The organism is Pleomorphomonas oryzae DSM 16300, from assembly GCF_000422965.1.
In the GTDB taxonomy this organism is placed as follows: Bacteria; Pseudomonadota; Alphaproteobacteria; order Rhizobiales; family Pleomorphomonadaceae; genus Pleomorphomonas; species Pleomorphomonas oryzae.
The window spans coordinates 56,122-113,792 of record NZ_AUHB01000004.1 but is presented as its reverse complement, the minus strand read 5'-3'; the positions used below and the strand labels follow the sequence as shown (position 1 = coordinate 113,792).

At 63.6% G+C, this 57,671-nt stretch carries 47 protein-coding genes (2 of these 47 only partly in view); 23 read left to right on the top strand and 24 right to left on the bottom strand.

Annotated features, from left to right (window positions below; all coding sequences use genetic code 11):
* Both hutH and hutI read right to left on the bottom strand, forming a co-directional pair.
* On the bottom strand, nucleotides 1-1,238 hold the 5' portion of the coding sequence (gene hutH, locus G522_RS0108190) for a histidine ammonia-lyase (protein ID WP_026790620.1). It extends 313 nt beyond the left edge of the window; 1,238 of the gene's 1,551 nt are visible here — the first part of the coding sequence; the start codon lies at nucleotides 1,236-1,238; its stop codon lies off the left edge, out of view.
* Nucleotides 1,235-2,437 carry an imidazolonepropionase gene (hutI, locus tag G522_RS0108185; protein WP_026790619.1) on the bottom strand — a complete coding sequence of 401 codons (1,203 nt, stop codon included), beginning with the start codon at nucleotides 2,435-2,437 and terminating at the stop codon, nucleotides 1,235-1,237. The genes hutH and hutI overlap by 4 nt, the downstream gene beginning before the upstream one ends.
* A gap of 247 nt (nucleotides 2,438-2,684) precedes the next feature.
* Here hutI and G522_RS0108180 point away from each other — a divergent pair, with 247 nt between their 5' ends.
* The 8 genes from G522_RS0108180 to G522_RS0108145 all read left to right on the top strand — a co-directional run bounded on the left by G522_RS0108180 (nucleotide 2,685) and on the right by G522_RS0108145 (nucleotide 11,343).
* Nucleotides 2,685-3,458: an SDR family NAD(P)-dependent oxidoreductase gene (locus G522_RS0108180; protein WP_026790618.1), complete on the top strand. Its 774-nt coding sequence runs from the start codon at nucleotides 2,685-2,687 to the stop codon at nucleotides 3,456-3,458.
* A gap of 117 nt (nucleotides 3,459-3,575) precedes the next feature.
* Entirely contained in the window at nucleotides 3,576-4,688 is a 1,113-nt protein-coding gene (locus G522_RS0108175; RefSeq protein WP_026790617.1) for an ABC transporter ATP-binding protein, read from the top strand.
* Between the two features lie 40 nt (nucleotides 4,689-4,728).
* A complete protein-coding gene (locus G522_RS0108170; protein ID WP_026790616.1) occupies nucleotides 4,729-5,841 on the top strand; it encodes an ABC transporter substrate-binding protein in 1,113 nt (370 codons plus the stop codon).
* Between the two features lie 75 nt (nucleotides 5,842-5,916).
* On the top strand, nucleotides 5,917-6,858 hold the full coding sequence (locus G522_RS0108165; protein ID WP_026790615.1) for an ABC transporter permease: 942 nt from the start codon (nucleotides 5,917-5,919) through the stop codon (nucleotides 6,856-6,858).
* On the top strand, nucleotides 6,855-7,655 hold the full coding sequence (locus tag G522_RS0108160) for an ABC transporter permease (protein WP_026790614.1): 801 nt from the start codon (nucleotides 6,855-6,857) through the stop codon (nucleotides 7,653-7,655). The genes G522_RS0108165 and G522_RS0108160 overlap by 4 nt, the downstream gene beginning before the upstream one ends.
* Nucleotides 7,656-7,690: 35 nt before the next feature.
* Complete coding sequence (gene hisD, locus G522_RS0108155) at nucleotides 7,691-9,013, top strand: histidinol dehydrogenase (protein ID WP_026790613.1); 1,323 nt, start codon at nucleotides 7,691-7,693, stop codon at nucleotides 9,011-9,013.
* 3 nt (nucleotides 9,014-9,016) lie between these two features.
* Entirely contained in the window at nucleotides 9,017-10,045 is a 1,029-nt protein-coding gene (locus tag G522_RS0108150; protein WP_026790612.1) for a zinc-dependent alcohol dehydrogenase, read from the top strand.
* Nucleotides 10,042-11,343 carry a hypothetical protein gene (locus tag G522_RS0108145; protein ID WP_026790611.1) on the top strand — a complete coding sequence of 434 codons (1,302 nt, stop codon included), beginning with the start codon at nucleotides 10,042-10,044 and terminating at the stop codon, nucleotides 11,341-11,343. The genes G522_RS0108150 and G522_RS0108145 overlap by 4 nt, the downstream gene beginning before the upstream one ends.
* A 90-nt stretch (nucleotides 11,344-11,433) precedes the next feature.
* On the opposite strand, the gene G522_RS0108140 is transcribed toward G522_RS0108145, so the two are convergent.
* The 7 genes from G522_RS0108140 to G522_RS0108110 form a co-directional block, all read right to left on the bottom strand.
* Nucleotides 11,434-11,631 carry a 4Fe-4S binding protein gene (locus G522_RS0108140; RefSeq protein WP_026790610.1) on the bottom strand — a complete coding sequence of 66 codons (198 nt, stop codon included), beginning with the start codon at nucleotides 11,629-11,631 and terminating at the stop codon, nucleotides 11,434-11,436.
* A 157-nt stretch (nucleotides 11,632-11,788) separates the two neighbouring features.
* Nucleotides 11,789-12,889, bottom strand: coding sequence for a hydrogenase large subunit (locus tag G522_RS0108135; protein ID WP_026790609.1), 1,101 nt, complete (start codon nucleotides 12,887-12,889; stop codon nucleotides 11,789-11,791).
* Nucleotides 12,886-13,512 (bottom strand): NADH-quinone oxidoreductase subunit C, encoded by a 627-nt coding sequence (locus G522_RS28905; RefSeq protein ID WP_051228445.1) that lies wholly within the window; start codon nucleotides 13,510-13,512, stop codon nucleotides 12,886-12,888. The genes G522_RS0108135 and G522_RS28905 overlap by 4 nt, the downstream gene beginning before the upstream one ends.
* Complete coding sequence (locus G522_RS0108125) at nucleotides 13,509-14,012, bottom strand: 4Fe-4S binding protein (protein WP_026790608.1); 504 nt, start codon at nucleotides 14,010-14,012, stop codon at nucleotides 13,509-13,511. The genes G522_RS28905 and G522_RS0108125 overlap by 4 nt, the downstream gene beginning before the upstream one ends.
* 14 nt (nucleotides 14,013-14,026) lie before the next feature.
* Nucleotides 14,027-14,464 (bottom strand): NADH-quinone oxidoreductase subunit B family protein, encoded by a 438-nt coding sequence (locus G522_RS0108120; protein ID WP_026790607.1) that lies wholly within the window; start codon nucleotides 14,462-14,464, stop codon nucleotides 14,027-14,029.
* 10 nt (nucleotides 14,465-14,474) lie between these two features.
* Nucleotides 14,475-15,434 carry a respiratory chain complex I subunit 1 family protein gene (locus G522_RS0108115; RefSeq protein ID WP_026790606.1) on the bottom strand — a complete coding sequence of 320 codons (960 nt, stop codon included), beginning with the start codon at nucleotides 15,432-15,434 and terminating at the stop codon, nucleotides 14,475-14,477.
* Between the two features lie 20 nt (nucleotides 15,435-15,454).
* Nucleotides 15,455-19,249 carry a proton-conducting transporter transmembrane domain-containing protein gene (locus G522_RS0108110; RefSeq protein ID WP_026790605.1) on the bottom strand — a complete coding sequence of 1,265 codons (3,795 nt, stop codon included), beginning with the start codon at nucleotides 19,247-19,249 and terminating at the stop codon, nucleotides 15,455-15,457.
* A 446-nt stretch (nucleotides 19,250-19,695) separates the two neighbouring features.
* Between G522_RS0108110 and hypA the strand changes: the two genes are divergently transcribed.
* Nucleotides 19,696-20,043 (top strand): hydrogenase maturation nickel metallochaperone HypA, encoded by a 348-nt coding sequence (gene hypA, locus G522_RS0108105; RefSeq protein ID WP_026790604.1) that lies wholly within the window; start codon nucleotides 19,696-19,698, stop codon nucleotides 20,041-20,043.
* A gap of 7 nt (nucleotides 20,044-20,050) precedes the next feature.
* On the opposite strand, the gene hypB is transcribed toward hypA, so the two are convergent.
* The 6 genes from hypB to ubiT all read right to left on the bottom strand — a co-directional run bounded on the left by hypB (nucleotide 20,051) and on the right by ubiT (nucleotide 25,177).
* Nucleotides 20,051-20,764, bottom strand: a complete 714-nt coding sequence (gene hypB, locus G522_RS26100; protein ID WP_051228444.1) for a hydrogenase nickel incorporation protein HypB — start codon at nucleotides 20,762-20,764, stop codon at nucleotides 20,051-20,053.
* A gap of 24 nt (nucleotides 20,765-20,788) precedes the next feature.
* Nucleotides 20,789-21,445, bottom strand: a complete 657-nt coding sequence (locus tag G522_RS0108095; RefSeq protein WP_026790603.1) for a Crp/Fnr family transcriptional regulator — start codon at nucleotides 21,443-21,445, stop codon at nucleotides 20,789-20,791.
* Nucleotides 21,446-21,649: 204 nt separating this feature from the next.
* Nucleotides 21,650-22,729, bottom strand: a complete 1,080-nt coding sequence (locus G522_RS0108090; protein ID WP_026790602.1) for an NnrS family protein — start codon at nucleotides 22,727-22,729, stop codon at nucleotides 21,650-21,652.
* On the bottom strand, nucleotides 22,726-23,625 hold the full coding sequence (gene ubiV, locus G522_RS0108085; protein ID WP_026790601.1) for a ubiquinone anaerobic biosynthesis protein UbiV: 900 nt from the start codon (nucleotides 23,623-23,625) through the stop codon (nucleotides 22,726-22,728). The genes G522_RS0108090 and ubiV overlap by 4 nt, the downstream gene beginning before the upstream one ends.
* A gap of 26 nt (nucleotides 23,626-23,651) precedes the next feature.
* On the bottom strand, nucleotides 23,652-24,641 hold the full coding sequence (gene ubiU, locus G522_RS0108080; protein ID WP_036838591.1) for a ubiquinone anaerobic biosynthesis protein UbiU: 990 nt from the start codon (nucleotides 24,639-24,641) through the stop codon (nucleotides 23,652-23,654).
* Nucleotides 24,638-25,177, bottom strand: coding sequence for a ubiquinone anaerobic biosynthesis accessory factor UbiT (gene ubiT, locus G522_RS26095; RefSeq protein ID WP_051228443.1), 540 nt, complete (start codon nucleotides 25,175-25,177; stop codon nucleotides 24,638-24,640). The genes ubiU and ubiT overlap by 4 nt, the downstream gene beginning before the upstream one ends.
* A gap of 196 nt (nucleotides 25,178-25,373) precedes the next feature.
* Between ubiT and G522_RS0108070 the strand changes: the two genes are divergently transcribed.
* The 5 genes from G522_RS0108070 (at nucleotide 25,374) to fabF (ending at nucleotide 31,322) form a co-directional block, all read left to right on the top strand.
* The gene (locus tag G522_RS0108070; RefSeq protein ID WP_026790599.1) at nucleotides 25,374-26,864 is read left to right on the top strand and encodes a UbiD family decarboxylase; all 1,491 of its coding nucleotides are present in this window, start codon (nucleotides 25,374-25,376) and stop codon (nucleotides 26,862-26,864) included.
* Nucleotides 26,861-27,424, top strand: coding sequence for a UbiX family flavin prenyltransferase (locus tag G522_RS0108065; protein WP_026790598.1), 564 nt, complete (start codon nucleotides 26,861-26,863; stop codon nucleotides 27,422-27,424). The genes G522_RS0108070 and G522_RS0108065 overlap by 4 nt, the downstream gene beginning before the upstream one ends.
* 359 nt (nucleotides 27,425-27,783) lie before the next feature.
* Nucleotides 27,784-29,460 carry a 2-isopropylmalate synthase gene (gene leuA, locus G522_RS0108060; RefSeq protein WP_084633026.1) on the top strand — a complete coding sequence of 559 codons (1,677 nt, stop codon included), beginning with the start codon at nucleotides 27,784-27,786 and terminating at the stop codon, nucleotides 29,458-29,460.
* Between the two features lie 108 nt (nucleotides 29,461-29,568).
* On the top strand, nucleotides 29,569-29,988 hold the full coding sequence (locus G522_RS26090) for a MarR family winged helix-turn-helix transcriptional regulator (protein WP_051228442.1): 420 nt from the start codon (nucleotides 29,569-29,571) through the stop codon (nucleotides 29,986-29,988).
* Between the two features lie 68 nt (nucleotides 29,989-30,056).
* Entirely contained in the window at nucleotides 30,057-31,322 is a 1,266-nt protein-coding gene (gene fabF, locus G522_RS0108050) for a beta-ketoacyl-ACP synthase II (protein ID WP_026790596.1), read from the top strand.
* Between the two features lie 71 nt (nucleotides 31,323-31,393).
* Here fabF and G522_RS0108045 read toward each other — a convergent pair whose 3' ends face one another.
* Together G522_RS0108045 and G522_RS0108040 are read right to left on the bottom strand one after the other, a co-directional pair.
* A complete protein-coding gene (locus G522_RS0108045; protein ID WP_036838588.1) occupies nucleotides 31,394-33,244 on the bottom strand; it encodes a [FeFe] hydrogenase, group A in 1,851 nt (616 codons plus the stop codon).
* Nucleotides 33,245-33,248: 4 nt separating this feature from the next.
* Nucleotides 33,249-35,249: an FAD-dependent oxidoreductase gene (locus G522_RS0108040; RefSeq protein WP_026790594.1), complete on the bottom strand. Its 2,001-nt coding sequence runs from the start codon at nucleotides 35,247-35,249 to the stop codon at nucleotides 33,249-33,251.
* Between the two features lie 379 nt (nucleotides 35,250-35,628).
* On the opposite strand from G522_RS0108040, the gene G522_RS0108035 reads away from it, so the two are divergent.
* From G522_RS0108035 to G522_RS26080, 3 genes are read left to right on the top strand one after another with little or no spacing between them, the layout of a single operon-like run.
* Nucleotides 35,629-36,636, top strand: coding sequence for an ABC transporter substrate-binding protein (locus tag G522_RS0108035; protein WP_156886874.1), 1,008 nt, complete (start codon nucleotides 35,629-35,631; stop codon nucleotides 36,634-36,636).
* Between the two features lie 4 nt (nucleotides 36,637-36,640).
* Nucleotides 36,641-37,435, top strand: a complete 795-nt coding sequence (locus G522_RS26085; protein ID WP_036838586.1) for an ABC transporter permease — start codon at nucleotides 36,641-36,643, stop codon at nucleotides 37,433-37,435.
* Entirely contained in the window at nucleotides 37,432-38,181 is a 750-nt protein-coding gene (locus G522_RS26080; protein WP_051228441.1) for an ABC transporter ATP-binding protein, read from the top strand. Before G522_RS26085 ends, G522_RS26080 begins: the two co-directional genes overlap by 4 nt.
* A gap of 2 nt (nucleotides 38,182-38,183) precedes the next feature.
* Here G522_RS26080 and G522_RS0108020 read toward each other — a convergent pair whose 3' ends face one another.
* From G522_RS0108020 to G522_RS30365, 5 genes are all read right to left on the bottom strand, one after another.
* A complete protein-coding gene (locus G522_RS0108020; protein WP_026790592.1) occupies nucleotides 38,184-41,249 on the bottom strand; it encodes an efflux RND transporter permease subunit in 3,066 nt (1,021 codons plus the stop codon).
* Nucleotides 41,246-42,361: an efflux RND transporter periplasmic adaptor subunit gene (locus G522_RS26075; RefSeq protein WP_051228440.1), complete on the bottom strand. Its 1,116-nt coding sequence runs from the start codon at nucleotides 42,359-42,361 to the stop codon at nucleotides 41,246-41,248. Before G522_RS26075 ends, G522_RS0108020 begins: the two co-directional genes overlap by 4 nt.
* Nucleotides 42,358-43,434, bottom strand: a complete 1,077-nt coding sequence (locus G522_RS0108010; RefSeq protein WP_026790591.1) for an efflux RND transporter periplasmic adaptor subunit — start codon at nucleotides 43,432-43,434, stop codon at nucleotides 42,358-42,360. Before G522_RS0108010 ends, G522_RS26075 begins: the two co-directional genes overlap by 4 nt.
* A gap of 177 nt (nucleotides 43,435-43,611) precedes the next feature.
* Complete coding sequence (locus G522_RS0108005) at nucleotides 43,612-45,768, bottom strand: GumC family protein (protein WP_026790590.1); 2,157 nt, start codon at nucleotides 45,766-45,768, stop codon at nucleotides 43,612-43,614.
* Nucleotides 45,769-46,041: 273 nt separating this feature from the next.
* Nucleotides 46,042-46,185, bottom strand: a complete 144-nt coding sequence (locus tag G522_RS30365; protein WP_210162903.1) for a hypothetical protein — start codon at nucleotides 46,183-46,185, stop codon at nucleotides 46,042-46,044.
* A gap of 828 nt (nucleotides 46,186-47,013) precedes the next feature.
* On the opposite strand from G522_RS30365, the gene G522_RS28900 reads away from it, so the two are divergent.
* On the top strand, nucleotides 47,014-47,619 hold the full coding sequence (locus tag G522_RS28900) for a transglutaminase-like cysteine peptidase (RefSeq protein WP_051228439.1): 606 nt from the start codon (nucleotides 47,014-47,016) through the stop codon (nucleotides 47,617-47,619).
* Between the two features lie 77 nt (nucleotides 47,620-47,696).
* Here the strand turns inward: G522_RS28900 and G522_RS30750 are convergent, their stop codons facing one another.
* The gene (locus G522_RS30750) at nucleotides 47,697-48,623 is read right to left on the bottom strand and encodes a sugar transferase (RefSeq protein WP_281168449.1); all 927 of its coding nucleotides are present in this window, start codon (nucleotides 48,621-48,623) and stop codon (nucleotides 47,697-47,699) included.
* A 300-nt stretch (nucleotides 48,624-48,923) separates the two neighbouring features.
* Nucleotides 48,924-49,436, bottom strand: a complete 513-nt coding sequence (gene cobU, locus G522_RS0107985) for a bifunctional adenosylcobinamide kinase/adenosylcobinamide-phosphate guanylyltransferase (protein ID WP_026790588.1) — start codon at nucleotides 49,434-49,436, stop codon at nucleotides 48,924-48,926.
* A 218-nt stretch (nucleotides 49,437-49,654) separates the two neighbouring features.
* Here cobU and G522_RS0107980 point away from each other — a divergent pair, with 218 nt between their 5' ends.
* From G522_RS0107980 to G522_RS26060, 5 genes are all read left to right on the top strand, one after another.
* On the top strand, nucleotides 49,655-51,181 hold the full coding sequence (locus G522_RS0107980; protein WP_026790587.1) for an amino acid permease: 1,527 nt from the start codon (nucleotides 49,655-49,657) through the stop codon (nucleotides 51,179-51,181).
* 153 nt (nucleotides 51,182-51,334) lie between these two features.
* A complete protein-coding gene (locus G522_RS0107975; protein WP_026790586.1) occupies nucleotides 51,335-52,738 on the top strand; it encodes an aldehyde dehydrogenase family protein in 1,404 nt (467 codons plus the stop codon).
* A 156-nt stretch (nucleotides 52,739-52,894) separates the two neighbouring features.
* On the top strand, nucleotides 52,895-53,746 hold the full coding sequence (gene pyrF, locus G522_RS0107970; protein WP_026790585.1) for an orotidine-5'-phosphate decarboxylase: 852 nt from the start codon (nucleotides 52,895-52,897) through the stop codon (nucleotides 53,744-53,746).
* A gap of 17 nt (nucleotides 53,747-53,763) precedes the next feature.
* A complete protein-coding gene (locus tag G522_RS0107965) occupies nucleotides 53,764-55,575 on the top strand; it encodes an ABC-F family ATP-binding cassette domain-containing protein (RefSeq protein WP_026790584.1) in 1,812 nt (603 codons plus the stop codon).
* Nucleotides 55,576-55,774: 199 nt separating this feature from the next.
* On the top strand, nucleotides 55,775-57,671 hold the 5' portion of the coding sequence (locus tag G522_RS26060) for a mechanosensitive ion channel domain-containing protein (RefSeq protein ID WP_169453494.1). The gene runs 197 nt beyond the window's last position; 1,897 of the gene's 2,094 nt are visible here — the first part of the coding sequence; it begins with the start codon at nucleotides 55,775-55,777; its stop codon lies off the right edge, out of view.

Below are 57,671 nucleotides of genomic sequence, written 5' to 3'. Positions count from 1 at the left end.
GTCGGGATGGAATCGACCGAGGCCGGGTGGGCCATCTGCTTGTTTTCCGAGACCAGGGCCGCCGCAGTCACCTGCGGGATCATGAAGCCGGAGTTGAGGCCGGGCTTCGGTGTCAGGAAGGCCGGCAGGCCGGAGAGCGCTGGGTCGACCAGCATGGCAACGCGTCGCTCGGCGATCGAGCCGATCTCGCAGATGGCCAGCGCAATGATGTCGGCAGCGAAGGCGACCGGTTCGGCGTGGAAGTTGCCGCCGGAGATCACCTCGCCGGTGTCGGTGAACACCAGCGGATTGTCGGAAACGCCGTTGGCCTCGTCATTCAGCGTCGCTGCCGCCTGACGTAGCAGGTCGAGGCAGGCGCCCATCACCTGCGGCTGGCAGCGCAGGCAGTAGGGATCCTGGACGCGGCCGTGGTCGTCGAGATGCGACGCCCGAATGATTGAGCCCGACAGCAGCCCGCGCAGGCTGGCGGCGACGTCGATCTGGCCCTTGTGTCGACGCAGGGTATGAATGCGCGGATCGAACGGGCCGTCCGAGCCCTTGGCCGCGTCGACCGACAGTGCGCCGGTGACCAGAGCCGCCTGGAACACGCGCTCGGTCTCGAACAGGCCGGCCAACGCCAGCGCCGTCGATACCTGCGTTCCGTTGAGAAGGGCCAGCCCTTCCTTGGGGCCGAGAACGAGCGGCGCAAGGCCATTGGCTTCTAGCGCCGCGGCTGCATCGACCGGGCGCCCTTCGACGAACATTTGGCCGACGCCCATCAATGCTGCGGTCATGTGGGCAAGCGGCGCCAGGTCGCCGGAGGCGCCGACCGAGCCTTGGCCCGGTATGACCGGGATCAGGCCGCGTTCGAGACAGGCGCCAAGCTGCTCGAGCGTTTCCCAGCGCACGCCCGAGGCGCCTTGGGCGAGACTTGCCAGTTTCAGCGCCATGATCAGCCGGACGACGGCGATTGCCAGCGGCTCGCCGACGCCTGCGGCATGCGACAGGACAATATTGCGCTGGAGCGTTTCGAGATCGGCGGTGTCGATGCGGACCGAGGCGAGCTTGCCGAAGCCTGTGTTGACGCCGTAGACCGGATCGCCCTTGCCGATGATCGCTTCGATGGTGGCGGCGGCCTTGTCGACCGGGCCACGCGCGGACGGGTCAATGGTCGCGCCATCGCCGAAATAAATGGCGCGCCAGACCGACAACGGCACCTCGCCGGGGACGAGGCGGTGAAGGATCGGAGTGTCTTTCATTCACCTCTCCAATAGCGGGCGGCGAGCGGATTGAAGCCCATGCGGTAGACCAGTTCGGCGGGTCGTTCGACGTCCCAGACCGCGAGGTCGCACCATTTGCCTGTCACGATCGATCCCGTCTCCTCGGCGAGACCGAGGGCGGCGGCGGCGTGGATGGTCATGCCGGCCAGGCATTCGGCCACCGTCATGCGGAACAGGGTCGCTGCCATGTTCATGACGAGCAGCGGTGAGGTCAGCGGCGACGTGCCGGGATTGCAGTCGGTGGCGATGGCGATGCGGGTGCCATGCTTGCGAAACAGATCGACCGGCGGCAGCTTGGTTTCGCGGATGAAGTAGAAGGCACCAGGCAGCAACACGGCGACGGTGCCGGCGGCAGCCATGGCTGCAGCGCCGGCCTCGTCGGTGTGTTCGAGATGATCGGCTGAGAGCGCACCATGGCGCGCGGCAAGCGCCGCGCCGCCGAGGTTGGACAGTTGGTCGGCATGGAGCCGCACCTTGAGACCGAGACGCCGGGCGGCGGTGAACAGGTCGTCCACCTCGTCGGGCGCGAAGGCGATCGCCTCGCAGAAGGCATCGACGCAGTCGGCAAGCCCTTCGGCGGCGATGGCTGGCAGCATCTTGTCGCGGACAAGCGCCAGATAGCCGGCGCGGCTGCTCTTGAATTCCGAGGGCAAGGCGTGGGCACCGAGGAAACTGGTGCTCACCGTGACCTTTCGCTCGCTGGAAAGACGGCGAGCGGCTCGTAGCTGGTTGCGCTCGCTGTCGAGGTCCAGGCCATAGCCGGACTTCACCTCGACGGTGGTGACGCCCTCGGCGATCAGGTGATCGAGCCGGGGGAGGGCGCTGGCCATGAGACCATCTTCACCGGCTGCGCGGGTGGCGGCAACCGTGGATACGATGCCGCCGCCGGCGCGGGCGATTTCCTCATAGCTGGCGCCGGCAAGGCGCAGCTCGAACTCGTGGGCACGGTCACCGCCGTGCACCAGATGGGTGTGACAGTCGATGAGACCCGGCGTCACCAGTCGCCCTTCAAGATCGATGATCTCGACGCTGGAGGCGTTCGCCGGCATGTCCGCTTCCGGCCCGACATAGGCGATGCGGCCGTCCATGGCGAGGATTGCCGCGCGCTCCACCGGCATGATGCAGGTGGGGTCGGCCATCGTGACGAGGCGAGCGTTGCGGAACAGGCGGGAAGCCATCGCGATACCTGACTTGGATGTTGGGTTCATATGTATAGACAACCTCGACTGCGATGCAAGCTATTCGCAGGCAAGACAGCTTGCGGACGATGAGCGACTTGCGCAAGACAGCTCAACAAAATCCGAATGACCCATCGAAAATCGGCATTACGTCACTGGACATCGCTGTCTGGAAATGATGCATTGCCGGCCGCCGACTGCTCTGGGGAAGAGGGTTGGCGCGTTCCATTCTGCCTGGAGTTTTCCCATGTCGCCGCTCGCTCTCTTCACTCTCGAAGGTCGCAAGGCGCTGGTGACTGGGGCGAGCCGAGGCATTGGTCAGGCCCTGGCGGCCGCGCTGGCTGGCGCGGGGGCGGACGTTGCCGTCACTGCCCGCGATGCCGCATCGCTCGAAGAAACGGTTGCTGCCGTCGAGGCGCTGGGACGACGCGCGGTGCCGCTGGCCCAGGACGTGCGCGACGTCGCGACCAGTCGCTCGACCGTTCAGCAGGCAGTGGTTGCTTTGGGTGGGCTCGACATCCTGGTCAACAACGCCGGCTATGAGGAAGTAACCCCTTCGCTCGACATCGAAGAGGCGGTGTGGGACCGGGTGGTGGACACGAACCTCAAGGGCGCCTTCTTCGTGGCGCAGGCGGTGGCGCGGCAGATGCAGGCCGCCGGGCGAGGCGGCTCGATCATCAACCTTGCCTCTCTGACGAGCTATGTCGGCGTTCCCACTGCCGTGCCCTATGGCGCGTCGAAATCCGGCATTCTCGGCATGACCACGGCGCTCGCCACCGAATGGGCAAGCCTTGGGATCCGGGTCAACGCCGTAGCGCCGGGCTACTTTCGTACGGCGATGACTGACGTCTTTTACCGCGATGACGCCTGGCAGGCTTCGATGCTGGCCAAAATACCGCTCGGTCGTTTCGGGGCACTCGGTGACCTGGCTGGCGCGGTCATTTTCCTGGCTTCGGATGCCTCTGCCTACATAACAGGCCAGTGCATCCCAGTGGATGGCGGCTATCTTGCCTCAATTTGAGGCGTGCATAAAAACAACGCGAAAAGCGGATGACGACCTGTCTAGAGATGTATATGGTACTGCGGCGTTTCCTGGGGAGGGAAGCGCGCGGAGCTTTGAGGATCAGAGAGTAAGGGGATGACGGAAACGATGGCAGCCGATGCACCGTTTGCGGTGTCGGTCCGTGGCGTCAACATGGTGTTCGATGGCGTGCACGCGGTGCGCGACGCCACGTTCGACCTGGAAAAGGGGCGCTTCCTTACTATCCTCGGGCCGTCGGGCTCGGGCAAGACGACGCTGCTCCGGATGATTGCCGGTTTCGGTCGGCCGACTTCGGGCGAGGTGTTCATCAATGGCCTTGCCGTCGGCAGCGTACCGCCGCACAAGCGGTCGATCGGCATGGTGTTTCAGAAGCTCGCCTTGTTTCCGCACATGACGGCGGCCGAGAACGTTGCCTTTCCTCTGAAGATGCGCCGCTTCGATGCGCGCAGCATTCCCGATCGGGTGCAGCGCTATCTCGACCTCGTCAAGCTCGGCAAGCTGGGCGACCGTCGAATCCATGAACTGTCCGGCGGCCAGCAGCAGCGTGTTGCCATTGCCCGCGCCCTGGTGTTCGAACCGGACCTGTTGCTGCTCGATGAGCCGCTTGCCGCCCTCGATCGTAAGCTGCGCGAGGAGATGCAGCTCGAGTTCCGCCGCATCCAGCGCGAACTCGACGTCACCACCATCAACGTGACGCACGACCAGCGCGAGGCCCTGGTGGTGTCCGACGAGATTATCGTCATGGACCACGGCCGCATCCAGCAGAAGGCGCGGCCAGAGGCGACCTATCGCCAGCCGAAGAACGCCTTCGTCGCCAATTTCATCGGCGTCACCAACTTCATCGAGGGCGCTGTGGCGAGCATCGATGGCGAAAAGATCGTTTTCGATCGCCCCGGCTTTGCCGGCCGGGTCGGCAACGGCTTCCGTCCGGCGGCGGGAGCGGCGGCGCGGGGCGCGCTGAGGGCCGAGCAGATCCGGATCGGCAGCGGCCGCGAGGCGCTTGGCGACGTCGACACCATCTTCGATGGAACGGTGACCGACGCCATCTTCGAAGGCGAGCGAGTCGTCTACGAGGTGTCCGTCAAGGATCTGGGCGAGACGCCGCTCCGCGTGTTCGATCATGATCCCGTAACCCACAACCAGCACGATATCGGATCGAGTGTCGCGCTGGGTTGGAACGTGAAGGATGTACTGGTCTTCGGGGATTGAGCGGACCAGTGCCAAGAAACAGAGCCAGAGGAGAACGACAATGACTGGATCGATCAAGCCTTCCTTCCTTCTCGGCCGTCGCCGTTTCCTGCAGGGCGTCGGCCTTGCCGGTGCCGCCGGTCTCGTGGGCATGCCGTTCGGCCGCGCCTTTGCCGCCGAGCCTGAGAAGCCCAAGGAAATCATCGTTCGCGCCTGGGGCGGCTCCTGGGTCGACAGCCTGAAGGCGGGGGTCTCCGATCCCTTCACCAAGCTGACCGGCATCGCCGTCCGTCATGACCTCACCGAGGACAACGAGATCCAGCCGAAGCTGTGGGCTGCCGCCGCGCAGAAGCGCGTGCCGCCGATCCACGTCAACTGGGACACCACGACCAACGCCACCAAGTCGGCCCTGCGTGGCGTGACCGAGGATCTCTCCGACCTGCCCAACCTCAAGACGGTGAGCGATGCGGCCAAGCCGGTCGGCGTCGACGGCTATCCGATCGTCAACACCTACGGTTACGTCTACGTGCTGGCCTATCGCCCCGAGGCTTTCCCGGAGGGAGCGCCGAAGTCGTGGAATGTGCTGCTCGATCCGAAGTTCAAGGGCCGCGTTGCCGTCTATAACGACGGTATCGGCCTGCATTTCCCGGCCGAGGTTGCCGGCGGCGGCAAGCTCGAGGATATTCCGGCCAACATGCAGCCGGCCTGGGATTTCTTCACCAAGCTCAAGGCCAACGAACCGCTGATGGGCGAGGACCCCGATTTCACGACATGGTTCCAGAAGGGCGAGATCGACGTCGCCTGCACCATTTCCTCCAACGCCCGCGAAGCGAAGAAGAACGGCATCGCCATCGCCTGGACGGTGCCGGACGAGGGCGCGACCTACGAGACCGACGGTCTCTGGGTACCGAAATATCTGCCGGAGAACGAGCTCTACTGGGCCAAGCAATATGTCAACTTCGCGCTGACACTCGACGCGCAGCAGGTGTGGCTCGACGGCCTCGGTCTGCCGGGCGTGGTGCCAGGCCTGAAGCCGCCGGCCGATCTCGTCGGGGACGCGTCCTATCCGACCAAGGACGAGGACTACAAGAAGCTGCTGCGCGTCTCGTCCAAGGTGCAGGTCGAGCACGAGAGCGAGTGGTTCGGCAAGTTCAAGGAAATCATGCAGGGCTGATGGCCGCCCTCCATGCACACAAGGTCCGCCGCGTTGGAGCGGCGGGCCGCTTTCAAGAAGTGATCCGACCGAAGAATGCGCCCGAGCCGCACCTCCTACCCCCTGTCTTGGCGCCTGATGGACGCCCTGGAAGCGATCGCCGCCGCCGTCTGGCCGCGTAGCTTCTCGGCGGCCGTGCCGTGGCTGATGCTGTTGCCGGCCGTCGTGCTGGTAGGGCTGCTGGTTCTTGGCCTGTGGGACATGGCCGACGGCTCGTTTCGCACGCTGGATACGGCGACCTTCCTGCCGTCCGACGATTATTCGCTGACCAACTATCATCGCGCCTTCACCGAGAAACTGTTCTTCACGGTGGCGAGCCGCAGCCTGATCGGATCGCTGATCGTCACCGCTGTTACGCTGATCTTCGCCTTCCCCTATTCCTACGTCATGGTGCGGACGCGCTCGACGGTGTTGCGCAAGTTCCTGCTGATCGCGCTGTTCCTGCCGTTCTTCATCGGCCAGGTGGTACGCGCCTATGGCTGGCTGATCATTCTGGGCTCGCAAGGCATGGTCAACGAGGCGCTTGGTCTCGTCGGCGTGTCACCAATCCGTCTCCTCTATAACTATCCGGCGGTGTTGTTCGGCCTTGTTCAATACATGCTGCCGTTTGCCGTGCTGATGCTGGCGCCGGCGCTCACCGCTATTCCCGAAGAGATGGAATCGGCTGCCGGTTCGCTCGGCGCCAACTGGGTCAGGACGTTCATCCACGTAGTGCTGCCGCTCGCCAAGCCCGGCTTCATCGGCGCTGGCCTCGTTGTCATGACGCTATCGCTCACCGACTTTGCCATTCCCGCCATCCTCGGCGGTGGCTCGCAGGACTTTATCGCCAACGCCATCTACGACCAATTCTTCCGCACCTCCGATCAGGGCATGGGGGCGACGCTGGCGTTGCTCCTGGTGGCCGTCGGCTCGATCATGGTCGGCGTGGTGTTCGCGCTATTCGGGGCCGGTACGCTAGCCATTGGGAGGTCGAAATGAAGGGCGATCGCTCCAAGGCCGTGACCCTCTGGACCTTCGTCGTCGTTGCGCTGGTCATGCTGTCGGCGCCGACGCTGGTGGTGCTGGGCGCCTCGTTCACGGCCGGCAACATGATCACCTTCCCGCCCGAGGGCCTGTCGCTCAAGTGGTACGCGGCGATTGCCGGTGCCACCGATCTTCGTGACGCCTTCCTGCGCTCGGTGATCGTCGCCACCATCTGCACGGCGATCTCCATACCCACGGGAACCTTGGCCGGTATTGCGCTCGCCAAATATCGGGTGCGCTTTGCCGCCGGCGTGCAGGTCTACCTGCTGCTGCCCTTCACCATTCCGTTGATTGGCTCCGGCATTGGCCTGATGCTGATCTTCGGCAAATGGGGCCTGCTCGGCCAGCTCTGGCCAGTGGGCGTCGCCTGCGCGGTGATCAATCTGCCGTTCATGATCTGGGCGGTGACGGCGAGCGCTGCCAGCCTTGATCCGGATCTTGAGCTCGCGGCTGCCAACTGTGGCGCGCCGCCGCTCTCCACCTTCTTGGCCGTGACCATTCCGGCCGTGACGCCCGGCATCATCACCGGCGCGCTGCTTATGTTCATCCTGGCGCTCAACGAGTTCCTGGTGTCGCTGCTCCTGGTCGACGCGCGCATCGTCACGCTGCCGGTGCAGATCTACAATTCCATTCGCTCGATCATCACGCCCGACCTCGCCGCCATTTCCGTGGTGTTCATTGCCGTCGCCGCCATCGCCATCGCGCTGCTCGACTGGCTGGTCGGGCTGGATATTTTTCTGAAATCGAAATGAGGGCGTGAAACGCCCCGCCGTTCGAGGACTGCACCATGACCGACGTTTCCTTCCACGACTACGCCAAGCTCGACGCGGCGGCCCGCGCCGCCCTGCTCAAGCGCTCGGAAACCGATCTCACCTTCTTCCTCGACAAGGTCGGTCCAATCATCGAGGCGGTGAAGAGCGAAGGCGACGTGGCGCTCTATCGCTTCGCCCGTGATCTCGACAAGTCGGAGGTGAAGCCCGGCGCTCTCAAGGCCACCGAGGCCGAGTTCGACGCCGCCTTCAAGGCGGTCGAACCGGAGGTGGTGGAGGCGATCCGCTACGGCATCGAGAACATCCGCCGCTTCCATGAGGAGCAGAAGCCGGAGGCCATGTGGCTGAAGGAGATCCGGCCCGGTGCCTTCGCTGGAGATCGGGTGACGCCGATCAAGTCGGTGGCGCTCTACATCCCCAGAGGCAAGGGCGCCTTCCCGTCGGTGACCATGATGACAGCGGTGCCGGCCGTCGTGGCCGGCGTGCCGGAGCTTGCCATCGTCACGCCACCGACGCCCGATGGTTCGGTTGACGCGGCGACGCTGGTCGCTGCCCGTCTTGCCGGCGTCGAGACGGTCTACAAGGTCGGTGGCGCGCAGGCGGTTGCCGCCGTTGCCTTCGGCACCGAGACGGTGAAGCCGGCGCTGAAGATCGTCGGCCCCGGCAGTCCGTGGGTGGTGGCGGCCAAGCGCCTGTTGTCCGGTGTCATCGATGCCGGTTTGCCGGCCGGCCCGTCGGAAGCGATCATCTTCGCCGACGATACGGTGCATGGCGGTCTCGCCGCCCTCGACGTGCTGATCGAGGCGGAACATGGGCCGGATAGCTCGGCCTATATCGTCACGCATTCGCGCCGCGTTGCCGAGGAGGCGTTGGCGGCGCTGCCGGACCATTGGGCGCGCATGACGGCGCAGCGCGTCGAGTTCTCCAAGAAGGTGCTGGGCGGCGCCTTCGGCGGCATCATCCTGACCTCGTCGGTCGAGGAGAGCTATGCCTTCGTCAACGACTATGCGCCGGAGCATCTGGAGATCCTGTCAACCGACCCTTATGCCCATCTCGGCAAGATCACGGAGGCGGCGGAGATCCTGATGGGACCCTATACGCCGGTGTCCATCGCCAACTTCGGCCTCGGCCCCAATGCCGTACTGCCGACCAGCCGCTGGGCGCGCACCTGGGGTCCGCTGTCGGTCTACGATTTCGTCAAGCGGTCGTCGGTCGGCTACGTCACGGCGTCGGCCTATCCAGAGCTCGCCCGTACCGCCCGCGTGCTCGCCCGCTACGAGGGCTTCTCCTCGCACGAGCAGGCGGTGTCGGCGGTGCGCGACACCTATCTCAAGGGCTGAGCGATGAAGGCCGTCCGCCTCTACGCCGCTGGCGATCTCCGCGTCGAGGACATTGCGCCGCCGCCGGCGCTTGGGGCTGGCGAGGTGCGGATCATGGTCTCGGCGGCCGGCATCTGCGGTTCCGACCTCCATAACTTCCGCACCGGCGCCTGGATCAGCCGGTCGCCGTCGGTGGCTGGCCACGAGTTCGCCGGCGTCATTGCAGCGCTGGGCGAGGGCGTTGCCGGTTTTGCGGTGGGCGACGCGGTGGTGGCGGATTCCCGCGTCACCTGCGGCGTCTGTGCCGCCTGCCGCGGTGGCCGATCGAATGTCTGCGAGAAGCTGGGCTTTGTCGGCGAAGTTTGTGACGGCGGTTTTGCCGAAGAGGTCGTGTTGCCGGCCTCGCTGATCGTCAAGGCGCCGGCTGAAGTCGACGCGGCAGTGCTCGCCATGGCCGAGCCGTTGGCCGTGGCGCTGCACGCGGTCAAGCGATTGGCCGTTCCCAAGGGATCGCCGGTGCTGATCGCCGGCTGCGGTCCGATCGGTGGACTTGCGGCCCTGCTGCTTTCCGAGAGACACGACGGGCCGGTTCTGGTTGCCGACCGGAACGCCGACCGGGCGGCCCGCGTCGCCGAGGTGACGGGTGCTCGTATCGTCGATCTCACGGCGGAAGCCGTCGGTGACGCGCTTGTCGATCAACCACTCTTGGCGGTACTCGACGCCACCGGGCATCCCGGTGTCATCGGAACCCTTCTGGACATCGTGTCGCCGAGCGGAATGCTGGCCCTGGTCGGCATCGGCCATGGCAGCCTTGCCGTCGATCCGGTGCGGCTCGTCGAGCGGGAAATTGCGTTGGTTGGCTGCCACGCTTTCATCAACGAATTGCCGGAGGCGGTGGCGCTGATGCCGGCGCTTGAGAAGCGCCTGCTGGCACTGGTCGACGAGACGATCGATCTCGATGGTGTGCCGGCTGCCTATGAGCGGCTGCTGGCCGGCCGCTCGACTGGCCTCAAGACGATTATTCGACCAGTCACCCTGTTGGGGTCGCCATGACCGGGCCGAGCCGCACCGCCGAGATCCGGCGCCTTGCCTCCGATGATGAGGGCGCCGCAACAACGGCGTTGACGGGGCTATTTGCTGACCTGTTCGGTCTTTCGGCCGAAGGTGTCGCCATCAACCGCGACCAGTACAGTCTCAATTCGCTGAACGGCTTCTTCTCAGCCGGCGGGGCCGACTATTTCTTCAAGTTCCACCAGGAGGACGGCGAGGAGGCGATGACCGGCGAGTATTATCGCGCCGACATCCTCGCTCGCGCCGGCCTGCCGGTGGACATGCCGGTGTTCGTTTCCAATCTGCCGGGCGAGCAGGTACTGGTCTACCGCCGCCGCTCCGATCCTCGCTTTTCCGACGTGCTGCGGGCGCTGGATATTGCCGCTCTGGATGGGCGTCGCGATGTCGCTGGCGAGACGGACGCCATCACAGCAGAGCGCGGCCTCGACGCTTCGATCGCCCGCGTCTATCTCGACAGCCTGCACAAGGTGACGACGGCGCAGGCTTCGGCTGAGCCGATCCATCGCCTGTTTTACGATCGTCTCGTCGATATGCCTGGCCGGCGTTTTCCTGGTGGCCGGTTTGCCGGCTTCTATCTTGGCAGGCCCGTGCGGCTGCCGGGTGTCGGACTCGGCTGGAATGACTTTGCCAGCCGTCGCTTGGTGATCAACGGACGCGCCTATCGGCGGACGATCGGCGAGCTGTTCACCGCCGCCGGGGCGCGGCTGAGGCCGGATTTTCTGGCCGATGCCGGTGGTGTGGTGGCCCATGGCGACGCCCACAATGCCAACGTCTGGTATGGCCAGGGACCACACGGGTCAGCGCTTAGCTTCTACGACCCGGCGTTTGCCGGCGAGCATGTGCCGTCGCTGATCGCCGAGGTGAAGGCCACCTTCCACAATGTGTTTGCCCATCCGCTCTGGCTCTACGATCCGGCGGAGGCGACACAGCGGTTTTCGGCCGCAGTCAAACTCGGAGAGGGCATTCTCGCCATCGACACCAACTGGGCGCTGACGCCGGTGCGGCATGCGCTCTTGGCTGCCAAGGCCGAACTGGTCTGGAAGCCGCTGCTGTCCAGCCTCAAGGCGCGCGGCCTGTTGCCGGCCGACTGGCAGGAGGTGATCCGTCTCGCGTTGTTCCTTTGCCCGACGCTGGTGATGAACCTCCGGGCCGGTGCGACGACGCACACCGAGGTTTCCTCGGCGATCGCCTTTGCCGTCGCCGTCATGGTCGGCAGCGAGCCGGAGATCGGTGAGGATGAGATGACGGCTTTCCTCGAGGCCATCGATCCCGGGCACTGACGCCAAAGAAAAAGGGAGCGGCGCCAGTGGCATCCGCTCCCTTCGATATCGAGGGAAGGCGCCGGTCGCGGCGCCCTCCGAAAAGCATGCTCAGGCGGCAGCCGGCATGCACGAGCCCGACGGGCAGACTTCGGCGCACTGCTGCGTGTCGAAGTGGCCTTCGCACTCGGTGCACTTCTTGGCGTTGATCGAGTAGACCTTGCCCTTGTGGCTGATCGCCTTGTTGGGGCATTCGTCTTCGCAAGCGCCGCAAGCCGTGCAGGTGGAGGTTTCAATCATAAAGGCCATGGGTGTCACTCCTCTTGGTTGTCCAACGGGGCCGCGGATGTCCGTATTATGTGCGGTCCCGAACTCACATCGCCGGAGCAAGCAACCCTTGCCCACGGCTCCAGTTTTCCTGTTTTTGCGTCACTCGAAAAGTCTGCAGCTTTCCGGATGACAGTTTTTAGCGCTCCGTGCAGGAAAGGCACGGATCGATGCTGTTGACGATCATGGCGATGTCCGCGATCTTGGCGTCCTGCAGCATGAAGCGCAGGCTGTCCCAGTTCATGAACGTCGGCACGCGCCACTTGACGCGTTCGGGCTGCGGCGTGTCGTTGGTGCGGAGGTAGTAGATCACCTCGCCACGCGGCGCTTCGCTGCGGGTCACCGCCTGTCCGGGCGGGATGTCCGGGCGGTCGTTGATGTTGACCGGACCCCCGGGCAGATCGCGCAGGCAGACACGCAGCAGATTGATCGAGGTCAGGATCTCCTCGAGGCGGACCATGGCGCGCGACCAGACGTCGCCATCGGTCAGCGAGTGCACCACGAGCGGCAGCCGATCGTAGGCAGCATACGGCGCTTCGCGGCGCACGTCGTAGTCGACGCCGGAGGCGCGGGCCACCGGGCCGACGACGCCGCAGGTGATCGCGTCGGCATGGGTGAGCACGCCCACGCCCTTGGTGCGGCGCAGGATCGAGCCGTTGGTCTTGAAGGTCTTGATGATGTCCTTCGTCTCGGCCTCGATCTTGTCGAGCGCGCCCTTGATATAGGCGATCGACTTGTCGTCGAGGTCGTAGCGGACGCCACCGATGCACATGGCGCCGATGTCCTGGCGGTTGCCGAAGATCGACTCCAGCATGTCCTGGCCGATCTCGCGGACCTGCATCATGTGCATGAAGTAGGTCTCGTAGCCGACGAGGTGCACCAGGAGCGCCACGTTGAACAGGTGCGAGGTGACGCGCTTCATCTCGTCTGCGACGGTGCGCAGGTAGATGCCGCGCTCGGGCACCTCGATGCCGGCGATCTTCTCGGCCGCCATGGCAAAGGTCTGCGGATGGCTGTTGGAGCAGAGCGAGCAGATGCGCTCGGTCAGCACCACGTTCTGGTACATCGTCCGCTTGGTGGTGAGGTACTCGATGCCGCGGTGGGCGTGACCGGCGTTGATGTCGATGTGACTGACGGTCTCGCCCTGCACATCGATCTTGAAGTACATCGGCTCCTCGAGGGCCACATGCAGCGGGCCGACGGGAATGCTGAAGGTCTCGGGTACGTTGTGCGTGCTCATGCTGCACCCTTCTTTCCGGCGACGAGGCGTTCCCACAGGCCCTTGGTGCTGGCGGCGTTGACCAGCGTGGAGAACGGAATCAGCCGCTCGAGAACGGCGCCGTCGACTGAGGCGTCGAGGAACAGGCGGCGCGGATCGGGATGATCGGTCACCTTGACGGCGTAGAGTTCCATCATCTCGCGCTCATGCCAGTCGGCATTGCGGAACAGCGGCGTCAGCGAGGCGATGCTGCCGCCCTGCGGCACGTAGGCGATGACGGTCAGCGCGTCGCCGGCGATGTCGAAGTGATAGTCGATCTCGTAGGAGGTGCCGTCGAACGGCGTGCCGCCGAACGTCTTGGGCGTCTCCTTGGGAGCGGCTTCGGCCTTCGCTTCGCCGTCCTCGTTCTCCTCGTCCTCGTCTTCCTCCTCCTCTTCGGGGACGGAAGGCTGGGCGCAGGTGATCATGGAGAGGCGCGCGCCCATGTCCTTGAGAAGGGCGGCGACCGGCGACAGATCGGCGGCGCTGGCGAGACCCAACCAGGCGACGGTGACGCCGTAATGGTCGGTTTCGGCCGAGAACTCAACGCCGGCCGGGGCCGCGGCGGTGAGGCGGGCTTCCAGGTCTTGCGGTAGGCGGCTCATGCTGGGACCTTCCGGTTCTTGAGATATTTGGCGCGGCACTTCGGGCAGCGCGCGCGCACCTCGGCCACTTCCTCGGTGCTGAGCGGCGGCTTGGCGTTCTTGACCATCGGTGCCGTATTGAGCGCCGTGGCGCCACAGTCGACGCAGGTCTGATTGGGAATCAAACCGTGCTCCACCATGTCAAACTTGTCGGCGTTGACGTGGGAGAGGTCCCAGTCGTTGGTCTGGTGGATGGCATCCGTCGGGCAATAGAATTCGCAGTTGCCGCAGAACACACAGGTGTTGTGCCAGCAATCGAAGGTCATGCCGTCAGGCGTCTTGGCAAAGCGGATGGCGTTGGCCGGGCAGACGCGTTCGCAAATGCGGCAGCCTTCGCAGCTCTCCGCCTTGAACTCGATGCGGCCGCGCAAACGATCGGGCGTGAAGGCCGGTCCCAGGGGGAAGGCCTCGGTCTGAGGGCCCTGCTTCAGGTTGCGGGCGAAAATCGTCAGGAAGTTCATCTTGGGACCTTTCCTCAGAGACGCTCGCGCCAGATTGCGATGGCCTTGGCGACGCCGGCGATGATCGCCTGCGGCCGGGGCGGACAGCCGGGCACGTTGACGTCGATCGGAATGTACTGGTCGATCGGCGCCAGTACGGCATAGCTCTCGCGGAAGATGCCGCCGGAGATCGGACAGACACCGACCGCCACCGTCACCTTCGGATCGGGGATCTCTTCGTACATGCGCAGCACGGCATCCTTGACACGGACGGTGAGCGGACCGGAGATCAGCACGATGTCGGCGTGCTTGGGGCTGCCGCAGTACTGACAGCCGAGGCGCTCGATGTCATAGCGAGGGATCAGCGCGGTGGTTGCCATCTCCACGTCGCAGCCGTTGCAGGAGCCGGCGTTGATCCGGTAGATCCAGGGCGAGCGCGTGGCGATGTTCTTGAAATTGGGTATCAGGCCCATCTAGCCCTCCTCAAACCACAACGACGACTGCGAGGCTCGCGACGGCGAGCAGCAGCGGCCACTTCAGAAAGAACACGAAGGCCTGGTCGATGCGCATGCGACCCATGGACAGGCGGACCGCGGTGATGCCGACCAGCATCAGCACCGCCATCTTAATCAGCCACACCAGGAGGCCGCCGATCATCAGAGAGGGCGCCGCCGGGAAGAACAGGGCGATGCCAAGACCGAGCACAACGACCTTCTTCAGGGCCGACATGATCTTGAACAGCGCCAGCACCGGGCCGGAGTACTCAAGCAGCGGGCCTTCCAGCACTTCGGTTTCGGCCTCCGGAATGTCGAAGGGAACGATGCCGAGGTTGGCCGGATAGAAGAAGCAGAAGGCGGCGACCGCCGGCCACATCACCGGGTCGAACAGGAAGGAGCCGTGGGCCTGCTGATAGGCGATGATGTCGTTCAGCGAAAAGGTGGCCCAGCCACCCATGCCGACGCCGGTACGAATGGCGACGGCGGCGGCGATCAGCACCAGCGGGCCTTCGTAGGCGATCATCAGGGCCATCTCGCGGGAGAAGCCGATGGCGCCGTAGGGCGAACCGGAAGCCGAGCCGGCGATCATCAGCACGATGCCGGGGATCATCAGCAGGTAGAGCAGCACCAGAAGATTGCCGATGGCGGCATCCGGCGCATAGACCGAGGTGATCGGCACCAGGGCGGCGGCGATCAGCATCGAAACGACGCCGACCAGCGGGGTGTAGAGGAACACCGTCTGATTGGCGGCGGCCGGCACCATGGTCCGCTTGAAGCTGAGCTTGACAATGTCAAAGAACGGCTGCAGCAGCGGCGGTCCGACACGGCTCTGCAGGCGGGCGGCGACTCTGCGATCGACACCCTTCATGGCAAGGCCGAACACGAGGGCGAACACTCCACCTGGGAAGAGGAGCACCGCCAGCAAGATAGCGAACTGGTTGGACATTTTGGGTCTCTCCTCTCCCGTCAGTGCTGCTGTTTGGCCTTGGCGGATTTGGGCGCCAGGAGGCCGCGGATGGCAGCGGTCGGGGACTCGAACAGGTTGGCGGTGCCGACACGGCCGCCGGCTTCCGGAAGGAAGTCGTTGGGCGTGGCACCAGCGAAGTGCAGGCCGCTCTTCTGGATGCCGCGATGAGCAAGGCGCATCCAGGGGATGAAGACCGCAGCGACGATCAGCACCAGAAGGCTGAGGGCGAGCGGGCTCCAGCCACCGGCACCCGGCAGCGGGCCGAAGATCGAGGCGTCGATCGGGGTGAGGCCGAGTTCGGCCTGCATCTTGGCGATCGGCACCAGGGCGAGGCCCGGGAAGAAGCCGAGCAGAACGCTCGCGCCCACCAGCACGCCCATCGGCAGCAGCATGGACAGCGGCGCTTCCTCGGCCGCCAGGGCCTTCTGCGTCGGAGCACCCATGAAGGCGGCGTGGGCGAACTTCAGCACGGCGGCCAGGGTGAACAGCGACGACACCATGGCACCGGTGGCAAGCGCCCAGTGGCCACTCTCGAAGGCAGCGGAGAAGATCATCCACTTCGAGGAGAAGCCGTTGAGCGGCGGCACACCGGCCAGCGACAGGCCGGCGAACAGGAAGAAGCCGAAGGTGATCGGCATCTTCCGGCCGAGGCCACCGAGTTCATCGAGCTGGCTGGCATGGCTCTTGACCATGACGGCGCCGGCCACGAGGAACAGCGTGTCCTTGAGGAACATGTGGTTGACGAAGTGGAACAGGCCACCGGCGACACCCAGCGAGGTGCCGAGGCAGAGCGCCATCAGCACGTAGCCGAGCTGGCTGACGGTGGAGTAGATCAGCAGGAGCTTGATGCCGTTCTGAACCACTGCCATGGCACCGGCGTAGACGACGGTGATGCCGGCGATGATGGCGATGATGTCGATCAGCGCCGGAACGCCACCGATCTCGCCGCCAAGGCGCAGGAACACCGCGCTGCCGCCGAACAGGCTGAACAGCTTGAGAACGCCCCACGGACCCGACTTCAACAGCACGGCCGAGATGTAGCCGGACACCGGGGTCGGGGCGAGGGCCGGATGCATCTGCACGTCAATGCGGACGGGCAGCATGGCAGCCTTCATGACCAGGCCGATGAACACCGGGATGATGCCGATGGCCAGCGTGCCGAGCGGCATGTCGAGCGCCTTCTGGCCGATGCCGACCAGATCGAAGGTGCCGGCATGAGAGGCAAGCGCCGCGATGCCCAGGAACATGAAGGAGGCGCCGACGGTGTTGAAGAAGAAGTACTTGAAGCCTTCCCTCCGCGCCTCGTCGTTCTCCTCGTGGATGATGGCCGCCCAGAGCGCCCAGCTCGACATCAACTCCCAGAAACCGAAGAACGTGAAGATGTCCTTGGCTGCCGTCATGCCCAGGAGGCCAGCGATCATGATGCCGAAGGCGGCAAAGAAGCGCGGCTGGGCGTGGTTGTGGGCGAGGTAGGCGGTGGAGTGCAGCATGTTGAGTGCGCCGACACCGGCGATCAGCACTGCAAACCAGAAGGACAGCGTGTCGTAAGCCGGAGCGGTGAAGATCACCGCCACGAAGGCCGCCACGAGCACCGCCACGGCAAGCCAGCCGGCCTGCTGGACCGACTTGCGGCCAACCAGCCACACGGCCACGGCGCCCAGGAAGGCGATGATGGCAGGCAGCGTCCAGCTCATCACCAGGGTCGGCAGCACCGCCGCGGCAAGACCGCTGCGAGCCGCCACCTCAGCACCGACGGCGCCGACGAGGTTGAGCTGGAAGGACGGCACGAGACCGCCGAAGATGATGGCGGCGGCGAGAACGCCGACGGCGATCAGCATCGGAAGCGGGGCTTCCTTGACGCCGGCCTCACCCTTCCAGGGACGGAAGAACAGCATGCCGACGACGCGGAGATAGTAGACCACGGCGATGATGCCACCGACCAAGAGGCCGATAGCCACCTCATAATGGCCGGCTTCAGCCGCCGCGTAGACCATCAGGAACTTCGAGACGAAGCCCGAGAAGGGCGGCAGGCCCATGATCGACACGGTGGCCAGCGCGTAGCAGCCGGCGGTGAACGGCATGACGCGGCCGACACCGGCGAGGTCGGCGATGTTGCGCCGGCCGGTCTGCATGATGAAGGCGCCGGCTGCGAAGAACAGCAGGGTCTTCATCACGGCGTGGTTGGTGACGTGCAAGAGGCTGGCGTCGGTGGCGAGCGCCGTGCCGATGCCGAGTACCGCGACGATCTCGCCGATCTGCGCGAGCGTCGAGAAAGCAAGCATCCGCTTGATTTCGGTCTCGAACAGGGCGCGGATTTCACCGTAGAGCAGGGTGATCAGGCCAAGGCCGATCAGCACCACCTCGAGGCTGAGGCCCCAGCCGGTGAAGGTCGACAGCGCCGGCACACCGATGACGATGAACAGCACCTTGACGAGGCCGAACACGCCGGCCTTGGTCAGGATACCCGACAGCGGACCGGAGATCGACGACGGCGCGGCGGGATGGGCGATCGGCAGCCAGCTGTGCACCGGCCACACGCCCGCCTTCACCGCGAAACCGGCGAAGAAGCAGAGCGCGATGACAAGGCCGGCAACCGGCGAGATCGTGCCGACCTTTTCGGCCAGGGCGGCGAACTCGAAGGAGCCGATCTCGGCGTGCGTCAGCAGGATGCCGAAGTGCATCAGATAGGCGCCGGAGGCGCACATCATGAAATAGATGAGGCCGGCGCGCAGCGACTTCTGGTTCTGCTCGTGAATGACCAGGAAGTAGGAGGTCCAGGTCATCAGCTCCCAGTAGACGTAGAAGTTGCCCATCTCGTGCGCGGTGGTGAGGCCGAGCAGCGAGCCGATCATCAGGAAGGCGAAGAAGTAATAGCGGTTGGTCCACTCGGCGCGGGCCATGTAGCCGACCGAGTAGACGATCATCACGGCGGTGATGCCGGCGAACACCAGCGCGAAAACGCGGGAAGCCGGATCGAGGCTGGTGTCGAGCACCACAAGGGCCAGCGTCGCGATGGCGAGGATCACGGCACCGATGTCGCGGGCGCGGGTCGAGACGTGGCCAAGGCCGTAGACGGCAAAGGCGCCGATATAGGGCACGAGGACGAGCAGCGCCCAGGGCGACTCGAACTCGGGAACGCCCGCCACGGCACCGGCCATGGCTTCAGCTGCGTGCTGGAAGGGCAGCGGGAAGACCGAGATCAGAGCGGTGACGGCGGCGAGTATCCAGGCGATCGGCAGAGCGAGGGCCGGGGCGGCGCTAAGCTCGATGCGGCGCGCCGGATGCTCGAAGCAGACACGCTGGATCACCACCAGATAATAATAGGCGGCGACGATCGATGCGGCGGTGCCGACCAGCGCGATGGCCCAGTGACCCTGCTCGATGGCGGCGTAGAGCACCAGGAACTTGGAGAAGGATCCCTTGAAGGGCGACAGGCCCATCACCGAGAACATGCCGAAGCCGAATAACGTCGACGCAACGGGCATCCGATGGCCGGAGCCGGCGAGATCGTCGAGGCGCGAGGAACCGGTACGGCGAATGATGTACCAGCCGGCGGCGACGACGAGGCCGCGCATGACGATCTGATAGCCAAAGTGCATGTAGGCGCCGGTCAGGCCGGCTTCACCACCGAGGCCGATACCGATCAGGATGTAGCCGATCTCGGCGATCGTCGACCAAATGACGACACGCGTGAGACTCGGCAGACTCATCAGGGCGGCGACTTCGCCGAAGAACAAGAAGATCGCGCCCATCCAGGCCAGCGCCGTCGGGTCGATCTGAGTGAGGGATAGCATGAGTGGAGATCCTTCCGCAGGCATGCATCTTGGCTGTCATGGATGACGTTAATCGCAGCATCCACTAGGGTATGTCGGCTAGCCGACATATACGCATTTGCACGACGCCAATGCTTTGCGGATCGAAGTAAAACTGATATCTACACTCATGTTATTGGGAAAAAGAAATATTCAGTAAAATCAGGATTCTGGCTTGTGGGCACTGTTATTTGCCATACTGCTCTTGATGGCTTCCAAATGGATTTAGGTGGGCATTTGCGGTGTTTTTCTAAGTAATATGTCCGATACAGCTTTGTGCATTCCCGCCATGCAGAATCCACGGGATTCCCTTTATTTGCGAGTGACTTGCAGCAAAAGGCGAAAAAATCCGTCATTTCGCGGACAAGTATTTCCCCCGTGGCGGCGATTGAGCTAGATGAATAGGTGAGATCAGAGAGGAATTGGTGATGCACGAAACGGCGGTGGTCGAAGGCCTGATGCGCATCCTGACCGAGCATGCCAAGCAGAACGGCGTCGACCGGGTCGTCGCGGTGAAGCTGAAGATCGGCCGCCTGCGCGGCATCGACAGTCGACAGATCCGGCTGGCCTTCGAGATCTTCGCCGAGGGCACGCTGGCCGAGGGCGCGCGGCTCGACATCGACGACGTTGGCGTCACGGCAAAATGCCGGACCTGCGGAACGGTCTTCGAAGTGGAGAAATACCACTTCGTCTGTTCAGGCTGCGGTGGTTCGGACGCCGATGTGCTGACCGGGCGCGAACTCTATATCGAAAGCTTCGAAGCGGCGAAGAGCTAATAGCCGATCAGGAGCGGCCCACGGCCTGCCGCCGCTCACCAAGGCGGTCGACGATCCACTGCGTCCAGGCGTCGAGGCCGGCGCCTTTCTTGGCAGACACTTCCAGCACCGGGCCGGGGCCATGGACACGGCCGATGGCGGCGCGGGCGCGGTCGGTCGAGAATTCCTCGATGGCCGGCAGCAGGTCGGTCTTGGTCAGCAGCACCAGGTCGGCCTTGCGGAAGATCACCGGATATTTGTCGGGCTTGTCGTCGCCCTCGGTCACCGACAAGAGCACCACGTCACGATGCTGGCCGACGTCGAAATCGGCGGGGCAGACCAAGTTGCCGACGTTTTCGACGAACAGCACGTCGATGTCGTCGAGATCGAGCACGTGCAAGGCGTCGTGGATCATCACCGCATCAAGGTGACAGGTGACGCCGGTGGTGATCTGCACGGCCGGCACGCCGTGGCGGCGAATGCGGTCGGCGTCGTTCTCGGTCTCGAGGTCACCCTCGATCACCGCGACGCGGATGTCCTTCGGCAGCGCGGCGATGGTCGCCTCGAGAAGCTGCGTTTTGCCCGAGCCGGGCGACGACATCAGGTTGATCGACAGCACGCCGTGGGCGTTGAGATGCTCGCGGACGTGGGAGGCGATCCGGTCGTTCTCGGACAGGAGGTTTTCAACGACGGGGATAGTGGTGGTGGCGGCCTTGGTGCCGCAGCCGCACTCGCTGCACATGGTGGGAAACTCCTGAAAGGGGCGTCAGCGGACGTCGGCGAGCTCGCGGCGCAAGCGGCCGAGATCGGAGATCACCATCGAGCCGCCGCCGAAGCGGTAGAGGATGCCCGAGCGCACGAGCTCGGCGATGACAGTGGAGACCGACTGCCGCGTCGCGCCGATCTGCATGGCAAAATCTTCGGCATTGGGCAGGTGGTCGATGACGATGCCTTCCTCGGCCGGGCGGCCGATCCGGTCGGCGGTGTCGCAGAGCACGCGGATCAGGCGATGCTTGACGCCGTGGAAGGCGATGTCCTCGATCATGCGGACCGACTTCTGGGCCAGGCGGTCGACGGCCGGCAGCACGGCAAGCGCCAGTTCCGGCTCGGCCAGTGCCAGCTGACGGAAGGCGGAGGGCGAGGCCAGCACGATATCGGCGGCGGTGCGCACGTCCAGCATGGCGCCGCCATGCAGGTAAACCGCATCGCCGGCCTCAAGCATGTAGAGCGTCAGCTCCTTGCCCTCGAAGGAGGTGAAGCAGCGCAGCCGGCCGGAGCGGACGATCAACAGGTCGCCATCGGCGGCTTCGTCGCCACCGTAGACGATCTGGCCAACGCGCATCGACCGCTGACTGAACAGACGGCCGTGGCCATCCTTCAGAAGACGTTCGACGATGGCGCTCAGCGGATTGTCGGTCTGCATCGGTTTTCCAGGGGGGGCGGCTCGAAAGAGCCGCTTCCGGCCCGTATTGTATATCGGAGTTTGCGTGTTTCTTGTTAAGGAGAATAGTCCAAACAGGGTCAACTTTTCAAGTTTGGCTATATCCTTCAAGGCGTTGGTTTTTTATGGTCTGGGTTGCCATATTTGCATGGTAAGTGTTCCAACGTCTTTATAAGTTCGTTTTACTTATACTTTGGTCGCGGCTGGCGGCCAGATGGCGCCGCGCAGCGTGAACAGGATGTATCCCAGGAAGGCGATGGCCCAGCTCCAGCGCGCCGCCGGGATCAGCGTGTCATAGAGCTCGAAATCCAAGGCAGCGCCAACGCGGGCAATCGCCGCACCGGCAATGGCCAGGTAAATGACGTCGGCGAGCAGTGATGGCATCAGCGCCCGCTTGTCCTTCTTGCGGACGATGGAGGTGGCGATGCCGATGGCGAGCGTTGCCAGACCGCCAACCGCGAAGGCGTGGATGATCGCGAAAGGCGAGATGTCGGCGACGCCGAGATCCCTCAGGGCCAGCAGGAGGAAGGCCAACCGCTTCCAGACGAGGCCGACCGCCAGGATGACGCAACCGGCGTAGGGCTTGATGCGCCAGGGCTCGATATGAGCGAGCCAGGCCATGCCGAACAGGAAGGCGGCGAGCGCCGGCCAGCCGGCGTTCCAGCCGATGCCCCAGAGGGCGAGCGCCAAAATGGTGAAGGCGCGCTGCGGCAGCGCGATGACAGCCGGGACAGGAGTGAGCTTGGGGTAGCCGGCGCGTTCGCGCGCCACCGACAGCACGGCGATGCCGATGCGGTTCGATACCTCGATGCAGATCAACACGATGACGGCGAGACCGGCCATGGTGGTCTCCGGCCAAGCATAGAGATAGGCGGCGATGCCGATCAGCGCGTGCAGCGCCGCGAGACCGAGAATCGGCAGGGTCTTGGCCGTCTTGCCGGGCGGGGTGGTGGAGAGCAGCAGCACGACGCCGGACAGCGTCGCCAGGGCACGCAAGGCGCCGCCCATTTCGAGATCGAAGCAGCCCCAGAGAAAGGCGACGGCGTGGGCGGCGAGCACCATCCACAGCATAGGCGCCGGCGTGATCGGCTTGCCGATCCAGCGCGGCAGCGCGACGGTCAGAAAGCCGAACAGCTGGATGCTGAAGAAGCCGAAGATCAGTTCGTTCGGATGGGTGGCGATGTCGCCGATCCCAGGGCCGATTGCCCTGAGCGCCGTCAGCGCCGCCAGCACAAAGGCGACGCGGAACGGGTCGAGCTTCGTCATGCCATCTCCACGCGGGCGCTCCCCGGCTGGCCGCGTGTGAAACCGTCGACGAGTTCGCCGGGAAGATCCAGCGCCTTCAGCGCTGCCAGCGTCTCAGTCCGGCTGGCGCGACCATCGAGCAATGCCCGGTAAAGGCGGCTCACCGCCACCATGTCGACGGTATGCGGCGAGAGCCGCAGCCGCCGGACGCCAAGCTTGGCGAGATCTTCCGGTGTCGGGCAGAAAGCCTCGACGCCGCTCGACAAGGTCTGGATGCCGTTGATGGCCAGGAAACGCTGGCCGTCCAGCGTGTCGACCGGCAAACCGTCTGGATCGCGGTCGCAGACGAATTGGCACCCGTCCTTGTGCAGGCCATGCAAGCGGGCATGGTAGCAGCGGCCGGACAAGGCCAACGGCAGGCGGCCGAAGGCGAAGAGTTCGAACTCCACTTCGGGCAGGGCGGCGGCAATGACGGCGACCGAGGCAATTGGCAATTCCACCGGCAGACAGATGCCGGTGGCGCCACGCCCAGCCAGGAAACGGGCGGCGCCTTCGTTGTAGACGTTGACGAAAGGACCGACCAGGAATGGCTTGCCGGCAACGGTCGGCAGAGCGGTGAGATCGTTGATCTCGGCCAGTTCGCCGGCCTTGCAGAAATCGATGACCGCGTTGCGTTCGCGCGGATTGTAGGGCAGGGCGAGCGTCGACAGCACGACTTGCTTGCCCGCCGCCTGAAGGCGCTCGATCAACTCCGGCCACACACCGTCGGTGAAGGGCTGGCGCTTGCCGCACACCACCTCGCCGAGATGCACGCGATCGACGTCCGCCTCATCGGCGATGCGGGCGTAGAAATCGCGCAGGCGGTCGGGCGACCAGTTGAAGAGAACGGGGCCGAGGGTGAGGCCGGTCTTGGTCATGTTCGTCGACTTCTTGGTGTCTAGCATCAGCGCCACGTCTTCTTGTAGGCGCCCGAGGTCTGGCGGCCGCCTTCGACGAGGCCGGAGAGCAGGCGCCCAACCTCGACTTCGGTGCCGCCGGCATCGATCGCCTCGACTGCGGCGCGGAAGGTGCGCACGACCTCGGCGACGTAGCCCTTGCCACGCTGGCGGCCCTCGATCTTCAGCGCGGTCACGCCGGCCTTGGCCAGCGCGGCGATCAGGCTGGCCGCATTGAGGCTGACGGGATCTTCGAACAGATAGAACGTCTTGCCACCCGCCACGAAGCGGCCCTTGCAGAGCGTCGGGTAGCCGGCCTGCTCGCCAGCGCCGAAGCGGTCGATGGTGAAGCCGTTGAGGCGGGTCGCCGTGCCGTTCTTGTCTTCGGTGTAAGCGACGTGCTCGGGCGGCGAACAGACGCCGGTGAGGTTGGGCGACTTGCCTGTGGCGTAGGACGACAGCGAGCAGCGACCCTCGGTCATTGGGCAGAGGCCACCGAACACGAAGGCCTCGGTTTCCACGTTGATCGCTGCGTTGAGCTTGGCGATTTCCTCGACGGAGAGGACGCGCGGCATGACGATGCGTTTGACGCCGAAGGTGTCGGCATAGAAGGCGATCGCCTCGGGTGTCGCGGCGGCGGCCTGGACGGAGAGGTGCAGGCGCAGGTTCGGGTGATGCGTCGCGGCATGATCGAGCACGGCGAGGTCGGCGAGAATTACCGCGTCGGCGCCGGCCTTTTCGGCATTGGCGAGCGCTGCCTTCCAGGCGTCCATGGCGCCGGCCTTGGCGAAGGTGTTGATCGCCACCAGCACCTTGGTGCCATGCGCATGGGCAAAGCGGACGCCTTCGACGAGTTCGTCGGGCGAGAAGTTGAGACCCGGGAAGTTGCGCGCGTTCGTCTCGTCGCGAAAGCCGCAATAGACCGAGTGAGCGCCCGCTTCGACGGCGGCACGCAGGGCCGACGGCGTACCGGCCGGGCAGACCAGTTCCAAACTCATGAAGGTTCTCCAGGGATCGGCGAGCCGGTGAAGCGGCGGGCAAGACCAAGGCCGCCAATCACCGAGCGGTCGACGAGTTTGCCGAGGCTGCCGGTGGCGCCGACGAAGTCGGCCGGCGTCAGCTCCGCATCCTCAATGGAGTTGCGGAGTGCCACCAGAGCATCGGTGCGGCCGGAGACGGAAATGGCGCGGTTGAAGAACAAGGCATCGCCGTCGAAGGTGCCGTCGAGCAGGCCGAGTAGCACGAGCAGTGGTCCCCGCACTGTGACATCGGCGGTTTGGCTGGCCCGACGCCGCAGGCATTTCACTTCCGCGCGCACTCCGTCCGGTACCATCAGAAAGCTGACGTCGAGATCGGAGGGTTCGATCAGGAACGAGCATTTGCCGTACTCGCCGAGGCGGTCGAAGACCGCCGGCTTACGCCGGGCGAATCGGCGGACGGCCATCGTCAGGGCTGGTCCGAGCGGCAGGAATCCCGCCGGAGCCGCCAGGATGCGGAGAAATCTGGGCAGTTCGCCCCGGAAATGTTCGGCCATCACAATATCCACTTCGAAGACGGGAAGCTTAGGACAGTCGGCCGCTCCTGTTTTTGTCATAGCTCAAAGACGGGCGGCTTTTTCCCGTGGCAATCTATTCGATTGGTGAAACGGTGTTATGTGTCGCAGGTGCCCGGCGCCAGTGGGGAAAAGACCGAGGTCTTGGGGACCAACGAACGAGAGGTCGGGAAATAGAATGTTCAGCCGCAGCCTGCCGCGCTTTCCCGATCTCACTAGCTTTCTGAATTTCCTGGAGACGCAGGGCGACGTTCGGGACGTCGCGGCGCCCGTCGACATGCGCCTCGAGATTACGGAGATTCATCGGCGAGTGATCGAGGCAGGTGGCCCGGTGTTACGCTTTTCGGCCCCCACCGTCGGCGGCAGGCCGTCGGCGATGCCGGTGATTGCCAACCTGTTCGGCACGCGGGCGCGCGTCGCCGCCGGTCTCGGCACCGACGAAGCCGGCTTCGCAGAGCTCGGCCGGATGATGGCCTTCCTGCGTTCGCCGAAGCCGCCGCGCTCGCTTGGCGAGGCGGCCAGCCTCTGGCCGGTAGCGCGGGCGGCCCTCAACGCTCGGCCGAAGATCGTCGGCGATCGCGGCCGTTGGCGTGACCTGCCCGTCGATCTCTCGGCACTGCCGATCCAGACCTGCTGGCCAGGCGACGCCGGTCCCTTGATCACCTGGCCGCTGGTGGTCACCCGCGCGCCGGGTACCGACGACCTCAATAGCTATAATCTCGGTGCCTACCGCATGCAGGTGCTCGACAAGACGAGCGCCATCATGCGCTGGCTGCCGATGCGTGGCGGCGCCCAGCATCACCGGCAATGGCTGAAAGCCGGCGAAACCATGCCTGTGGCGGTGGTGATCGGCGCTGATCCGGCCACCATCCTTGCTACCGTCATGCCGGCGCCGGAAGGCGTGACGGAACTGTCGCTGGCCGGTCTGATCGCCGGCGCACGCCTCTCCGTGACGCCCTGCCGCACCATTCCGCTGCATGTGCCAGCCTCGGCCGAGATCATTCTCGAAGGAACGATCACCGCCGGCGATACGGCGATGGAGGGGCCGTTTGGCGACCATACCGGCTATTACAACCCGCCGGAGCGGCACGTGGTATTCCGCCTCACCGCCATCCGGGCGCGGGAGGGCGCGCCCTATCTCACCACCTTCACCGGCCGGGCGCCGGATGAGCCGGCAGTGATGGGCGATGCGCTGGCTGATGTTTTCAAACCGTTGCTGATGGAAGCCATCCCGGAGATCCGCGATCTCTGGCTGCCGCCGGAGACCTGCTCCTACCGCGTCGCCGTCATCGCCATCGACAAGCGGTTCGCCGGGCAGGCGCGGCGGGTGATGATGGGCTTCTGGTCGCTCTTGCCGCAGTTCACCATGACCAAGATGGTGATCGTCGTTGATGACGACATCGACGTCCGCTCCTGGTCCGACGTGATGTGGGCGGTGGCGACACGCGCCGACCCGGCCCGCGATACCCTGGTGCTCAACCGCACGCCCATGGATCATCTCGATTTTGCCTCGCCGCTCGAGGGACTCGGTGGCAAGATCGGCATCGACGCCACCAACAAGATCGGCGCCGAGACCAGCCGCGAATGGGGGCGGGTGATGACCATGGACGAGGCGGTGAAAAAGTCGGTCGATGGCCGCTGGGCCGAATTGTTCGGAGCGGCGCCATGAAGATCGTCGTCGGTATCAGCGGCGCCTCGGGCGCGGCGCTCGGCCGAGAGGTGCTGCGCCAGCTCGGTACGACGGATGTCGAAACCCACCTCGTCATCACGGCCGGAGGCGAGCGGACAATTGCACACGAGCTTGGTCCGGACGGTCTTCAGGAGCTGCGGCGGCTCGCCACCTTCGTTCACGACATTGGCGATCTGGGCGCGTCCATCGCCTCGGGGTCGTTCGGGGTGGACGCCATGGCCGTTGTTCCCTGCTCGATGCGGACCCTGTCGGCGCTCGCCCATGGCTTCGGCGATAACCTTCTGACGCGGGCCGGCGACGTGATGCTGAAGGAACGGCGGCGGCTGGTGGTGTTGCCGCGCGAGGCGCCGCTCACCGAGGCGCACCTCAATTCCATGCTGATGCTCACCCGCATGGGCGCCATGGTGGCGCCGCCGGTGCCGCCTTTTTACAGCAAGCCGGAGACCATCGATGACATGGTCCGCGAGATGGCGGCGCGCGTCCTTTCCTGGCTCGGCGTCGATCCTGGCCCTGCGCTGACGCGTTGGAAGGGGCTATGAGCCCTTGTCAGGTCGCATTTCTACGGGTATAGCCCTTTCTATGACCACGACGCCTGACATCTCGCGCCATATCTCCGCCGAGGGCACTGCCCCCGGGGATCGCGCACGGATGCTCGGCTCGCTTCTTCGTCTCGGCCTTATCAGCGGTTGCCGGGTCCAGTGAGGGAGCGCCCGGCGGCCGATAGCCCGCCGCTGGCCATGAGCTCTCTCGTTCTCACCCCATTGCATGACCCATTGCGCCTTACGCCCTCAATCGACGTCGCCAGAGCGACGCGGCCGGCCCAAGGCGACAGCTAGAGACGAGTGACAGCATCATGACCGAGACCGTTCAAAACGGAGTGGGCCGCGACAGAGTAGGCATGCCGCAGGCCTCCGCTAAATATCGTCCGTTCACGCCAATCAATCTCCAGGACCGCACCTGGCCGACCAAGGTGATCGACAAGGCGCCGATCTGGTGTTCGGTCGATCTGCGCGACGGCAATCAGGCGCTGGTCGATCCCATGGGACAGGACCGCAAGGCCCACATGTTCCATCTGCTGTTGGAAATGGGCTTCAAGGAAATCGAGATCGGTTTTCCATCTGCTTCGCAGACCGACTTCGATTTCGCCCGCTGGTGCGTGGAAGAAGGTGGCACGCCGGACGACGTGTCGTTGCAGGTTCTGGTGCAGTGCCGGCCGGAACTGATCATCCGTACCTTTGAGGCCTTGCAGGGCGCCAAGCGGCCGATCGTCCATTTCTACAATTCCACCAGCAACCTGCAGCGCCGTGTGGTGTTCGGCAAGGACGTCGCCGGCATCAAGCAGATCGCCGTCGACGGTGCCAAGCTGATCGCCGACATGGCGGCCAAGGCGGGTGGCGGCTTCCGCTTCGAGTATTCGCCGGAAAGCTTCACCGGCACCGAGCTGGACGTGGCGCTGGAAATCTCCAACGCGGTGATCGAGGTGATCAACCCGACGCCCGAGAACAAGCTGATCCTCAACCTGCCGTCCACCGTCGAGATGGCGACGCCCAACGTCTACGCCGACCAGATCGAGTGGATGAGCCGCAACATCGACCGTCGCGACTCGGTGCTGATCTCGCTGCATCCGCATAACGATCGCGGCACCGGCGTTGCTGCTGCCGAGCTGGCATTGATGGCGGGTGCCGATCGCGTCGAGGGCACGCTGTTTGGCAATGGCGAGCGCACCGGCAACGTCGATGTCGTCACCATGGCGCTCAACATGTTCACGCAGGGCGTCGATCCCGGGCTCGACTGCTCGAATATCGAGCGCATCCGCGACGTGTTCGAGTATTCCAACCAGATGAAGGTGCCCGAGCGGCATCCTTATGTCGGCGAACTGGTCTATACGGCCTTCTCCGGCTCGCATCAGGACGCCATCAACAAGGGCCTCAAGGCCATGAAGGCATCGAACACTGGCGTCTGGGAAGTGCCCTACCTGCCGATCGACCCGCAGGATGTCGGCCGCTCCTACGAGGCGATCATCCGCATCAACTCGCAGTCGGGCAAGGGCGGCATCGCCTATCTCATGCAGAACGACCACGGCATCAACCTGCCGCGCGCTTTACAGGTCGAGTTCCGCGAGGACATCCAGGCGATCACCGATCGCGAGGGACGCGAGCTTAGTTCGCAGCGCATCTACGAGCGCTTCATGCAGCTCTACGTCGACCAGCCGGACGGTCGGCTCAAGTTCGTCGATCATCACACCTTCCCGGACACGGAAGTGAAGGGTCGGCGGATCTGCGTGGCCGAGATCATCGATGGCGGCGTTTCGCGTACCATCGAAGGCCACGGCAATGGCCCGATCGATGGCTTCGTACACGCGCTGTCGGTCTACATCGGCATTCCCATCTCGGTGGCCGATTATTCCGAACACTCCCTGCAGCAAGGCTCCGACGCCTCAGCCATTGCCTATGTCGAGCTGAAGCATCCCGGCGGCAAGCTGCATGGCGTCGGCATCAATACCAACATCGTCTCGTCATCGCTTGCCGCGGTGGTCTCGGCGGTCAACCGGGTGCTGCAGCTCAACGCCGGCTGACACTGCTGAAAGCTAGCCAAACGAGCCCTCGGTCGTCCGCGGCCGAGGGCTTTTCTCGTCGGGCCGCGCGCTTGACTTTCGCGGTGTGGCGCGTGCAAAGCATGACGCATGGCTCTGCCCGATGATCTTGCAAATTGCCTTGTGCTGAACACCGTTGCGGCGGCGCGCGCTCTGGTTCGCCGCTACGATGCGCAGTTGAAGCCGTTTGGGGTTACGGTGCAGCAATTCTCGCTGCTAGCCGCCATCCGCTACAATCCCGGCGCCACCGTGGGGGCGTTGTCGTCCCGCATCCATCTTGATCGCACCAGCCTGATCCGCAACCTCGACCGGCTGGAGGAAAAGGGACTAGTGAGGCGAACCGATGGCGCTGGCGGCAACATACGGATCAGCGAACTGACCAAGGAGGGCAACACTCTGCTCGATCGTCTGATCGTCGAATGGCAGGCCGCCCAAGCTGACCTGGCGAACGGCAGTTCGCCGGAGGAGACCCAAACCTATCTCAAGATCAGTCGGCGGTTCTCCCGCTGAAGATGGCGTTGGGTTGCCTGTCGTCTCCATAGTGTATATGCACGGTGCTGCTACACATGGAGGCAAACATGCAAGAGCCGATCGTTGTGACGGGCATGGGAGCGGTGACCCCGCTTGGCACCGGCGTTGAAACCACCTGGAAGCGGCTGATCGCGGGTGAAAGCGGTATTCGCCGAAATGACCGCGTCGACACCGAGGGCTGGAAGTGCCGCATCGCCGGTCTCGTTCCCGGCCGGGATGAGGCCGGCGGCTTTGATCCCGAAGCGGTCATGGATGCGCGAGACCTTCGGCGCAGCGACCTCTTCATCCATTACGCCATGGCGGCGGCGTCGGAGGCGCTTGCCCAAGCCGGCTGGCAGCCGGATACCGACGCTCAGCAGATGCGCACGGCGACGGTGATGGCTACCGGTGTCGGTGGCGTGCCGGCGATCACGGCGGCCAGCGAGACGGTGCGGACCGAAGGTGTCCGGCGACTGTCGCCTTTCGTGGTGCCGTCCTTCCTGCCTAATCTCGCCACCGGTCAGGTATCCATCCGCTTCGGCTTTCGCGGGCCGTCGGGCGCGCCGGTCACCGCCTGCGCCGCTTCGGCCCAAGCGATCGGCGATGCCATGCGCATGATCCGCAATGGCGAGGCGGACATTGCGCTGTGCGGCGGTACTGAAGGCTGCGTCGATCCCGTGGCCATCGGTGGCTTCACGGCGGCCAAGGCCCTGTCGTTCAACTTCAACGATGAACCGACACGGGCATCACGGCCGTTCGACGTCGATCATGACGGCTTCGTCTTGTCCGAGGGCGCAGCGGCCCTGGTGATCGAGAGGCTGTCGCATGCCGAGGCGCGCGGGGCGACGCCGCTCGCCATCGTGTCGGGCTACGGCACGACCACCGACGCCCATCACGTTACCGCAGGTTGGCCGGACGGCCGGGAAGCGGCGCGCGCCATGCGGCTGGCGCTCGGCATGGCCGGGTTGGAGCCGGGCGCCATCGGCTACGTCAACGCCCACGCCACCTCGACGCCGGTCGGCGACGCAGCCGAGCTTGCCGCTCTGACGTCGGTCTTCGGGCCGGGTGGCGGCGGTGTGCCCGTGAGCTCCACCAAGTCGGCCACCGGCCACATGCTGGGCGCGGCCGGCGCCATCGAGGCGATCTTCTCGGTGCTGGCGCTCCGTCATGAGACGTTGCCTGCGGGTCTCAATATCAAGCATCCGATGCCCGAGGCGGAGGGATTTGATCTGGTCAGCGGTGCAGCTCGTCCAGTCGCCATCGATCACGTGCTGTCCAACGCCTTCGGCTTCGGTGGCGTCAATGCTGCGCTGGTGTTCTCTCGCTTCCACTGACTTTCTGCAAATGAAAACCGGGCGGCAGGTTGCCCCGCCGCCCGCCTTCAAATCTGTCCGTGCGCCTGATCTCAGTAGATCATGGTGCTCATCTTGATCTCGCCCCAGATCTCCTTGACCGTCAGTTCCAGCTCGGCCTTGCGGTCGTTGTAGAACGTGTGCAGGAGGTGGTGCGCCTTCTCGGAGTTCGGCGAACCCAGGAAGTCGCGGTAGAGGGCCTTGACCTGCTCGTTGTTGTGCGACTGGCGTACCTTGGCCTTGCGGTCGATGCCGAACATCGTCTCGCGCCGCTTGAGGGCGTTGGGGAGGTACTGCTTCTTGGAGCGGAGCGTGCCGCCGCCGTCGACGCAGCCGCCGGGGCAGGCCATGATCTCGATGAAGTCGAAGTCGGCTTCACCCGCCTTAATCGCTTCCATCAGGGCGCGCGTTTCGCCGAGGCCATGGGCCATGGCAATCTTCACTTCACCGATGTTGCCGCCGAGGTCGACGGTGGCCGAGCGAACGCCCTCGAAGCCGCGCAGCTGGGTCAGCTCGATCTTGTCGAGTTCCTTGCCGTTGACGACTTTGTAGACGGTGCGCAGCGCCGCTTCCATGACGCCACCGGTGGTGCCGAAGATGACGCCGGCGCCGGTATACTCGCTCATGTAGGGGTTATCGAAGGTCGACGGCTCGATGGTGTTGAGATCGAGACCTTCGCGCTTCAGAAGGCGCGCGAACTCGCGCGTCGTCAGCACGACGTCGACATCCGGCGCCCCATCCTCTCCAAGCTGCGGCCGGACGATCTCGTCCTTCTTGGCCGTGCAGGGCATGATCGAGATGACGCGGATCTTCTTCGGGTCCAGCCCCATCTTGGCCGGCAGATAGGTCTTGGCGATGGCGCCGACGACCGCCTGCGGCGAGCGGGTGGAGGAGAGCAGAGGCAACAGCTCCGGATAGTGAATCTCGGCGAAGTTGACCCAGGCCGGGCAGCAGGAGGTGATGGTCGGCCGCTTGCGCTCGGCGAGGCGGTGCAGCAGCTCGGTGCCTTCCTCCATGATCACCACGTCGGCGCCGAAGTTGGTGTCGAGCACGATGTCGACGCCAAGCTTACGGGCGGCCGCGATGATCTGGCCCTCGACGTTGGTCCCCGGCGGCATGCCGAATTCCTCGCCGAAGCCGACGCGGATGGCCGGCGCGAACTGGAGAACGGTGGTGATTTCCGGGTCGTAGATGTAGTCGAGGACGCGATCGGTCTCGTCCTTTTCGGCGAGCGCGCCGGTCGGGCAGACGAGGACGCACTGGCCACAGGTGACGCAGGTGGAGTCCTTCTGGTTCTTGCCATGACGCAGGCCGATGGCCGTGTCGAGGCCGGTGCCGGTGACGACCAGCGCATCGACTTCCTGGTAGTTGCGGCAAACAGTGACGCAGCGCTGGCAGCGGATGCACTTGGTCATGTCGCGGACCATGGCTGGCGACGAGCGGTCGACCTCGCGGCTTGCAACCCGGATCGGGTCGAAGAAGCGATTTTCCTTCAGGCCGACAAACTGCGCGACATCCTGCAGTTCGCAGGAGCCGTGCCGGGTGCAGGTTGCGCAATCCTGCAGATGGTCAGCCATCAACAGTTCGACCTGCAGCTTCTGCATGTCGCGCACCTTCTTGGTGCGCGTCTCGATGGCGAGGCCTTCCTTCACCGGCGTGTTGCAGGCCGTCACCATGTGGGTGCCGGTCTGGCCGGGCATCTGGATCTCGACGAGGCAGACGCGGCAGGTGCCGGGCGTGTGGTCGATGTCGGCCAGCTCGCACAGGGTCGGAATGTAGAAGTCATGCCGACGGGCGGCCGAAAGGATCGTCTCGTTCGGATAGGCCGTGATGGCCTTGCCGTTGATCTTGAAGCCGATTGTGGCCTCGGCGCCGACGGGGATCAGGGTTTCGACGTTGCACATGGTCTCACGCCGCTCCTTCGGGGATGGAGTGTTCGGTGATCACGGAATAGATGCGGTAGCAGCGCATGCAGCGCATGGACTCCTTGTAGGCGTCCTCCGAGCTGATGATCTGCTCGACTTCCCCGAACATGGTCTTGCGCACTTCCGGCGACAGTTCCGGATGGTGGACGCGGTATTCGTTCCTGACCGGCACCTCGATGCAATCGTTGGAGAACAGCTTGTTGTTCTCCAGGATCTTGCGCATGCGCGAGCGCGGGAAGAAGCGGGTCGAACCCCGCCGCAGATAGTCGTCGATGTTGCGGGCGGCCTTGAGGCCGTCGGCCATGGCGGCGATCAGCGTCGACGGGCCGAGGTAGCAGTCACCACCGGCGAACACGCCCGGCCGCGAGGTAGCCAGCGTTTCCTTGTTGGCGACGACCCAGTTCCACTTGCTCATCTCGACGCCGTCTTCCGGCTTGACCGAGCCGGTGTCAACCTGCTGGCCAATGGCGGCGATCACCACCGAGCAGGGCATGACGTATTCGCTACCGGGGATCGGCCGCACGTTGCGGCGACCCTTGGCGTCCATTTCGGTCTGTTCCATCTTGGTCAGCTTGACGCCGGTGACCCTGCCGTTCTCCGAGATGATGGACAGCGGATTGGTCAGCACATGGAACTCGATGCCCTCGGCATGGGCGGCCACGACTTCCTCGTGGTCGGCCGGCATGTCGGCCTCGGTGCGGCGGTAGACAAGGTGGACCTTCTTGGCACCCATGCGGATGGCCGAGCGGACGCAGTCCATGGCGACGTTGCCGCCGCCGACCACCACAACTTCGCCATCGATATTGTGGGTCTTGATGCCGGCGACGTGGTCGTGGACCTTGAGCAGGAAGCCGATGCCGGACTCGTAACCCACGAGGCTGGTGTCTTCGTTCTCGCAGCCCATCTTGGTGCCTTCCTGGCAACCGAGGGCAAGGAACACCGACTTGTAGCCGCGCTTCGTCAGGTCATCGACCGAGAAGTCCCTGCCGAGACGCTGGTTGAAGAAGAAGCGGCCACCGAGCTTGGTGATGGCGTTCATCTCGTTGAGGAGAACATCCTTCGGCAGGCGGTAGGACGGAATGCCGATGGCGGCCATGCCGCCCATCTCGCCCTGAGCTTCGTAGATGTCGACATGGTAGCCGCGCATCAGCAGGTGATAGGCGCAGGATACACCGGCCGGGCCGGCGCCGACGACGGCGACGCGCTGATCTTCCGGCAGGATGTTGGCGATCATCTCCTTGGAGAACACCAGCGGGTGTGCGCCGGTCTGGTATTCGGCTACGTAGCGCTTAAGGATCTTGATGCCGACCGCTTCGTCGACCATCTTGCGGCGGCAGGCCGCTTCGCAGAAGCGAACGCAGACGCGGCTGCAGGTGGCGGCCATCGGATACTTCTGCAGGATGACGCCCAGCGAGTGCTCGGGCTTGCCATCGCGGATGTAGTCGATGTAGCGGGGCACATTGACCTTGGACGGGCAGGCCTCGATGCAGGGCGCCGTCATGTAGCTCATGGCGTGCTGCTGCCGGGCCGGCTCCTTCTTGGCAAGCTCGGCCTCGAACTCGTCGCGGAAAGCGGCGATGGCCTTGCCCAGGGCGGTACCGCAGGACTGGCCGAGACCGCAGAGCGACGTGGCGCGCATCTGTTCGGCCATGGTTGCGATCTCGTCGAGGCTGAGGTCGCCCTCCTGGCCGCGGCGCATGGCACCGAGCGAATCGCGCACCAGCACGGTGCCCATGCGGCAGGGGGTGCATTTGCCGCAGGATTCCGCAGCGGCCTTGCTGAGGTACTGCCAGAAGGTGTCGATGAGGTTGACCTTCTCATCGAAGACGAAGAAGCCACGATCGGCAACGAAGGCGCGGATCGGATTGTTCTCGTCGAAGAATTCGAAATCCTTGAGGTCGGGAGGCGTCGCGCCCTCCACGGTCTTCCCCTGGCGGTAATCGTGGACGACGCCGTCCCACACGCCATAAACAACCTGTGCCATGCTGCCACCCCCATTTGGTTGGGCGTTCCCCGGCAAGTCTGTCACAGGCGAGCGACCCTCGGGGAAATGTGTCCGTATCGAGCATCCCATACGCATCTGGCATGTGAACAGCAATGAGGAAAGTCAAACGAAGCAGCTTATGTAGTTGCTTTTTCTCTTTTTCGATTTAGATGCTTCCCGTTCTCAGCTTTGACGCTACGGGTTATCGCGTATGAAGGTAAAACCCTATCCGTATCTCTTCGGAATAACTTGGTTTTCAATCCGTTGTTCCTCCTGTGTCTGTCCTTAAGCGCGGCAATTTCCCCGGACCGAGAATTGGTCTAGTGTCGAGCAGCCCCCTCTCAGAATGCGGCTCTGCCGCTCGACTCCAGGTTCTGTCATGACAGCTTTCTCCATGCCCATCGGCATGAGCCGCCGCCACTTTCTCGAATGCCTGACCGCCGTCGTGGGCCTCATGGCGCTGCCAGCTCGTGCCGCCGCGCTCGACCATCTGACGGTGTGGGGCATGCCGGCGTCGCCATCGGTGGTGTTGGCGCGGGCCGTGGCGTCCGGCGCGCTGTCGTCGCTGGTGGGTGACGCGCGCTTCGATGTCTGGCGTACCGCCGACCAGATGCGGGCGGGCGTGGTCTCGGGCGATATTTCGCTGTTTGCAGCGCCGAGCTATGCCGCGGCCAATCTGTTCAATCGTGGCGCCGGCGTTCGCCTCGTTAATGTTCTGACGTGGGGGCTGCTCTATATCTTCGCCGGCGAGGGCGTGCGTCTTGAAAGGATCGAAGACCTCCGGGGCAAGACGCTGCTGGTTGGTGCCAAGAATGACGCACCCGACCTTCTCACTCGCTTCGTGCTCAAGACGGCCGGGCTCGATCCGGATCGAGATGTGACGCTCTCCTATGTCGGTACGTCGGCCGAAGCGGTGCCACTGCTTCTAGCGGGGAAGGCGGACGCCGCGGTGCTGCCGGAGCCGGCAGCAAGCGCTGCTGAGATCAAAGCCAAGCAGGCGGGTATTGCGGTGACGCGTTCTCTCGACGTTACCGAGCTTTACGCGGCGCACAGCGGCCGGCCCGCCGGCATTCCGCAGGCCGGCCTCGCGGTGACGGAGGCTTTCCTTGATGCTCATCCCGATATCGTCGCGGCGCTACATGCCGCCACGGTGGAGGCTGCTGGCTGGGTGGGCGACAACCCGAAAGCGGCGGCAGCACTGATCGCCGATCCTTTGAAGCTGCCAGTGCCGATCATTGAGGCTTCGCTGCCGCGTTTCCGCCTGAAGGTGACATCGGCGCTGAATGCCAAAGCCGACCTTGAAGCCTATTTTCAGGCTCTGATGTCGCTGTCGCCGGATATCGTCGCCGGGCGCCTGCCGGAATCCATCTTCTATTGGGGAAGCTGAGACCATGCCGAGGATCTCCTGGCGCCGGCTCGCCGGCGGTGGCGAACGCCGCTGGGCGATGCTCGGGCTTGTCATCATCGTGGGACTCTGGGAAATCGGACACCGCGCCTATGGCGATTTCGTGCTGCCGTCGCCCTGGGCGACACTCCTCGCCCTGGGACGCCTGGGCGCTGGCGGCGAACTCGGACCGGCGGTTCTGACGACGGCGCGCGATGCGCTGAGCGGTTTTATCGTCGCGACGCTGGCCGGTTCGCTATTGGGTGGGCTCGCCGGGCGTTCGAGGCCGGCAAAAGCCATGCTGCAGCCGCTTGCCACCATTTTGATCGGCGTGCCGGCCATCGCCTGGGTGGTGTTGTCGCTGTTGTGGTTCGGTGGCTCGGGCCTTGCCGCCACCTTCTCGGTGGCGGTTGCCGTGGGTCCCCTGGTGTTTGTCGCGGCGGCGCAGGGCACTCGCACCGTCGATGGCGGGTTGCGGACCATGGCGCGCGCCTTCCGCGTGCCGCTTGGTGCCCGGATCGTCGATGTCTATCTGCCGCATGTCCTCTCTCATCTTTTGCCGGCACTCGGCACGGCGCTCGCCATGAGCTGGAAGGTGGCGGTGATGGCTGAGCTTCTCACCGGGGCAGGCGGCATAGGCGATGGTCTCGCGGCGGCTCGCGCCGAGGTCGACACCGCCAAGACCATGGCCTGGGTGGTCGCGGTGGTGGCGTTGCTGCTCATCGTCGATCGTCTCATCATCGAACCGGTGCGCCGCTATTTCGAGACCTGGCGGCGCGGTCTTCCGGGGGAGGCGGCATGAGCGGCGATGGTGCGCTCATCGCCAGCGGCGTGATGCATGGCTTTGCCGGCATCAAAGTGCTCGACGGCGTCGACCTCGGGATACCGCGGGGTGGTATTCTGGCCATCCTCGGGCCATCGGGTTCCGGCAAGACGACGCTGCTGCATATTCTCGGCGGTCTTCTGACGCCCGACGCCGGCCGCATCGAACGGCCGTTCGAGCGGCCGGCCTTTGTCTTTCAGGACCCGCTCCTCCTGCCGTGGCGAACGGCGCGCGGTAATGTCGCTTTCGGTCTGGCCGGCCAGCGGCTGTCGCGTGCCGAGCGCCTCAGCCGGGTGCGGTCGATGCTGATCAAGGTCGGTCTCGGCCATGACGATGCTGGCCTCTATCCGCATCAGTTGTCCGGCGGCATGAAGAAACGGGTGGCGCTGGCGCGAGCGCTTGCCGTCGAACCCGATTTCTTGCTGCTCGACGAGGCGTTCTCAGCGCTCGATGTCGGTCTGTCACGGGAGATGCAGCAGCTTGTCCGCCTCGATGCGCAGGAGCGCGGCGTGACGGTCGCGCTGGTGACGCACGACCTGTCCGAAGCGGTGCGGCTCGCCGACCGGGCGGTGGTTCTGGCTGGGCGACCGGGACGGATCGTCGCCCGCCTTTCCATCGATCGACCCGCCCGCCTGAGGGATGACGCTTTCGTCGATGCGGAAATCCGCCGGATCACCGCGCTCGATATGATCCGCGACGCCTTCCGCCCGATGCTGTCGGGTTGATTTCAGGCAGGCTCAGCCGGCGGCGCGGCCTTCTCCTCGTGGATGCGGAACCAGGTGACGTAGAGCGCCGGCAGGAAGATCAGCGTCAGGGCGGTGCCGACGATGATGCCGCCAATCATGGCGAAGGCCATCGGCTGCCAGAAAACCTCGCTGGCGATCGGGATGAGACCGAGGCTGGCCGCCAGCGCCGTCAGCACGATCGGCCGGAAACGGTGGCCGGTCGCTTCGATCACGGCGTTCCAGGCCGGCATGCCTTCTGCCCTCAGCCGTTCGATCTGGTCCACCAGGATCACCGAGTTGCGGATCAGGATGCCGATCAATGCCAGCACGCCGAGGATGGCGACGAAGCCGAGCGGCGCTCCGGTCGGCAGCAGCGCCGCCACCACGCCGATCAACGCCAGCGGCGCCACCGCCACCACCAGTATGAGGCGGCTGAAGCTCTGCAGTTGGATCATCAGCACGGTGAGCATGATGAAGATCATCAATGGCACCACGGCGATGATCGGCGCCTTGGCCTTTTGGGACTCTTCGGCCGAGCCGGCGGTTTCCACCCGATAGCCGGCCGGCAGCGTGGACGCGAAGGCATCGATGGCCGGCTTCAGCTGCTTGACGATGGTGTCTGCCTGCGTCATGTCGGCACGCGCCGCCCTGACGGTGACGGTCGGTAGGCGGTTGCGGCTCCACACCACCGGCTGCTCCAGCACGTAACGCAGGTTGGCGACGGCAGCGAGCGGTACGCTCGATCCGGTCTGGGTCGAGAGTTGCAGATTCTTCAGTGTTTCTATGGAGTTGCGCTCTTCCGAGACGGCACGGCCGATGACATCGATCTGATAGATGTCGTCACGGATCTTGGTGACGGTGGCGCCGCCGATGATCCCATAAAGCGCATTGGAGATATCCTGAGAGGAGACACCGAGAAGGCGTGCCTTGTCCTGCATGACATCGACCTTGACGACGCGTCCTGGCTCACCCCAATCGGCGACCACGTTCTCGACGTGCGTGTTGGTGGCGATGACGGCAGCGAGTTGCCGGGCAGCGTCGCGGACATCTTGGATATCCGGTCCGGATAGACGGTAGGCGACCGGACGACCGACCGGCGGGCCGATTTCCAGGAGGTGGACGAAGCTGTCGACACCGGGGAACGTGCGGCGGAGATACTCGGAGAACTCCCCCCTGAGACGGTCGCGCGTCTCCTCGTCGCGGGCGACGACGACGAGCTGGCCGAAATAGGGCGCCGCTGGCTCCTGGTCGAAGGTGAGCAGGAAGCGCACGGCGCCGCGGCCGACATAGGACGACCAGTGATCGACACCGTCCTTGCCGCTTAGCATATCCTTTTCGAAGCGGGCGATCACCCGGCCGGTTTCTTCGATGGAGCTATTCTGCGGCAGCGTAAAGTCGACGATCAGTTCGGAACGATCGCTATCGGGGAAGAACTGCTGCTGGACGTGGGTGAGACCGTAGAGCGCGGTGCCAAAGGCGAGGAGCGTCAGGCCGATGACGATGAACCGGTTGCGCAGGCCAACAATCAGCAGCCGTTCGAAACCGCGCGCGAAGCGGGTCTTTTGCGTTTTCTGATGTTTCAGTTTCGCCGGCAGTACGGTGACGCCGATCAACGGCGTGAACAGCACGGCAACGATCCAGGATACCAAGAGCGACACGGCGATGACGACGAACATGGTGAAGGTGAACTCACCGGCCATCGACGAGTTGAGACCGACAGGAATGAACCCGGCCACTGTCACCAGCGTACCCGTCAGCATCGGAAAGGCGGTGGACGTGTAGACGGCTGTCGCCGCTGTCCTCAGCGAGTCGCCTTTTTCGAGACGGGCGATCATCATCTCGACGGCAATCATCGCGTCGTCGACAAGGAGGCCGAGGGCGATGATCAGCGCGCCGAGCGACACGCGTTGCAGCGAGATGGCCGATGTTTCCATCACCATGAACGTGATGGCGAGCACCAGCGGAATGGACAGCGCCACCACCAAGCCGGCTCGGAGGCCAAGGCTGACGAAGCTGACCAGCAGGACGATGGCGATGGCCTCGAATAGCGCCCGCGTGAAGCCGGAGACCGCTTTTTCAACCAGCTGAGGTTGATCGGCAACTTGATAGGCGGTGATGCCGACCGGCAGCTCCGCTTCGATCTTGGCCATCTCGGCCCGAAGCGCATCGCCGAATTTCAGGAGATTGGCGCCGGACTTCATGCCGATGGCAATGGCAACGGCCGGCTGGCCGTTGTAGCGGAACAGCTCGCTCGGCGGGTCTGCGTAGCCGCGGGTGATCTTGGCCACGTCGGACAGGCGGAAGAAGCGGCCGTTGACGCGGAGATTGACGGCTTCGAGGCTCTTTTCCGAGCGGAATTCGCCTGTGACGCGCACCGATACCCGTTCGGAGCCGGTCTCTATGGTGCCGGATGGATTGACAGCATTCTGCTCGGCGAGGCTGGTCAGCACTGCTTTCTCGTCGAGACCGTAAGCGGCGAGCTGGCGCGGCGAGAACTCGAGATAAACCACCTCATCTTCCGCGCCGATAATTTCCACCTTGCCGACGTTTTCGACCGAGAGAATACGGGTGCGGATATCCTCGGCATAGTCGCGCAGCTGGCGCGGCGTGAAACCATCGGCGGTCAACGCGTAGATGTTGCCGTAGACGTCGCCGAAATCGTCGTTGAAGAAGGGACCGACCACACCGTCCGGCAGTTCGCCCCGAATGTCGGAAATCAGATTACGCACGCGCACCCAGGTGCCGTCGACATCGGCCGCCTTGGTGTCGTTGCGAAGATTGACGAACACCGTGGTGACGCCCGGCCGTGTCAGGTTGCGCGTAAAGTCGAGGTTCGAGAGCTCCTGCAGCTTCTTCTCGATGCGGTCGGTCACCTGTCGGGTCATCTCGGTGACCGAGGCACCGGGCCAATAGGCCTGGATCACCATGGTTTTGACGGTGAAAGAGGGATCTTCCTCGCGGCCGAGGTTGATATAGGAGAACACGCCGAACAACGTGAAGGCGATCATGAAGTACCAGACGAGTGACTTGTGACCGAGCGACCAGTCCGAGAGATTGAACCTCTTCACGATGCATCTCCCCCGGCGTCTTTGAGGCCGCTAACCGGTACCAAAACCCTTTGCCCGTCAGTCAGGCAGTGAACGCCGGCGATAACGACGCGCTCGCCGGCTGTAAGGCCTGATTGGATCCGAAGGCGACCCTCATCCGCTGGTGCTATGGTGACCGGCCGGAGGGTCACGCTGCCCTCGCGCCGCGCCGTGGTGCTCGTCTCATCCACGGAGACCACCCAGACGAAGCTGGCGTTTTCGCGTGAAAGTACCGCCGTCTTCGGCAGGGTAATGGTTGACGCCGCCTGCCTCTCGGCCCGCACCTCGACAGTGGAACCGAGACGGAACAGGCTGGTCGGTTCGGAAAGGGCGATCTTGATCCGGCGGGTGCGGGTGATCGGGTCGGCCTCCGGCGCGATTTCCCGGAGCCGGCCGGAAATGAGCTGGTTGAGGGCAATCTGCGGCGCGATGACGAAAGGCGCATTCGGCGTCAGCGTACCGGCCATCCAATCGGGCATATCAATGACCGCGTCGCGAGGATCGGGCTTGGCGAGGGTGACGACGCTCTGACCGGCGGCCACCATCTGTCCGGGTTCGGCGCCGGTGGCGGTGACGACGCCGCCAAATCCGGCTCGGAGCTGGGCGTATCCAAGGGCGTCTTGCGCCTTGGCAAGATCGGCCTCCGCCTGACGAACGGCGGCGTCGGCGGCGTCAAAAGCAGCTCGTGCGTCGTCAAGGCTGGCCTCGGCCGCTGTGCCGCTTGCCCGGAGCGCCCCGACGCGAGCGACGGTAGAGGCAGCATTTTCCCGCTCGGCGCGGCGGTTGCCGAGCGCCGCCTGAGCCGAACGGGTAGTCAGGTCGAGCGTGGTCGCGTCGATGGTGGCGACAAGGTCGCCTGCACGAACCAGGTCGCCGACGTCCACGTTGCGCGTCATCAGCCGACCCAGCACTTGGAAGCTGAGATCGGCCTTGTCGCGCGCCTCGACGGTGCCAACAAAGGATTGCTGTGCGACATCGTCGACTGCGACGCGCGCCGATAGGACCGGCCGTACCGGTGGCGGCGTTTCGGTCTTTTCCTGGCAGGCGGAAAGTGCCAGGCCGATCAGAGCCATACCAGCTAGACGACCGATCATGGCGCGTCCTCCCCAACGATTTCCACGCTGGCACCTGGACGGAGCAGCTTGCCACCATTGATGACGACGCGGTCACCATCGGCTAGGCCGGACTCAACCACAATGCTGTTGGTGGTATAGGCGGCGACCCCGACCGGGCGCAGTTCGGCGCTTATCCCGTCGGTGCCGACCACCCACACGGCGGCGGTGCCGTCGTTTTCGTTCAAGGCGCCGGCCGGTAGCACCACTGCCGGACTCTTTCGACCGGCGATGTGACCAGTGACCGGCGCACCAAGGCTCATGGCGGCGGGCGGGTTGCCGATATCAACCTTGACGCGAACGGTACCGGTTCTCGTCTCAACGGTCGGCGATATTTCGCGGACCTTGCCCGGCGCGGTGACGGACGGATCCTTGACCAGACCAACCGTGACGTCTGGCCGGGTGGTGATCGACAGGAAGAGTTGTTCGTAAACGTCGAACACGGCGTCGCGTGGACCGTCGGCGGCGATGACGAAGATTGGCCGGGCCGCGGCGACGACTTCGCCAGCATCGGCGGTGCGGGCGGTGACGACGCCGTCGGCGTCGGCCCGCAGTTCGGTATAGGCGAGATTGGCCCGGGCGATGTCGAGGGCGGCTTTGGCCGAATCGACAGTGCCGCCAGTCGTTCTGACTGCCTTCGTCGCAGCATCGAAGGCCGACTGGGTGGTAAAGCCCTTATCGAGCAGAGCCTTTTGTCGATCGAAGGCTGATGCCGCCTGGCGGGCACCGGCTTCGGCGGCGGCCAACGCCGCTTCGGCATTGGCGACGTCGGCCTGCTGCTGGCTGGGATCGAGGCGGGCGAGAAGATCGCCTTTCTTCACATGATCGCCGACGTCGCGGAAGCGCTCGGCAATACGACCGGAAACGCGAAAGGACAATTGGGATGATGCACGTGCCCGGATCTCACCGGTCAATGCCAGCGTCTCGCCATAGGGCGCCAAGCGGGCTGTGGCGATCCTGACGGCAACTCTGCGCCCGCTGTTCCCTGATGGCTCGCCGGCATGCGCCGGGAAGGCTATGGACCATGCGGCAATCAGCGACAGCAGAAGCTTCATGGGCGGACTCCGTCAGACGTGTGGCGCCAAGGTCTAGTCTCGGCGGCCCCGCCGGTCAACGAAGGTGAGGGTAGCCCAGTTTCCTCCCGGAAAGGAAAATGAAAAACGGGCGCTTTCATGGCGCCCGCTTTGTCATCTCGGAGCTTAAGAAGGCAGGCTCCCCACCTGGAGGGTGGGTCAGCTCTCCGGAGCGTAGTAGTAATAGCTGTTGTACTTGTTCCGATAGGAACCGACGCCGAGTTCGGCCTTGGAGAGTACGGCAGCGATCGGCAGGTCCTCGCCAGCGGTGGTCTTGAGATCATTGATCGCCGAGCGGACATCACGCTGGGACGTGGAAGCCCAATGGACGACCAGAGTCACGATATCAGCGCGCGTGGCGAGATATTGTGCATCGACGACCGGCAGGATCGGCGGCGTGTCGAGCACGATGATTTCGAAACGCTCTTTGGCAAGTTCCATCAGAAGATTGAACTGGGCCGTTTCGATGAGGCTGTCGGTCGACGTCCTATGGGTATTCTTGCCGACGATCATGTCGAGCCCGGGCACCTTGTCCTTGGTGACGAACTGGCGGATCGACTGGGAATCGAGCGACAGGGTCAGATAGTCGGCAAGGCCGCTTTCGGGGGTCAATCCCAAGGACGGGGCGATCGAGGGGCGACGAAGATCGCAGTCGACCAAGAGAACGCGCTTGCCGGACATGGCGAAGGCGCGGGCGATGGCGATGGCGGTTGTCGTTTTGCCTTCGCCGGGGATGGCCGAGCCGACCATTATGATAAGACCGCCCTCCCGGCTCTTGTCCTGCAGTTTGCGCCTCAGAATATTCTCGAGGCCGAGCCGGATGCGCCGGATAGACTCGCTATAGGCCGTCAGCGGATGATCGAGGAGTTCGCTGGCCACCTGAGATCGCTCGGTGACTGAGCGCCCGGCGCGCGACAGCAGCGGGATCGACGAAATGACAGGTACACCGAGCACCGCTTCGAACTGCTGATCCGAGGTGAAGCCACCGATGAAATTTTCATTCAGGAACGCGAGGCCGAGGCCGAGACCAAGACCAGCGACAATGGCAAGCGTTAGGATCAACTTGGTTTTCGGGGCACTTGGCCCATCCGGCGGTAGCGCCGACGACACGATGCGGCTGTCGGCGAGCTGCAAATCGGCCTGGGTTTCGACGCCGCGCAGGCGCTGCAACAAATCCTGATAGAGCGTCTTGGCGACCGTCGACTCCTGCTGGAGCTCGTAGATCTTGACCATGACGTCATTGGAGAGGTTGCTGGAGAGCACGGTATCCCGGATGGAGGACCGTAACTTGTCCTGCTCCTGCTGGGCTGCTTTCACACGGTCCGACAATGTGCCGAGTTCAGTATTAACCTGATCGGTGAGGCGCTGGTCGATTTGTGCGAGGCTGGCGCGCAGGTTGGTCTCGCGGTTCGATCCTGCGGCGGCATTGCCGATGTCGGCCAAAACCTTGTCACGTTCCGCCTTGATCTGACTGACAGTATCGGACTTCAGCTGTGCGGCGATGCCGTCCCAGTCCTTGTTGGCGGCCAGCGTGGAGACGCTCGCCTGAAGCGATTGAGCGGATATGCTTTGGGCTTTTAGGGCTTCGAGGTTGGTACGCATGGCCGCGATGTCGGCACGGGTGCTCTCGTTGCCCACCTTTTCGATGTTCTCGTTGACGAAGGCGTCGATCCGATTTTCGGACTCGTTGATCGTCGTCGACGCCTGAGCCAAACGGCGGTTGAGGGCGTCGCGCACGCTCAAGGCATTGGAAATCTTGGCATCGACTTGAGCGTCGATATAGGTGCTGGAAAGCGTGTTGGCGATCAAAGCCGCCTTCGCCGGATCGGACGACGTCGCCGAGACGCTGATTACATAGGTCAGGCCGCGGCGCGCGATGGAGACGTTGTCGGAAAAGCGGGATAGCACGGAGCGCAGCTGAGCGTCGGTATCAGCCAGCAGGTTTTCCATCGTCTTGATCTTGAGAAAGACCATCAGCCGATCGACGGTGCTGAGCTTGACACCGAATTCCGGATCCTTGACCAGCCCGAGGCGGGAAATCGCCTGGAGCTGGGTCGAGGGAGACTTCAAAATCTCGACTTCGCTTTCAACCCGCGCATTGTCGGTTGGCAAAAGCGACATCTGGCTTTCAGGATCCAGCGCATTCTTTTGACGGGGATCGACAAGAATTAGTGTCGACGCTGTGTAGGTCGGTGTTTGCAGGAATACATAAACGGCTGCCAAACCGACGATAATGAGGACCGTTGAAATAATCAGCCAAATTTGGCGGCGAACGAGACCAATTGCGTTGCGAACATCGAACTCGGATGAATCCATTTGAAGAAAACTTCCTTGAACCTACTTCGACGCTATCACTATGACCGAAATCACGCCGCCAACCAAGCGGACAAGACGCCCGAAACGTGCTGCCAGACGAAGGAATCTCGAAAAAAGAAATGCTTGGTTAACTATGCCCAAGATGGGTGCACTGCGACGAACTCGCCATGCGCGGGACATATATAACCGAAAACGCCCCACAAAAGCCGCGGGGCACAACAACTCACAATAAAGGCCGTGGCCCGAGTTGGACCACGGCCTTTTTGTTCTACGCTAGGGATCAGCCGGCAACGCCAGCGCTCGCAGCACGATCAGCCTGCGGGCCAAAGTTGCCGCCACCATTGCCGCCGCCTGGGCCACCGCCACCGGCAGCACCACCGCCACCGCCTGCGGCACCACCGCCACCACCGGTGGCACCCGTCGGTGTCGTCCCGGAGAGCCTATCGACCTCCGGGGCAAGTGCAAGGTACTCAGGCTCGCTCGTCACGCCGGGCGTCGTTGCCGCCGTGTCGCGGGCCAAGGCAGCGACCTGGTTCGCCAAACTGCCGGAAAGCCCGAGGTTCTGGGCTGTGGTCACGACGTTTTGCAGAGCCGTCACGCAGGACCGCGGAATCGGGCTATTGCAAGAGGGCGAGAGTGCCTGAATCTGAGAGATCAGGGCATCACGACCAGCCGAGGCGGGCAGAGATGATAAAGAACTGATCAAGGAATTCGCGGCGCCGGTATCAACGGCGGCAAAAGAGCCCGTCACAGCTGTGAGCGCCAAAGCAGCGCTTAAAGGGACATAGAGGAAAGATCTGTTCATATTTATTGTCTCCTATCGAGTTTGTATCAAACCGGAGGCTCCGGCCCCACCTGTCGCCACATTTTGAGATAAATTACATTAAGTAGTTGTCGGTACGCAAGAGGTAGTTTCCCGATCGTAACGAATTTTCAAGCATATGCTCAATTTGCAACGGATTCCGAGGGGCGCTGCGGGAAATTGCATGCTGTTCAAGAGCACCCGCCCGTGGCTTGGAAGACGCCGAGTCGTAGCGCTGACTTCGATTATGCTGCTACTCTCTGCCCTTTTTCCCTTTCATACTATGGTTAATCGGAAGTGTAGGCAAATAGATAGAATTTGAACTGCATTTGACTCAATTAAGGCGCTGGTCATTACGAGTTAATTGCCCAACTCGCCTAACCAAATCTCAAAGGAAATCTGGTGTAGTCGGTCCACATAAAGTTCGACGGGAGTTTGCCGCCATGAACAAGTTGGTCCGCCTTATGATTGTCTTGGCTGCCGCCGCAGTTCTTCCTCAAGTGGCGTCGGCTGGTTTTCTCAATATCCCCAAGCAGAGCTTGGATCTGCCTACGGCCGGTCGAGTTAATGCAAAGGGGCTCACAGTCGGCCCGACCGGCTTTTACGTGATGTGCTCCGTCATGCCGTCCGCCTGCAAGGTCCAGCGTGCCAGAAACGTCGGGGCAGTCGCCGGTGAGGTCAGACTGACGGTGGAAACCCTGGGTCTTCTCGATCGCGTTAATCGCGAGGTCAATGGTGCGATGCGGCCCCAGCCCGAAAGTGGCACCGCGGATGTCTGGCAAATCGGCGGTTCGTCTGGCGATTGCGAGGATTACGCTCTCACCAAGCGGGCGGCACTGTTGCGCAAGGGCTTTCCGACTTCAGCGCTGCTCATGACCACGGTGATTACCGGACGCGGCGAATCGCATGCTGTACTGATGGTTCGCACCGACCGCGGCGACTTTGTGCTGGATAACCTCAATCAGATCGTCAAGCCTTGGAACAGCACCGGCTATCGATTCCTTACGATGCAGTCACCCGATAATCCGCGTGTCTGGGTTCGCCTTTAAGTAGGTCTTTCCAAGACTAAGGTAAGCGCCCTCCTCGCGTAGGGAGGGCGTTTTTGTTTCAGCGAACAAACCGCCGCTCAGAAGCCATTGCCGCGCACGATTTCGTTGATCACGGTGCGGAACAGGATGCGTATATCCAGCCAAATCGAGAAGTTGCGGATATATTCGATGTCGCGAACGACCCGCATGACCGATGGCTCGACTTCGATGGTCGGTCCGCGTAGGCCACTCGCCTGGGCCAGTCCGGTGATTCCGGGGCGCATGGCGTGGCGACGCTCGTATCCGACGACAAGTTCCTCATAAAGGACGCCGGCCGCTTTCATGCCCGGCACGTGCGGGCGAGGGCCAACCAGCGACATATCACCCAGCAGCACATTGATAAGCTGCGGCAGCTCGTCGATGTTGGTTTTGCGGATGATGCGGCCGATCGGCGTGATGCGCGGATCGTCGGCAACCGTCTGCGCCACGCCGGAGATGTCGCACCGGTCAGTGTACATCGAACGGAACTTGAGGATCTGGAAGGGCTTGTTGTCGAGCCCTGTCCGCTCCTGGCGGAAAAATACCGGCCCCACGCTCGTGAGCTTGATGATCGCCGCCACGGCAATCAGCAGAGGTGACAGCAGGAGAAGGCCAAAGGCCGCACCGAAAATATCGACAAGCCTTTTCAGCGCGAGATGGGCAGGCCGCCAGTTGATGTCGGCTTCCGACCGGTCGTCATCGAGAAAAGTCCCGCCAAAATGCGCGGCGACCGCCGTCGACTGGGCCGACGAAAATGTCGCCGTCGTCGCATGCGCGCCATACCGGGCGGAAGAGTTTCCTTCGGCAAGTGCAAAATCGGGCAGTCCGGACGAACTTTCGGCGCCGCCCTTCGAAAAATCATAAGTCAGATCCGTCAGACGCATTACATCCCCCGAAACTAAAAATCGAAATTTAAAAACCAGTTCGGAAACAGTCCGGCGAAAAACGCCGCAACGATCACTCCGAGATAACAAAACATTTACCAACCTAGTGGATTTCCCCTAGCCCCGCAAGCCGAGAGGCAACCGGAAAAAGCGGTAAACCCATGCACATAATGCAACGCTTGGCTTCGCCCGTCAGCGCTCCAACCCCAACCTGCAAGTGCCATGCCATCGGAAATCTGGCATGTTTGTATCGGAACTGCACACTAAACCGCGACTCGCAGGGCGTCTCGCATCCACCAAATAGTTAATTTTGATTAAACTTATATCACAAGTGCTGTCGATCGAACCGAGTTCTTTGGTCTGACAGAAAATGCCTCGCTTTCGAAACTGCCCTCTGAAAGGTCATTTCAGCCGAAGCGGCAGGCCGGCCGCGACGAACCAAGCCTCGCTGGCGATGGCCGCGATCTTCTGATTAAGCCGCCCTGCTTCGTCGCGGAATCGTCGGGCGAGAGCATTGTCAGGGACGATGGACAATCCGACCTCGTTCGAAACGAGCACGATGGGTCCTCTCATCGTCGCGAGAACCGAGACGAGGTCGTCGCTCTGGGCCTCAAGGTCTGCCTCGGCGAGAAGATGATTGGTAAGCCAGAGCGTCAGGCAGTCGACGAGAACCGCTCTGTCGTCTCGAGCTTCAGCGGCAAGCGTTTCGGCCAAATGGTATGGCGCTTCGATGGTTCGCCATTCGGTGCCCCGCCTTGAGCGGTGAAGTGCGATGCGGCCTTCCATCTCCGCGTCGCGGCATTCTGCGGTGGCAACGTAGATGTTTTCTTCCGCCGCGAAGGCCCGCGTCCGCTCCTCGGCGAAGCGGCTCTTGCCGGAACGGGCGCCGCCCAGAACGAAGATGATCGGTGCCATGCTCACTCCTTCAATCGGTCGTCGCGTTATCGGCTAACGGCGAGACGCCTCTTGCGCAAGCCGGGGTGAGCAGACTATTGGCCGAAAGTAGCATGATCCTTGCAGAGACGTTCCCAGCTTGCGTGCTCGCCCGTTCGCAGGGACCGCTTCGGCGGGAAAGGGTGGCGGTGAATATCGCGTTCAGCGCGTGAAGCTCAAACGACGAAAAGGGGAACGCAATGTCCACCTCAGAAGGAAGTGTCAGCTACAAGAAGGCTGACGCCAGCTATTTCGAGCAGCGACATCTGTCGCGCTATGCCGGCATCTGGTCGCTGTGGGCGCTGGGCGTCGGCGCCGTGATTTCTGGCCATTTTTCCGGCTGGAACTTTGGTTTCGCCACCGGCGGCTGGGGCGGCATGCTGGCCGCCGGCGCGATCATTGCCGTCATGTATCTCGGCCTGTCGCTGTCGATTGCCGAGATGAGCCCAGCGTTGCCGCATACCGGCGCCGCCTATTCCTTCGCCCGCACGGCGATGGGCCCATGGGGCGGCTTCATCACCGGTCTTTGTGAAAACGTCGAATATGTCATCACCCCGGCGGTGATCGTCACCTTCATCACCGCCTATGTAAATTCCATTCTCGGTCTTGATGCTGCCTATTCGCCGCTCGTCTGGATTGCTTTCTATGTGATCTTCCTCGGCCTCAACGTGTTCGGCCTCGAACTGTCGTTCAAGGTGACGCTGGTGGTGACGGTCCTATCGCTGGCCGTTCTGGTGTTTTTCTGGGTGAGCGCCATCCCGCACATGAATTTCTCGCGATGGGCTCTCAATATCGGTGTCGGACCCGATGGCACGGCGATCGAGCTGCCGGAGGGTGGCGGCGCATGGTTTCCGTTCGGCTTCTCTGGCGTTCTCGCCACGCTGCCATTCGCTGTGTGGCTGTTCCTTGCCATCGAGCAGCTGCCGCTGGCGGCCGAAGAATCGGTGGATCCCAAGCGTGATATGCCCAGGGGCCTGATCATGGGCATTTCGACGCTGATTCTTTCGGCGTTCATGATCGTGCTGCTCAACCCATCGGTTGCCGGTGTTGGCGCCTTCCATCTGGGGTCGTCGCTTGAGCCGCTGCTCGATGGTTTCCGTGCCGTCTATGGTGATAGCGGTGTGGTCCTGCTGGGCATTGTGGCGTTGACCGGCCTGATCGCCTCTTTCCACACCATCCTCTATGCTCAGGGTCGGCAAGTCTATTCCCTGTCGCGCGCCGGCTACTTCCCAACCGCGCTGTCGCTCACTCATTCCAAGTACAAGACGCCGCATGTTGCCATGGTCACCGGCTCCGTCGTCGGTCTATTGGTGATGATGGTGATCTGGTTCGCACTTGGCGCCACTGAGGGCGGCGCGGCGATCGGTTCGGTGCTGCTTAACATGGCGGTGTTCGGCGCCATGTTCTCCTACATCATGCAGGCGATCTCGTTCATCCTGCTCAGGATCAACCAGCCGGACATCGAACGCCCGTACAAGAGCCCGCTGGGCATTCCCGGCGCTGTGCTGACGATCATTATCGCCATCGTCACGCTCTACTACCAAGTACAGGATCCCAACTTCTCCAAGGGGGTACTCTGGGTGGCGGTGTGGTTCGCGGCGGCGATCGCCTATTTCGCCCTGATCGGTCGCCACAAGTTGATCCTGTCGCCGGAAGAGGAATTTGCCATTGCTCACGCTGGCGGTGGTACCGACCCTGGTGCGGAGCAACCTGCTCTGGCCGAGTGAGTTTCCGTTATAACAATCAAAAGTCGCGGGGCGCCTTCACCGGGTGCCCCGTTTTGCATAGTCGTCTGGGCTCTTGATTGGCCGGCATCGGCATGCAGAGATGGCGTTAGGGTTTTTGCCAATGTCGTCCCGAGCCGAATGGAGCCACCCATCATGTCCGACGTCATGACGCTCGTCTCTCCCGTGGACGGCTCGGTTTACGCCGAGCGATCGATTGCCACGGAAGCGGAGATGAACCGCGTATTCCGTCTCGCTCGCGACGCTCAGAAGGCCTGGGCGAAGCTGCCGCTCGACACCCGCATCGGCTATTGCCTCAAGGCGCTTGAGGCCATGCTGGCCATGCGGCCGCGCATTGCCGAGGAACTGACCTGGCAGATGGGCCGGCCGATCCGCTACACGCCCTTCGAGCTCAACGGCGTCGAGCAGCGCACCCGTCACATGGCCAAGATCGCGGCTGAAAGTCTCGCGCCACTTGATAGCGGTCTCGAATTCGGCGATCACGGCGCCCACCGTACCATCAGCCGCGAGCCGCTCGGCGTCGTCTTCGTGGTGGCGCCCTGGAACTATCCCTATCTCACCACCGTCAACTCGGTGATGCCGGCGCTGATGGCCGGCAACACGGTGGTACTGAAGCATTCCGACCAGACGTTGCTGGTGGCCGAGCGCTTCCAGGATGCCTTCGATGCCGCTGGCCTGCCGGAGGGCGTATTCCAGCATATCGTGCTCAGCCACGACCAGACGGCAGCGGCGATCGCCGCGGGCAAGGCCGACATGGTTGCCTTCACTGGCTCGGTGGCTGGCGGTGCTGCGATGGAGCGGGCGGCGGTCGGCACCTTTATCGCCATCAACCTCGAGCTCGGCGGCAAGGATCCAGCCTATGTCCGTCCCGATGCCAAGCTCGAGTTTGCCATCGAGAATGTCGCCGACGGCGCCTTCTTCAATGCGGGACAGTGCTGCTGTGGCATCGAGCGGGTCTACGTGCACGAGAAGGTCTATGACGATTTCGTCGCCGGTCTCGTCGACGTGACGAAGAAATATGTGCTGGGAAATCCCACCGACCCCTCAGTGACGCTGGGGCCGATGGCGCGCGCCCGCGGCGCGGCGACAGTGCGCGAACAGATCGCAGCGGCGCTTCGCGGTGGTGCCGTCGCCCACATCGACCCGAAGTCGTTCCCTGCCGACAAGGAGGGGACGCCCTATATCGCGCCGCAAGTGCTGACATCGGTCAATCACCAGATGGCATTCATGACCGAGGAAACCTTCGGTCCGGCAGTCGGCATCATGAAGGTGCACGACGATGCCGAGGCGTTGGCCTTGATGAACGATTCCAAATACGGGCTCACCTGTTCGCTGTGGACGGAGGATCTCGACGCCGCCGAGGCGATCGGCCGCGAGCTAGAGACCGGGACGGTCTTCGTCAATCGCTGCGATTATCTCGACCCGGCGCTGACCTGGACCGGCGTCAAGGATACGGGTCGCGGCGCGGCCCTGTCGCCGCTCGGCTTCCATGGCCTGACGCGGCCGAAGAGCTGGTACGTGCGCAAGGCACCCATCTAGGGACCCTGCTCGAACGGCTTTCTCCAGTGGCATGCCGGCGAGGGCGCTGTGCGCTCTCGGTTCTCGATGTGTTGCGTCGCTTTCGCGGAAAACCGGTTCCCACTTTTCCGTGCGATGCGCTATATCGCCTGCCAAGTGATTTTCCGGAGATCTGCCATGGCCGTCATTCCCTTCGCCGACCGTTTCGAGGCGATCGCCGATCGTCGTTCGCCGCTCACCGTCGGCATCGATCCTGCGCCTGAAGTGCTGAAGGCGTGGGACCTGCCCTACAACGCCGAAGGCGTGCGGGTGTTCGGCTTGGAGATGGTCGAAGCGGTGGGCGACCTCGTAGGTGTGTTCAAGCCGCAGATCGCCTTCTTCGAGCGCTTCGGCTGGCAAGGCCTCAAATCGGCGGCAGAGGTGATCGGTCATGCCCGTTCGACCGATGCGCTGGTGATCGCCGACATCAAGCGGATGGATATCGGCCACACCATCGAGGCCTATGCCGGCGCCTGGATTGGCGACGACGCGGGAACGCCGGTCGATGCCATCACGCTCGGCGCCTATATGGGCTCAGGATCGCTGAAGCCGGTGGTCAAGCGCGCCGCCGAGTACGGGGCGGGCCTCTTTGTGGTGGTGCGTTCCTCGAACCCTGACGGCATCCTACTGCAGACCGCCCGGCAGGGGGACGACCGCACGGTCGCCGACGCGCTGGCCGACGATCTCACGGTCTTCAATCAGGGCTTGCTCGGCAAGATGGGCAACGGCCCCTGTGGTGCGGTGGTTGGCGCCACGCTCGACGATGCCGATCAAGTGCTCGAACGGCTGCCGACCTCGCTGATCCTTGCCCCCGGCATTGGTGCGCAGGGCGCCACCATGACCGATCTCCGCTCGCGCTTTGGCCGGGCAGCGGCCAAGCGCACGCTACCCAACGTATCGCGGCAGGTGGCGGCGGCCGGTCCGTCGCGCAAGGCGATCCGAGAGATCGTCGAGCGCCTTGCCGACGAAGCCTTTACGCTACGCGGCTGATGGAGACGATTTAGGTTATGGCTTCTCCTCCGGTCCTATTCCTCAAGAACATTCATCTCACCTTTGGTGCCACGCCGTTGCTCATCGGCGCCGACCTGACGGTCGGTGAAGGCGATCGCATTACGCTGGTCGGCCGTAACGGCTCCGGCAAATCAACGCTGCTCAAGATCGCCGCCGGTCTCGTCGAGGCCGACGATGGCGAGCGCTTCTTCCAGCCGGGCAAGACGGTGCGCTATCTCAGGCAGGAGCCGGACCTCACCGCCTTCAAGACGACGCTCGAATACGTCGAGTCGGGATTGGCGCCGGGCGACGACCATTACCGGGCGCTCTATCTTATCAATGAACTTGGCATGACCGGCGCCGAGCCGACGGCATCGCTATCGGGCGGTGAGATTCGGCGCGCGGCGCTTGCCCACGTGCTGGCGCCCGAGCCGGACATTCTGTTGCTTGACGAACCGACCAACCATCTCGACTTGCCGGCCATCGAGTGGCTGGAAAGCGAACTCAAGTCGATGAAGTCGGCGCTGGTGCTGATCTCGCATGACCGCCGGTTCCTGGAAAACCTGTCGCGCACCACCGTCTGGCTCGATCGCGGCGTCACACGCACGCTTGATCGTGGCTTTTCCCATTTCGAAGCCTGGCGCGATCAGGTGCTGGAAGAGGAAGAGCGAGACCTCATCAAGCTCGACCGCAAGATCGAGGCCGAAGAGCACTGGATGCGCTACGGCGTCACCGCCCGCCGTAAGCGCAACGTCCGTCGCGTCGACCTGCTCGCCGATCTCCGCAAGTCCAAGCGCGAGTACCGCGGTCCGCAGGGCTCGGTGAAGATGACAGCGGCTGAAGCCGATGCGTCGTCGAAGCTGGTTATCGAGGCGAAATCCGTCTCGAAGTCATTTGGTGATCGACCGATCGTGCAGGATTTCTCGATCCGGGTGGCGCGCGGCGATCGCATCGGCATCGTCGGACCTAATGGTGCCGGCAAGACCACGCTGCTGAGGCTTCTCACCGGCGATCTCCAGCCGGACAGCGGCACCGTCAAGCTCGGTCTGTCCCTCGACATGCAGACGCTGGAGCAAAAGCGCGACAGCCTTGATCCCGAGACGACGCTCGCCGACGCTCTTACCGAGGGCAAGGGCGATTGGGTGGTGATCGGTGAGGAAAAACGCCACGTCATCGGCTATATGAAGGACTTCCTGTTCTCGCCCGAGCAGGCGCGGACGCCGCTTTCTGCCCTATCGGGCGGTGAGCGCGGCCGGGTGATGCTGGCGCGGGCGCTCGCCAAGCCATCCAACATGCTGGTGCTGGACGAGCCGACCAACGATCTCGACCTCGAAACGCTCGATCTCCTGGAAGAGCTGCTCGCCGACTACAAGGGGACGATCATCGTCATCAGCCACGACCGCGACTTTCTCGATCGCGTCGTCGCCTCGGTCGTGATGAGCGAAGGCGATGGTCGCTGGCTCGAATATGCCGGCGGTTATACCGACATGCTGGCCCAACGTGGCAAGGGTGTCGAGGCGAGGAAGGCGGAAAAGTCCGCCGCCGCGCCGAAGAAAGCGACACCTGCCGCCGTGTCGGCACCGAAGGGGCGCTCCAAGCTCAGCTTCAAGGACAAGCATGCCCTGGAGACGTTGCCCGGCCGGATGGATCAGTTGGCCGAGGAGGCTAAGCGTCTTCATGCCGTGCTGGACGATCACGGCCTTTATGCGCGCGACCCCAAGCTGTTTGCCTCCACCACGGAAAAACTCACCGCCACCGAAGCGGCTCTGGCCCTCGCCGAGGAAGAGTGGCTGCGGCTCGAAATGCTACGCGAGGAATTGGAAGGCTGACACGTTGCTCGTGTCAGCTTGGTTAGCTTGCGCCCTGCCGTCTTTTGGGCAAGACAGAAGGCTATTGCGGTCGTCAATGATGCGAACCATGTCTGTCCTACGCCTTCTCGCTCTGCTTTTTGCGCTTGCTTTGCCAGCTATCGCAGTGGCTCAAACCGCGCCGCCGGCTGCCGCGCCGGCGGCGCCCGCCGCTATTCCCATGCCGAAGTTGGTCTTGCCGACCAAGCCGACTGCGCCGGAGCCGCCGCCGGTCACCTCGCCGGAAGCGGCGAAGGCGTTCGCTGACATCCTGAAGGATGACAATGCACGGGCAAAGCTGATCGGCGAGCTGGAAAAACTGGCCCAGCCCGCCACGTCCGACGCAGCCGCAACCCCGGCCGACGCGGCCGCAGCCACGGACGCTGCCGACAACAAGCCGGCCGTGCCGCTGGCTCGCGAGATCGGTTCGGTGACGCAGGATCTGTCGCGACAAGTGGTTGATGTGGTGCTGAAGATCGGCCGTGGCCTTGGCAATCTGACGCGCCTCGTCGATGGCAGTGCTGCCATCAACTGGGATGGGGTCCGCGAACAGGGCCTGTCCCTGATCATTCTTGTGGTCTTCGCCTTTGCGACGCTGACAATCGCGCGCTTTCTGGCGCGTTTCCCGCTTGGCGCGGTCGAACGAGTCGCCGAGGGCAAACCACTGCCACGCCGCGTTCTCTGGATCGGTCTTGCGCTTCTGATCGATTGGGCGGTGATCGGTCTTGCATGGTTCATCACCTCCGCCTACGCCATCGCCGTTGCCGGCGGCGGTCGCATCGACCTGATGCAGAGCCTGTTCATCGATGCTTTCGTGGTGATCGAATTCCTGAAGAGCTGTCTCGCCGCCGTTTTCCAGTATCGTCGACCGGCTCTCAAGCTATTCAACCTCGATCGGGCAACGGCCCGTTACTGGTTTCTCTGGCTCAGCCGTCTCATCGGCTTTCTCGGTTACGGCGTTCTGGTCGCCCATCCCCTGGTCAATCAGGCTATCGGCTTCTCGGTAGGCATCGGTTTCCGTCTCGCCGTGGTGCTGATCACCCTGGTTGGTGCCATGGTATTGGTGACGATGAAGCGCGACGAGGTGAGGAACGGCCTTTACCGATTGCTCGAACCGATCAAGAGCTCGGTCCTGCGGACCATATTGGCGCTTCTTGCCCACGGTTGGCATGTAGTCGTCATCATCTATCTCGCCGTGGCTTTCGTGCTTTGGGTAAGCCGGCCATTCGACGCCGTCGATTATATGGCTTGGGCAACGGTCGAGACGATCTTCGCCATTGCTGTCGGGGGGATCGTCGCCAGCCTGATCTCCCACGCCATTTCCGGTGGCATTCGCTTGCCGGCCGACGTCAAGAAGACGCTGCCGCTGCTGGAGGCCCGGCTCAACATGCTGGTGCCAATGCTCTTCCGCGCGGTGCACGTGGTGTTGGTGGCCGTGGTCGTGGCGGTCGTGCTGCAGAGCTGGGGCGTGATCAACCTCCTCTCCTGGTTCGAGTCCGATGGTGGCTCCGATGCAGTTGGGCGCATTCTATCGGCGGCGATCATCGTGCTCGCAGCCGGCGGCATATGGCTCGCCGCGTCGAGCTGGGTGGAATACCGCCTCAACCCGTCGCTCGGCCGCATTACCAATGCCCGCACGCGAACGCTGCTGTCATTGTTCCGCAATGCCTTCTCGATCGTCCTGATCATCATTGCCGCCATGCTGACGCTGTCTCAACTGGGCGTCGACATCGCCCCGCTGGTCGCAGGTGCCGGTGTGGTCGGCTTGGCCGTCGGTTTCGGTTCGCAGAAGCTGGTGCAGGACATCATCACCGGTGCGTTCATCCAGTTCGAGAATGCCATGAACGAAGGAGACGTCGTCACGGTGGCCGGCCTCACCGGCGTCGTTGATCGGCTGACCATCCGTTCGGTCGGCATTCGCGATGCCGACGGTGTCTACCACATCATCCCCTTCTCGTCGGTGACCAGCGTCTCCAACGCCATGCGCGGCTTCGCCTTCGCCGCCTCGACGGTCAGCGTCGCCTACCCGACCGATCTCGAGGAGGCGAAAGCGGCCATGAAGGAAGCCTTCGACCGGC

Bases quoted from the DNA above. Each gene is read 5' to 3' on its own strand.
- hutI (WP_026790619.1), bottom strand. From the start codon at position 2,437: ATGGCTTCCCGCCTGTTCCGCAACGCTCGCCTCGTCACGATGGCCGAC.
- G522_RS0108180 (WP_026790618.1), top strand. From the start codon at position 2,685: ATGTCGCCGCTCGCTCTCTTCACTCTCGAAGGTCGCAAGGCGCTGGTG.
- G522_RS0108175 (WP_026790617.1), top strand. From the start codon at position 3,576: ATGACGGAAACGATGGCAGCCGATGCACCGTTTGCGGTGTCGGTCCGT.
- G522_RS0108170 (WP_026790616.1), top strand. From the start codon at position 4,729: ATGACTGGATCGATCAAGCCTTCCTTCCTTCTCGGCCGTCGCCGTTTC.
- G522_RS0108165 (WP_026790615.1), top strand. From the start codon at position 5,917: ATGCGCCCGAGCCGCACCTCCTACCCCCTGTCTTGGCGCCTGATGGAC.
- G522_RS0108160 (WP_026790614.1), top strand. From the start codon at position 6,855: ATGAAGGGCGATCGCTCCAAGGCCGTGACCCTCTGGACCTTCGTCGTC.
- hisD (WP_026790613.1), top strand. From the start codon at position 7,691: ATGACCGACGTTTCCTTCCACGACTACGCCAAGCTCGACGCGGCGGCC.
- G522_RS0108150 (WP_026790612.1), top strand. From the start codon at position 9,017: ATGAAGGCCGTCCGCCTCTACGCCGCTGGCGATCTCCGCGTCGAGGAC.
- G522_RS0108145 (WP_026790611.1), top strand. From the start codon at position 10,042: ATGACCGGGCCGAGCCGCACCGCCGAGATCCGGCGCCTTGCCTCCGAT.
- G522_RS0108140 (WP_026790610.1), bottom strand. From the start codon at position 11,631: ATGGCCTTTATGATTGAAACCTCCACCTGCACGGCTTGCGGCGCTTGC.
- G522_RS0108135 (WP_026790609.1), bottom strand. From the start codon at position 12,889: ATGAGCACGCACAACGTACCCGAGACCTTCAGCATTCCCGTCGGCCCG.
- G522_RS28905 (WP_051228445.1), bottom strand. From the start codon at position 13,512: ATGAGCCGCCTACCGCAAGACCTGGAAGCCCGCCTCACCGCCGCGGCC.
- G522_RS0108125 (WP_026790608.1), bottom strand. From the start codon at position 14,012: ATGAACTTCCTGACGATTTTCGCCCGCAACCTGAAGCAGGGCCCTCAG.
- G522_RS0108120 (WP_026790607.1), bottom strand. From the start codon at position 14,464: ATGGGCCTGATACCCAATTTCAAGAACATCGCCACGCGCTCGCCCTGG.
- G522_RS0108115 (WP_026790606.1), bottom strand. From the start codon at position 15,434: ATGTCCAACCAGTTCGCTATCTTGCTGGCGGTGCTCCTCTTCCCAGGT.
- G522_RS0108110 (WP_026790605.1), bottom strand. From the start codon at position 19,249: ATGCTATCCCTCACTCAGATCGACCCGACGGCGCTGGCCTGGATGGGC.
- hypA (WP_026790604.1), top strand. From the start codon at position 19,696: ATGCACGAAACGGCGGTGGTCGAAGGCCTGATGCGCATCCTGACCGAG.
- hypB (WP_051228444.1), bottom strand. From the start codon at position 20,764: ATGTGCAGCGAGTGCGGCTGCGGCACCAAGGCCGCCACCACCACTATC.
- G522_RS0108095 (WP_026790603.1), bottom strand. From the start codon at position 21,445: ATGCAGACCGACAATCCGCTGAGCGCCATCGTCGAACGTCTTCTGAAG.
- G522_RS0108090 (WP_026790602.1), bottom strand. From the start codon at position 22,729: ATGACGAAGCTCGACCCGTTCCGCGTCGCCTTTGTGCTGGCGGCGCTG.
- ubiV (WP_026790601.1), bottom strand. From the start codon at position 23,625: ATGACCAAGACCGGCCTCACCCTCGGCCCCGTTCTCTTCAACTGGTCG.
- ubiU (WP_036838591.1), bottom strand. From the start codon at position 24,641: ATGAGTTTGGAACTGGTCTGCCCGGCCGGTACGCCGTCGGCCCTGCGT.
- ubiT (WP_051228443.1), bottom strand. From the start codon at position 25,177: ATGGCCGAACATTTCCGGGGCGAACTGCCCAGATTTCTCCGCATCCTG.
- G522_RS0108070 (WP_026790599.1), top strand. From the start codon at position 25,374: ATGTTCAGCCGCAGCCTGCCGCGCTTTCCCGATCTCACTAGCTTTCTG.
- G522_RS0108065 (WP_026790598.1), top strand. From the start codon at position 26,861: ATGAAGATCGTCGTCGGTATCAGCGGCGCCTCGGGCGCGGCGCTCGGC.
- leuA (WP_084633026.1), top strand. From the start codon at position 27,784: ATGCCGCAGGCCTCCGCTAAATATCGTCCGTTCACGCCAATCAATCTC.
- G522_RS26090 (WP_051228442.1), top strand. From the start codon at position 29,569: ATGGCTCTGCCCGATGATCTTGCAAATTGCCTTGTGCTGAACACCGTT.
- fabF (WP_026790596.1), top strand. From the start codon at position 30,057: ATGCAAGAGCCGATCGTTGTGACGGGCATGGGAGCGGTGACCCCGCTT.
- G522_RS0108045 (WP_036838588.1), bottom strand. From the start codon at position 33,244: ATGTGCAACGTCGAAACCCTGATCCCCGTCGGCGCCGAGGCCACAATC.
- G522_RS0108040 (WP_026790594.1), bottom strand. From the start codon at position 35,249: ATGGCACAGGTTGTTTATGGCGTGTGGGACGGCGTCGTCCACGATTAC.
- G522_RS0108035 (WP_156886874.1), top strand. From the start codon at position 35,629: ATGACAGCTTTCTCCATGCCCATCGGCATGAGCCGCCGCCACTTTCTC.
- G522_RS26085 (WP_036838586.1), top strand. From the start codon at position 36,641: ATGCCGAGGATCTCCTGGCGCCGGCTCGCCGGCGGTGGCGAACGCCGC.
- G522_RS26080 (WP_051228441.1), top strand. From the start codon at position 37,432: ATGAGCGGCGATGGTGCGCTCATCGCCAGCGGCGTGATGCATGGCTTT.
- G522_RS26075 (WP_051228440.1), bottom strand. From the start codon at position 42,361: ATGATCGGTCGTCTAGCTGGTATGGCTCTGATCGGCCTGGCACTTTCC.
- G522_RS0108010 (WP_026790591.1), bottom strand. From the start codon at position 43,434: ATGAAGCTTCTGCTGTCGCTGATTGCCGCATGGTCCATAGCCTTCCCG.
- G522_RS0108005 (WP_026790590.1), bottom strand. From the start codon at position 45,768: ATGGATTCATCCGAGTTCGATGTTCGCAACGCAATTGGTCTCGTTCGC.
- G522_RS28900 (WP_051228439.1), top strand. From the start codon at position 47,014: ATGAACAAGTTGGTCCGCCTTATGATTGTCTTGGCTGCCGCCGCAGTT.
- cobU (WP_026790588.1), bottom strand. From the start codon at position 49,436: ATGGCACCGATCATCTTCGTTCTGGGCGGCGCCCGTTCCGGCAAGAGC.
- G522_RS0107980 (WP_026790587.1), top strand. From the start codon at position 49,655: ATGTCCACCTCAGAAGGAAGTGTCAGCTACAAGAAGGCTGACGCCAGC.
- G522_RS0107975 (WP_026790586.1), top strand. From the start codon at position 51,335: ATGTCCGACGTCATGACGCTCGTCTCTCCCGTGGACGGCTCGGTTTAC.
- pyrF (WP_026790585.1), top strand. From the start codon at position 52,895: ATGGCCGTCATTCCCTTCGCCGACCGTTTCGAGGCGATCGCCGATCGT.
- G522_RS0107965 (WP_026790584.1), top strand. From the start codon at position 53,764: ATGGCTTCTCCTCCGGTCCTATTCCTCAAGAACATTCATCTCACCTTT.